61 protein-coding genes, 1 tRNA gene and 1 pseudogene (2 of these 63 only partly in view) are annotated in these 55438 nt (G+C 55.4%); 23 read left to right on the top strand and 40 right to left on the bottom strand.

From position 1 onward, the window contains the following. Nucleotides 1-352 carry the 5' end (the start) of a two-component system sensor histidine kinase NtrB gene (locus ACJ77P_RS01595; RefSeq protein ID WP_408998834.1) on the bottom strand. It extends 1166 nt beyond the left edge of the window, so only the first 352 of its 1518 coding nucleotides appear in the window; the start codon lies at nt 350-352; its stop codon lies beyond the left edge, outside the window. 247 nt (nt 353-599) lie between these two features. On the opposite strand from ACJ77P_RS01595, the gene ACJ77P_RS01590 reads away from it, so the two are divergent. The 13 genes from ACJ77P_RS01590 (at nt 600) to ACJ77P_RS01530 (ending at nt 10864) form a co-directional block, all read left to right on the top strand. Beyond that, nucleotides 600-1562 (top strand): ACP S-malonyltransferase, encoded by a 963-nt coding sequence (locus tag ACJ77P_RS01590; protein WP_367360573.1) that lies wholly within the window; start codon nt 600-602, stop codon nt 1560-1562. Between the two features lie 30 nt (nt 1563-1592). Next, nucleotides 1593-2789 (top strand): acyl-CoA dehydrogenase family protein, encoded by a 1197-nt coding sequence (locus tag ACJ77P_RS01585; RefSeq protein WP_367360572.1) that lies wholly within the window; start codon nt 1593-1595, stop codon nt 2787-2789. A 7-nt stretch (nt 2790-2796) separates the two neighbouring features. After that, a complete protein-coding gene (locus tag ACJ77P_RS01580; RefSeq protein ID WP_367360571.1) occupies nt 2797-3777 on the top strand; it encodes a 3-oxoacyl-ACP synthase III family protein in 981 nt (326 codons plus the stop codon). Next, nucleotides 3774-4364 (top strand): bifunctional 3-hydroxydecanoyl-ACP dehydratase/trans-2-decenoyl-ACP isomerase, encoded by a 591-nt coding sequence (gene fabA, locus ACJ77P_RS01575; protein WP_367360570.1) that lies wholly within the window; start codon nt 3774-3776, stop codon nt 4362-4364. Before ACJ77P_RS01580 ends, fabA begins: the two co-directional genes overlap by 4 nt. Nucleotides 4365-4366: 2 nt before the next feature. Continuing rightward, entirely contained in the window at nt 4367-5101 is a 735-nt protein-coding gene (locus ACJ77P_RS01570; RefSeq protein WP_408998833.1) for a 3-oxoacyl-ACP reductase family protein, read from the top strand. Continuing rightward, the gene (locus ACJ77P_RS01565) at nt 5091-5570 is read left to right on the top strand and encodes a 3-hydroxyacyl-ACP dehydratase FabZ family protein (protein ID WP_367360568.1); all 480 of its coding nucleotides are present in this window, start codon (nt 5091-5093) and stop codon (nt 5568-5570) included. The genes ACJ77P_RS01570 and ACJ77P_RS01565 overlap by 11 nt, the downstream gene beginning before the upstream one ends. Beyond that, complete coding sequence (locus tag ACJ77P_RS01560; protein WP_408998832.1) at nt 5560-6837, top strand: beta-ketoacyl-[acyl-carrier-protein] synthase family protein; 1278 nt, start codon at nt 5560-5562, stop codon at nt 6835-6837. Before ACJ77P_RS01565 ends, ACJ77P_RS01560 begins: the two co-directional genes overlap by 11 nt. Nucleotides 6838-6870: 33 nt before the next feature. Continuing rightward, entirely contained in the window at nt 6871-7119 is a 249-nt protein-coding gene (locus tag ACJ77P_RS01555; RefSeq protein WP_367360566.1) for a phosphopantetheine-binding protein, read from the top strand. A gap of 9 nt (nt 7120-7128) precedes the next feature. Then, on the top strand, nt 7129-7950 hold the full coding sequence (locus ACJ77P_RS01550; RefSeq protein ID WP_367360565.1) for a lysophospholipid acyltransferase family protein: 822 nt from the start codon (nt 7129-7131) through the stop codon (nt 7948-7950). Further along, nucleotides 7853-8542 (top strand): 4'-phosphopantetheinyl transferase superfamily protein, encoded by a 690-nt coding sequence (locus ACJ77P_RS01545; protein WP_408998831.1) that lies wholly within the window; start codon nt 7853-7855, stop codon nt 8540-8542. The genes ACJ77P_RS01550 and ACJ77P_RS01545 overlap by 98 nt, the downstream gene beginning before the upstream one ends. A 132-nt stretch (nt 8543-8674) precedes the next feature. Further along, complete coding sequence (locus tag ACJ77P_RS01540; protein WP_367360563.1) at nt 8675-9460, top strand: ABC transporter permease; 786 nt, start codon at nt 8675-8677, stop codon at nt 9458-9460. A 44-nt stretch (nt 9461-9504) separates the two neighbouring features. Continuing rightward, nucleotides 9505-9927, top strand: a complete 423-nt coding sequence (locus tag ACJ77P_RS01535; RefSeq protein ID WP_367360562.1) for a hypothetical protein — start codon at nt 9505-9507, stop codon at nt 9925-9927. Then, nucleotides 9911-10864 carry an MlaD family protein gene (locus ACJ77P_RS01530; protein ID WP_367360561.1) on the top strand — a complete coding sequence of 318 codons (954 nt, stop codon included), beginning with the start codon at nt 9911-9913 and terminating at the stop codon, nt 10862-10864. The genes ACJ77P_RS01535 and ACJ77P_RS01530 overlap by 17 nt, the downstream gene beginning before the upstream one ends. A gap of 668 nt (nt 10865-11532) precedes the next feature. On the opposite strand, the gene pdxT is transcribed toward ACJ77P_RS01530, so the two are convergent. The 9 genes from pdxT to clpS form a co-directional block, all read right to left on the bottom strand. After that, a complete protein-coding gene (pdxT, locus tag ACJ77P_RS01525) occupies nt 11533-12186 on the bottom strand; it encodes a pyridoxal 5'-phosphate synthase glutaminase subunit PdxT (protein ID WP_367360560.1) in 654 nt (217 codons plus the stop codon). A 38-nt stretch (nt 12187-12224) separates the two neighbouring features. Beyond that, nucleotides 12225-13106: a pyridoxal 5'-phosphate synthase lyase subunit PdxS gene (gene pdxS, locus ACJ77P_RS01520; protein WP_367360559.1), complete on the bottom strand. Its 882-nt coding sequence runs from the start codon at nt 13104-13106 to the stop codon at nt 12225-12227. 185 nt (nt 13107-13291) lie between these two features. Next, the gene (gene hisF, locus ACJ77P_RS01515) at nt 13292-14071 is read right to left on the bottom strand and encodes an imidazole glycerol phosphate synthase subunit HisF (protein ID WP_367360558.1); all 780 of its coding nucleotides are present in this window, start codon (nt 14069-14071) and stop codon (nt 13292-13294) included. After that, nucleotides 14061-14696: an imidazole glycerol phosphate synthase subunit HisH gene (hisH, locus tag ACJ77P_RS01510; RefSeq protein ID WP_367360557.1), complete on the bottom strand. Its 636-nt coding sequence runs from the start codon at nt 14694-14696 to the stop codon at nt 14061-14063. The genes hisF and hisH overlap by 11 nt, the downstream gene beginning before the upstream one ends. Nucleotides 14697-14870: 174 nt before the next feature. Then, a complete protein-coding gene (locus ACJ77P_RS01505; protein WP_367360556.1) occupies nt 14871-15305 on the bottom strand; it encodes a Zn-ribbon domain-containing OB-fold protein in 435 nt (144 codons plus the stop codon). A gap of 2 nt (nt 15306-15307) precedes the next feature. Further along, entirely contained in the window at nt 15308-16474 is a 1167-nt protein-coding gene (locus ACJ77P_RS01500) for a thiolase C-terminal domain-containing protein (protein WP_367360555.1), read from the bottom strand. Nucleotides 16475-16674: 200 nt separating this feature from the next. Beyond that, nucleotides 16675-17397, bottom strand: coding sequence for a leucyl/phenylalanyl-tRNA--protein transferase (gene aat / locus ACJ77P_RS01495; RefSeq protein WP_408998830.1), 723 nt, complete (start codon nt 17395-17397; stop codon nt 16675-16677). Further along, nucleotides 17375-19681: an ATP-dependent Clp protease ATP-binding subunit ClpA gene (clpA, locus tag ACJ77P_RS01490; protein WP_367360553.1), complete on the bottom strand. Its 2307-nt coding sequence runs from the start codon at nt 19679-19681 to the stop codon at nt 17375-17377. The genes aat and clpA overlap by 23 nt, the downstream gene beginning before the upstream one ends. A 97-nt stretch (nt 19682-19778) precedes the next feature. Then, nucleotides 19779-20090, bottom strand: a complete 312-nt coding sequence (clpS, locus tag ACJ77P_RS01485; protein WP_367360614.1) for an ATP-dependent Clp protease adapter ClpS — start codon at nt 20088-20090, stop codon at nt 19779-19781. Between the two features lie 392 nt (nt 20091-20482). Between clpS and rpsT the strand changes: the two genes are divergently transcribed. Continuing rightward, complete coding sequence (gene rpsT, locus ACJ77P_RS01480) at nt 20483-20758, top strand: 30S ribosomal protein S20 (RefSeq protein WP_367360552.1); 276 nt, start codon at nt 20483-20485, stop codon at nt 20756-20758. 70 nt (nt 20759-20828) lie between these two features. Here the strand turns inward: rpsT and lptE are convergent, their stop codons facing one another. The 14 genes from lptE to ACJ77P_RS01410 form a co-directional block, all read right to left on the bottom strand. Then, nucleotides 20829-21332 (bottom strand): LPS assembly lipoprotein LptE, encoded by a 504-nt coding sequence (gene lptE, locus ACJ77P_RS01475; protein WP_367360551.1) that lies wholly within the window; start codon nt 21330-21332, stop codon nt 20829-20831. Nucleotides 21333-21472: 140 nt separating this feature from the next. Beyond that, entirely contained in the window at nt 21473-24061 is a 2589-nt protein-coding gene (leuS, locus tag ACJ77P_RS01470) for a leucine--tRNA ligase (RefSeq protein ID WP_367360550.1), read from the bottom strand. A gap of 263 nt (nt 24062-24324) precedes the next feature. After that, nucleotides 24325-24783, bottom strand: coding sequence for a transcription antitermination factor NusB (gene nusB, locus ACJ77P_RS01465; protein ID WP_367360549.1), 459 nt, complete (start codon nt 24781-24783; stop codon nt 24325-24327). A gap of 218 nt (nt 24784-25001) precedes the next feature. Next, nucleotides 25002-25466, bottom strand: a complete 465-nt coding sequence (gene ribE, locus ACJ77P_RS01460) for a 6,7-dimethyl-8-ribityllumazine synthase (RefSeq protein WP_367360548.1) — start codon at nt 25464-25466, stop codon at nt 25002-25004. Between the two features lie 158 nt (nt 25467-25624). Then, the gene (locus tag ACJ77P_RS01455; protein WP_367360547.1) at nt 25625-26827 is read right to left on the bottom strand and encodes a bifunctional 3,4-dihydroxy-2-butanone-4-phosphate synthase/GTP cyclohydrolase II; all 1203 of its coding nucleotides are present in this window, start codon (nt 26825-26827) and stop codon (nt 25625-25627) included. Between the two features lie 81 nt (nt 26828-26908). Beyond that, nucleotides 26909-27556, bottom strand: coding sequence for a riboflavin synthase (locus tag ACJ77P_RS01450; RefSeq protein ID WP_367360546.1), 648 nt, complete (start codon nt 27554-27556; stop codon nt 26909-26911). An 11-nt stretch (nt 27557-27567) separates the two neighbouring features. After that, on the bottom strand, nt 27568-28038 hold the full coding sequence (nrdR, locus tag ACJ77P_RS01445) for a transcriptional regulator NrdR (protein ID WP_367360545.1): 471 nt from the start codon (nt 28036-28038) through the stop codon (nt 27568-27570). Next, nucleotides 28035-28487, bottom strand: coding sequence for a deoxycytidylate deaminase (locus tag ACJ77P_RS01440; RefSeq protein ID WP_408998829.1), 453 nt, complete (start codon nt 28485-28487; stop codon nt 28035-28037). Before ACJ77P_RS01440 ends, nrdR begins: the two co-directional genes overlap by 4 nt. Then, nucleotides 28484-29737 carry a serine hydroxymethyltransferase gene (glyA, locus tag ACJ77P_RS01435; protein WP_408998828.1) on the bottom strand — a complete coding sequence of 418 codons (1254 nt, stop codon included), beginning with the start codon at nt 29735-29737 and terminating at the stop codon, nt 28484-28486. Before glyA ends, ACJ77P_RS01440 begins: the two co-directional genes overlap by 4 nt. Before the next feature lie 114 nt (nt 29738-29851). Beyond that, the gene (gene rpiB / locus ACJ77P_RS01430) at nt 29852-30316 is read right to left on the bottom strand and encodes a ribose 5-phosphate isomerase B (protein WP_367360542.1); all 465 of its coding nucleotides are present in this window, start codon (nt 30314-30316) and stop codon (nt 29852-29854) included. A gap of 6 nt (nt 30317-30322) precedes the next feature. Further along, nucleotides 30323-31564, bottom strand: coding sequence for a beta-ketoacyl-ACP synthase II (gene fabF / locus ACJ77P_RS01425; protein WP_408998827.1), 1242 nt, complete (start codon nt 31562-31564; stop codon nt 30323-30325). A 187-nt stretch (nt 31565-31751) separates the two neighbouring features. Beyond that, on the bottom strand, nt 31752-31994 hold the full coding sequence (gene acpP, locus ACJ77P_RS01420; RefSeq protein ID WP_367360540.1) for an acyl carrier protein: 243 nt from the start codon (nt 31992-31994) through the stop codon (nt 31752-31754). Between the two features lie 174 nt (nt 31995-32168). Then, entirely contained in the window at nt 32169-32354 is a 186-nt protein-coding gene (gene rpmF / locus ACJ77P_RS01415; RefSeq protein WP_367360539.1) for a 50S ribosomal protein L32, read from the bottom strand. A 144-nt stretch (nt 32355-32498) separates the two neighbouring features. After that, nucleotides 32499-33032, bottom strand: coding sequence for a DUF177 domain-containing protein (locus ACJ77P_RS01410; RefSeq protein WP_408998826.1), 534 nt, complete (start codon nt 33030-33032; stop codon nt 32499-32501). A 200-nt stretch (nt 33033-33232) separates the two neighbouring features. Between ACJ77P_RS01410 and gltX the strand changes: the two genes are divergently transcribed. From gltX to ACJ77P_RS01390, 4 genes and pseudogenes are all read left to right on the top strand, one after another. Next, nucleotides 33233-34651 carry a glutamate--tRNA ligase gene (gene gltX, locus ACJ77P_RS01405; RefSeq protein WP_367360537.1) on the top strand — a complete coding sequence of 473 codons (1419 nt, stop codon included), beginning with the start codon at nt 33233-33235 and terminating at the stop codon, nt 34649-34651. A 50-nt stretch (nt 34652-34701) separates the two neighbouring features. After that, nucleotides 34702-34776: transfer RNA gene (locus ACJ77P_RS01400), tRNA-Glu, on the top strand. A gap of 215 nt (nt 34777-34991) precedes the next feature. Further along, nucleotides 34992-35162 (top strand): transposase, encoded by a 171-nt coding sequence (locus ACJ77P_RS01395; protein WP_408998825.1) that lies wholly within the window; start codon nt 34992-34994, stop codon nt 35160-35162. A gap of 3 nt (nt 35163-35165) precedes the next feature. Further along, a pseudogene (locus ACJ77P_RS01390) lies at nt 35166-35363 on the top strand (tyrosine-type recombinase/integrase); the annotation flags it as partial. A gap of 465 nt (nt 35364-35828) precedes the next feature. On the opposite strand, the gene ACJ77P_RS01385 reads toward ACJ77P_RS01390, so the two are convergent. Both ACJ77P_RS01385 and ACJ77P_RS01380 read right to left on the bottom strand, forming a co-directional pair. Then, the gene (locus ACJ77P_RS01385) at nt 35829-36104 is read right to left on the bottom strand and encodes an HU family DNA-binding protein (protein ID WP_367360536.1); all 276 of its coding nucleotides are present in this window, start codon (nt 36102-36104) and stop codon (nt 35829-35831) included. A gap of 337 nt (nt 36105-36441) precedes the next feature. After that, complete coding sequence (locus ACJ77P_RS01380) at nt 36442-36606, bottom strand: hypothetical protein (protein WP_367360535.1); 165 nt, start codon at nt 36604-36606, stop codon at nt 36442-36444. A 160-nt stretch (nt 36607-36766) separates the two neighbouring features. Between ACJ77P_RS01380 and ACJ77P_RS01375 the strand changes: the two genes are divergently transcribed. After that, nucleotides 36767-36976 carry a hypothetical protein gene (locus ACJ77P_RS01375; protein ID WP_367360534.1) on the top strand — a complete coding sequence of 70 codons (210 nt, stop codon included), beginning with the start codon at nt 36767-36769 and terminating at the stop codon, nt 36974-36976. A 45-nt stretch (nt 36977-37021) separates the two neighbouring features. Next, the gene (locus tag ACJ77P_RS01370; RefSeq protein WP_408998824.1) at nt 37022-37561 is read left to right on the top strand and encodes a hydrolase; all 540 of its coding nucleotides are present in this window, start codon (nt 37022-37024) and stop codon (nt 37559-37561) included. A gap of 115 nt (nt 37562-37676) precedes the next feature. Here the strand turns inward: ACJ77P_RS01370 and ACJ77P_RS01365 are convergent, their stop codons facing one another. The 5 genes from ACJ77P_RS01365 to lexA all read right to left on the bottom strand — a co-directional run bounded on the left by ACJ77P_RS01365 (nt 37677) and on the right by lexA (nt 42161). Then, nucleotides 37677-38873: a VWA domain-containing protein gene (locus tag ACJ77P_RS01365; protein ID WP_367360532.1), complete on the bottom strand. Its 1197-nt coding sequence runs from the start codon at nt 38871-38873 to the stop codon at nt 37677-37679. A gap of 12 nt (nt 38874-38885) precedes the next feature. After that, nucleotides 38886-39737, bottom strand: a complete 852-nt coding sequence (locus ACJ77P_RS01360; protein ID WP_367360531.1) for a MoxR family ATPase — start codon at nt 39735-39737, stop codon at nt 38886-38888. Between the two features lie 203 nt (nt 39738-39940). Further along, nucleotides 39941-41053 (bottom strand): DUF362 domain-containing protein, encoded by a 1113-nt coding sequence (locus ACJ77P_RS01355; protein ID WP_367360530.1) that lies wholly within the window; start codon nt 41051-41053, stop codon nt 39941-39943. Between the two features lie 235 nt (nt 41054-41288). Beyond that, nucleotides 41289-41516 carry a hypothetical protein gene (locus tag ACJ77P_RS01350; RefSeq protein ID WP_367360529.1) on the bottom strand — a complete coding sequence of 76 codons (228 nt, stop codon included), beginning with the start codon at nt 41514-41516 and terminating at the stop codon, nt 41289-41291. Nucleotides 41517-41573: 57 nt separating this feature from the next. Beyond that, nucleotides 41574-42161: a transcriptional repressor LexA gene (gene lexA / locus ACJ77P_RS01345; RefSeq protein WP_367360528.1), complete on the bottom strand. Its 588-nt coding sequence runs from the start codon at nt 42159-42161 to the stop codon at nt 41574-41576. A gap of 238 nt (nt 42162-42399) precedes the next feature. Here lexA and ACJ77P_RS01340 point away from each other — a divergent pair, with 238 nt between their 5' ends. Then, a complete protein-coding gene (locus tag ACJ77P_RS01340; RefSeq protein ID WP_367360527.1) occupies nt 42400-43245 on the top strand; it encodes a triacylglycerol lipase in 846 nt (281 codons plus the stop codon). A 245-nt stretch (nt 43246-43490) separates the two neighbouring features. Further along, nucleotides 43491-44993, top strand: coding sequence for an FAD-dependent thymidylate synthase (locus ACJ77P_RS01335; RefSeq protein WP_367360526.1), 1503 nt, complete (start codon nt 43491-43493; stop codon nt 44991-44993). A gap of 69 nt (nt 44994-45062) precedes the next feature. Here ACJ77P_RS01335 and ACJ77P_RS01330 read toward each other — a convergent pair whose 3' ends face one another. The 7 genes from ACJ77P_RS01330 to hgcA all read right to left on the bottom strand — a co-directional run bounded on the left by ACJ77P_RS01330 (nt 45063) and on the right by hgcA (nt 49044). Further along, nucleotides 45063-45653 carry a hypothetical protein gene (locus ACJ77P_RS01330; RefSeq protein ID WP_367360525.1) on the bottom strand — a complete coding sequence of 197 codons (591 nt, stop codon included), beginning with the start codon at nt 45651-45653 and terminating at the stop codon, nt 45063-45065. Nucleotides 45654-45689: 36 nt separating this feature from the next. Continuing rightward, a complete protein-coding gene (locus ACJ77P_RS01325; protein ID WP_408998823.1) occupies nt 45690-46049 on the bottom strand; it encodes a DUF488 domain-containing protein in 360 nt (119 codons plus the stop codon). A gap of 185 nt (nt 46050-46234) precedes the next feature. Beyond that, on the bottom strand, nt 46235-46765 hold the full coding sequence (locus ACJ77P_RS01320) for a YeeE/YedE thiosulfate transporter family protein (protein WP_367360523.1): 531 nt from the start codon (nt 46763-46765) through the stop codon (nt 46235-46237). Next, the gene (locus ACJ77P_RS01315; protein ID WP_367360522.1) at nt 46762-47304 is read right to left on the bottom strand and encodes a YeeE/YedE thiosulfate transporter family protein; all 543 of its coding nucleotides are present in this window, start codon (nt 47302-47304) and stop codon (nt 46762-46764) included. Before ACJ77P_RS01315 ends, ACJ77P_RS01320 begins: the two co-directional genes overlap by 4 nt. A gap of 81 nt (nt 47305-47385) precedes the next feature. Continuing rightward, the gene (locus tag ACJ77P_RS01310; RefSeq protein ID WP_408998822.1) at nt 47386-47718 is read right to left on the bottom strand and encodes a DUF3147 family protein; all 333 of its coding nucleotides are present in this window, start codon (nt 47716-47718) and stop codon (nt 47386-47388) included. Between the two features lie 6 nt (nt 47719-47724). Further along, nucleotides 47725-47832 (bottom strand): 4Fe-4S binding protein, encoded by a 108-nt coding sequence (locus tag ACJ77P_RS01305; RefSeq protein ID WP_408998821.1) that lies wholly within the window; start codon nt 47830-47832, stop codon nt 47725-47727. A 57-nt stretch (nt 47833-47889) separates the two neighbouring features. Then, nucleotides 47890-49044 carry a mercury methylation corrinoid protein HgcA gene (gene hgcA / locus ACJ77P_RS01300; protein WP_408998820.1) on the bottom strand — a complete coding sequence of 385 codons (1155 nt, stop codon included), beginning with the start codon at nt 49042-49044 and terminating at the stop codon, nt 47890-47892. A 521-nt stretch (nt 49045-49565) separates the two neighbouring features. Between hgcA and ACJ77P_RS01295 the strand changes: the two genes are divergently transcribed. Beyond that, the gene (locus ACJ77P_RS01295; protein ID WP_367360519.1) at nt 49566-51566 is read left to right on the top strand and encodes a response regulator; all 2001 of its coding nucleotides are present in this window, start codon (nt 49566-49568) and stop codon (nt 51564-51566) included. 27 nt (nt 51567-51593) lie between these two features. Here the strand turns inward: ACJ77P_RS01295 and ACJ77P_RS01290 are convergent, their stop codons facing one another. Continuing rightward, entirely contained in the window at nt 51594-53873 is a 2280-nt protein-coding gene (locus ACJ77P_RS01290) for a CHASE2 domain-containing protein (protein ID WP_408998819.1), read from the bottom strand. 157 nt (nt 53874-54030) lie between these two features. Continuing rightward, nucleotides 54031-55438 carry the 3' portion of a FecR domain-containing protein gene (locus ACJ77P_RS01285; RefSeq protein WP_408998818.1) on the bottom strand. It continues 278 nt past the right edge of the window, so 1408 of the gene's 1686 nt are visible here — the last part of the coding sequence; its start codon lies off the right edge, out of view — the gene reads right to left on this strand; it ends in the stop codon at nt 54031-54033.

The raw sequence follows: 55438 nt of genomic DNA, 5'->3' as shown, positions 1-55438 counted from the left end.
TCATGACAAGAACATACGCATGCCCCCTCAGGATTCCCAGCAGTTGAAGCAAATACCCCGACAGGGGAAGCGCAAAGGCCATGATCAGGGCATTTCTGTTGATGATGTTCCCTTTTTTTATGAGGGTCCGCGAAAAATTCAAACTCATTGCCGGCAGCAGGATCAAGGCCGGCTCCTCAAGGGTTTTCCAAAAACCCGCGTTTGAAACCAGATCCATGAATGAAGCGGCCCTCTCGACAAAAATATTCGCACACAACAAGGCGAAGGTGATCTTTTTCTCATCCTTGTTCTTGTTGATGATCAGCGACGTCGCGATGATCAGACTGACCGTTGCCAGAATAAACGTTTCCATTTTTTAAGCATCCCACCCCTGGCGCCTGATTTTTTCGTTCCAGATGTCCGCGCCTCCCCGGTGCGTAATCCTCTTCGCACCGCGAATTGCTTTATACACTTTTTTGATCTCTGCGTCTCCCGCCCTTTTTTTCTCTCTTTGCAACTACTTGTTTCTAAAACTCATTTATTATTTTATTCCCAATGAGCCCCTTCGGCACGTCCCATGCTATAGGAACTTGAATTTCGACAAAACTGTGGAGAGTCCTATGATTTCCGAAAACTCTATCGCCGCCGTGTTTCCCGGTCAGGGTTCCCAGCGGCCTGGAATGGGAAAAGATTTTTTTGACAGCATCCCCGTCGCCCGGCAGACCTTTGAAGAGGCCTCCGATACCCTGGGCTGGGACGTTGCAGCCCTGTGTTTTTCCGAGGATGAACGTCTCAATCTAACAGAATATACGCAGCCTTGTATCCTGGCCACAGAAATCGCCATGTTTCGCGGGATCCAGGCGCTTTACCCTTTTTCTCCATCTGTTTACGGCGGGCACAGCCTTGGTGAATTTTCCGCCCTCGTCGCTGCCGGCGTTTTTTCTTTTCCGGACACGCTGCGCATCGTGCACGAAAGAGGACGCCTGATGCAGAATGCGGTTCCCGTAGGCGTCGGAGGAATGGCCGCCGTTATTTTGAACGATCTCGATGTCCAGGAGATACGCAGCCTGCTGTCGGATCTGCCTGTCGATGTTGCAAATGAAAACTCCCTTTCCCAGGTGGTCATCAGCGGGGCCGTCGAGGCATTGCCTGCCGCAGAAAAGCGTTTATCCGAGCGGTTTACCGATCCGTCGTTCCGCGTCGTCGCGCTGCGTGTCAGCGCCCCTTTTCACAGCCGGTTCATGAAAGCCATCGGCGAACCTTTCCAGCAGGTCCTGATCGCCACCGCATCTTCCTGGCAGCCCGAAAAGGCGGCAGCAGTGACTTCCAACTACACCGGAACCTACCACCGTCCAGAGGCGGATGCTATTTTAAACGCCCTCGTTTTACAACTGAGTTCCGCCGTTCGTTGGATCGATAACATGAGAGCGTTGTCTTCCACAACCAAAACCGTCTATGAAATCGGACCCGGCAGACCGCTGAGGGACTTTTTCAAGACCATCGGCGTCTCCTGCTCTTCCATCACGGCCCTTTCCGCGGCCCAACGCCTCTTTCGTAACGCCGACAAAGCATCGAACCTTTAAACCCGTTTATTTCTCAAGAAAGGATAAGCTATGGATCTAAGCCTGAACGAAACTCAGCAGATGTACGTGAACACGGTCTCGCGATTTGTCAAGAACGAGATTCTTCCCCACGCCCTTGAGATGGACCGGAAGCACGTGTTCCCAGTGGATTTGCTTAAACAGGTCTGGGATATGGGCATCATGAATATCTCCGTCCCGGAATCCATCAAGGGGTACCATGTCGATGTGGTATCAGCCGCCTTGATCATCCGGGAACTTTCCTATGGCGATTCCGGCCTTGCAACGTCCGCCATGTGCAATGACCTGGCGAACGTCGTTATTGCCCAGCACGGATCGGAAGCTCAGCAGCAGGCCTATCTGAAGCCCTTTGTCGATGCCCCGCTGCTCTCGGCCTTCTGCCTGACGGAACCGGCCGCAGGTTCGGACAACCTTTCCATGACCTCCTATATTTCAAAGCGGGAAGACGGCAGGTATGTCCTCAACGGGTCGAAGTGTTTCATCACCAATGCCACCTATGCCTCTCAATTCACCGTTTTCTGCAAGGTGGGAAAACCTTCCAGCCAATTGATGGCCTGTGCGATCATCCCCGTTCCTCCCCTTCCCCTCGACGCGGCGTCCCCCATTGACGGGGTTCGGGAAATTCAGCTGCCCACAGGCGGAAAGATCATAGTCGGCAAACCGGAAGACAAACTTGGGCAGCGCCTGTCCAACACAGCCGGCGTGACCTTCGAGGATGTTCTGCTCGAACCCGGCCAAATTATCGGAGATCGCCGGTTGGGCTTCAAGTACGTGATCGACGTCCTGGATTTCGCCCGTCCCATGATTGCAGCCATCGGAGTCGGAGTGGCAAAAAGGGCCTTTGATCTGACCCTGTCGTATGCGAAGGAGCGCAAACTCTTCGGCCAGAGGCTCTGTGACATCCCGGTCGCCAGGCAGACCCTTGTCTCGATGTGGAAAAAGGTTGAACTTTCCGAATTGGCTCTGTTAAAATCCGCCATCAAAATCATGGAAGACGCGCCCGATAAAGGGATTTATTCGTCCCTCGCGAAAAACATGGCCGCGGAAACCGCTCTTTTCTGCTGCAACGAGGGGCTGCACCTGCACGGCGGCTACGGGTTCACCAATGAGTATGAGATTTCCAAACTCGTTCGTGATGTGCACATCATTGATATTTATGAGGGCACCCGCGAGGTTCAGGATATGATCATCGGGCGGGAACTGGTATGAGATAATTATGCTATATCTTCACGGCTTAGGTCATTTTCATCCTGAAAATGTCATCAGCAATGCTTTTCTGGAAGAACTGGACATCGGTACGAACGAAGAATGGATCATGGAGCGGGTCGGCATTGCGGCCCGCCGGACGGTCATGTCCCTCGATTATATCCGCTCCACAAAAAATGTGGATCCACGGGCGGCGATAGAGGCCTCTGACTACAATAACGCACAGATCGCCGCCTTCGCGGCGCAGATGGCCCTCGAACGCGCCGGGCTTTCTCCCGGCGATATCGGGATGGTGATTTCGGGAAGTTCCGCTTCGGATCATCTGACACCGGCGGAGGCATCGACCGTCGCCGCGGAACTGAACATCGACGTCCCCTGCTTCGACGTGAATTCGGCCTGCAGCAGCTTCGGGATGGATATTCACGTCCTGGACATGATGAAACCGGAGACTCTTCCCCCTTTCGTACTGATCGTCAATCCGGAAACCATGACCCGGAGCGTGGATTACTCGGATCGCGCCGTCGCCGTTCTTTTCGGCGATGGAGCCGCAGCGGCGGTGGTTTCAACGCGGGAGTCCTCCGGGGCCGTCTTTCTCTCCAGTTTCTGTGATTCGAAGCCCACAGCCTGGGAAAAGGTAGTTATTCCCCGGATGGGTTATTTTCGCCAGGATGGGCATGCGGTTCAGGGGTTCGCCATCCGCAAGACGACGGACTCCATCCGGGCGTTGCAGTCCGTTTACCCGGTCAACCGCTTTGTCGGCCATCAGGCCAATCTCGGGATGCTCCGCACCGCCTGCGAGCGCACTGGCATTTTGGAGGAGCAGCACTGGCACAATGTTGAATATTTTGGCAACACAGGCTGCTCCGGCGCTCCTGCTGTTCTGAGCCAGCACTGGAACGACTTTTCCCCCGGCGACCACGTGGCGGTCTGCGTTGTGGGGGGCGGTCTGACATGGGTGCATACCCTATTGAAAATTGAGGATCAATTATGACCTATGAGGAGTTTCGCGAACGCGGCAGCTTCAGCCTTGAAGATCTGCTGGCCTTTGCTTACGGTAATCTCGTGGAAAATCGCCCCGAAGGCTTTGACGCCCGCCTTCCTGCGCCCCCCTTTCTCATGATGGATCGGATTCTGACGATCACCCACGACGGTCGTCAAGGCCGCATTGTGGCGGAACAGGATATTCGCCTTGACGCGTGGTATTTTCAGTGTCATTTCTCCGGGGATCCTATCCAGCCGGGTTGTCTTTGTGTCGATGCCGTCTGGCAGTTGCTCGGGTTTTACTGTGTCTGGCGCGGGGCCCTCGGGGCGGGTAGGGCGCTCGGCTGCCAAAACGTTTCCTTCAACGGCCAGATTCGTCCGTATAACCGCTGCGTCCGCTACGAAGTGGATATCCGCCGCTTTTCCCAGTTGAAAGATTCCGGTTCCAGCGTGGTTATCGGCGATGCGAAAGTCTTTGTCGACAACGAATTGATCACGGAGATCAACAAGGCCCAGTCCGGTGTTTTCAGCGGCATCGTTTACCCGGATTATCCCAAGCACTCCCGCAATTCGACGGGAGGAATCATCAGGAGCTAATCATGAGTTCGAATAAACCAGTGGCGATAGTGACGGGGGGCGGTACGGGCATCGGCGCCGCCTGTTCCAAGGTTCTTTCCCGGGAAGGTTTCCGGGTGGGAATCAATTATATCGATATCGTTGAAGAGCAGGCCAAGGCCGTTCTTGCGGAGATTAAAGACGGATTTCTTCTCAAGGCCGACCTCACGGATGCCGGCCAGGTCGAGTCCATGCTTGCCGAAATCAAGGAGCAGGCCGGCCGTGTCGATGTGCTTCTCAATGCCGCAGGCATTTCCATCAACAAGGACATCAACAGTATGACGCTGGAGGATTTCGATCTGCAGCGGGCCATCGTCCGGGGAAGCTGGTATCTGACCAAACGGATTCTGCGGCTTTTCATGCTCCGGAAAAACAGCGGTCGCATCATCAACATCTCCAGCGTCGTCGGCCATACCGGGAACAGCGGGCAAATTCCCTACACGATGGAAAAAGCCGCCCTGGACGCCTTTACGAAGTCGCTCTGCAAGGAACTGACGGGAAGAAACATCCTGGTGAATTCCATTGCGCCGGGATTCATTGACACCCCGATGACCCAGAATCTGCCCGAGGAAGTCAAAAAGCGCATCCTGGACAGCATCCCCCTGGGGCGTCTCGGCTCTCCGGAGGAGATCGCCGATGTGGTTTCCTTCCTCGCCTGCCGGGCCTCCTATATTTCAGGGACGGTGATTCATGTCAACGGAGGCCTTTATGGGGGCTGATCGAAAAACCATGGATCTCGTGCTGAAGGCGGTTCCCCAGCAATACCCCTTCCGGTTCATCGATGAGATCATCGAGCTCGACGAGAATCACATCGTCGGCGCATACCGTTATCGCGAGGACGAGTATTTCTATACGGGACACTTTCCTGACCGTCCGATTACCCCGGGAGTGATTCTGATTGAAACGATGGCCCAGACCGGCGTCGTGGCTTTCGGGCTTTATCTGACAATGCAGCAGAAGCACAATTCTCTTGAAGAGACCAGACAATTGACAACCCTTTTTACGTTTGTAGAAAGTGTCGAATTCAATAATATTGTATCGCCCGGCGAACGGGTGGTCATCCGTGGTGAAAAAATATATTTCCGGAGAGGAAGCCTTAAAACAAAGATCAGTATGGAACGGGAAAACGGTGAAAATATCTGTTTTGGTGTACTAGCCGGGGCGGGGGTTATGTTGCATGAAACGTAGAGTCGTTATTACAGGAATGGGTGTCCTTGCACCCAACGGTCATGGTCTGGAGGAATATGAAGCGGCCCTTCGTGAAGGACGGTCCGGGATTCGCTATATTCCGGAGTTGAAGGAGCTCAATTTTGCCTGTCAGGTCGGTGGAATCCCGCAGGGTGTCGAGGCGATACGGGAGCGATATTTCGTCCCGGAACAGCTGATTTCGATGAATGAGAATATCAGCTACGCGGCAATCTCAGCGGTTGATGCCTGGAGGGATGCCGGGCTGACCGTCCCTTCATTCGATTCCGATGAGGTGGACTGGGATTCAGGCATTATCGTCGGTTCCGGCATCGGGGGGATGGACACCATCGCCAATATCGTGGTTCCCATGGTCAATGCGGGAAAAGTGAAGCGGATGGGCAGCAGCATTGTCGAACAGGTCATGAACAGCGGGACCAGTGCGCGTGTCGGCGGACTGCTGGCTCTGGGAAACCAGGTGACCTCCAACTCCTCGGCGTGCAGCACCGGCAATGAAGCCATTTTTGATGCCATGACGCGGATTCGGGCCGGATTGGCCAAGCGCATGCTGGCCGGCGGCACGGAAGGCGCCTCACCCCATATCTGGGCGGGCTTCGATGCCATGCGGGTGCTCTCCAAAAAATCGAATGACCGCCCCGAAGAGGCATCGCGGCCGATGAGCGCATCAGCCGGCGGATTTATTCCCGGATCCGGGGGGGCCCTTCTTCTTCTCGAGGACCTGGAAACGGCTCAGGCCCGCGGCGCCCGCATTTACGCGGAGCTGCTCGGAGGGCACGTCAATTGCGGCGGACACCGCATGGGGGGCTCTATGACCGCCCCCAATCCGACAGGGGTCAAGAGGTGCATCCTTGCAGCCATCGCCGACGCGGGGATTTCGGCTCAGGACATCGAGGCCATCAACGGCCACCTGACGGCCACCTTCGCTGACCCCTACGAGGTGAAGAACTGGACCGGAGCGTTAGAACGCGGTCCGGAAAATTTCCCCTACATCCAGTCAACAAAGTCCATGGTCGGTCATTGCCTTGGTGCAGCCGGGGCCATTGAGTGCGTTGCCGTTGTGCTGGAGCTCTACAAGGGGTTTCTCCATCCCTCCATCAACTGCGAGGATGTCCATCCGGAGATTACCGCTTTTTCCAAAAGCATTCCGCATCAGACGGTGGAGTGCCCGGATTTGAAAATTATCGCCAAAGCCGGCTTCGGATTTGGCGATGTGAACAGTTGCCTGATTTTTAAGAAATGGGAAGAATAAAAACAAATAAGAGCATTGAAAAGGAGCATTAAAATGGACGAAAAAAAGATTTTTGAAGAGTTGATCAACATCCTGAGGCTTTACGCCAAGGACCCCGCCCTTCTGGAAACGGCGACAAAAGATACCCACATTCTCAACGACCTCAAAGTCAATTCCGCGCGTCTTGTGGACGTCATCATCAAATGTGAGGATGTCTTTGGAATAGAGATCGATGACGACGATGCCGACAAAATCCGGACCATCGGAAATGCAATCGAAGTGGTTCAAAGCAAACTGGCTTAAGGGTTCTTCATGAAGAAAGCGGGAAATAATTCTCTCAGACTGCAATATGCTCTCGGCAGAATCGCCGTTTTTATTGTCGGTCCATTGATATATCTTGCCATACGCCTTGCGGGTTACCGAATCCGGGACATCCGCAGGATCCGCCATAAATGCCACGAGCTCTTCAAAATCCATGAAGGGCCGTGGATCATTTGTGCGAATCATCTGACGATGATCGATTCCGCCATTCTGACCTATGCCATCGCGCCGTTGTACCGTTTTCTTCTGAGCTATCAGACGCTCCCCTGGAACGTTCCGGAGCGGGCGAATTTCCAACGGAATCTCTTTCTCACGGTTGTCTGTTATCTTACAAAGTGCATTCCGATCAGCCGCGGAGCCGGTCGCCAGGAGGTCCAGTCCACACTCGACCAATGTCTTGCCGTATTGAACAGCAAGCAGAATGTCATGATTTTCCCGGAAGGGGGCCGTTCCCGGATCGGCCATGTGGACACGGAGAATTTTTCCTACGGGATTGGTCAGTTGATCGACTGCTGCAGGGAGTGCAAAGTGCTTTGCCTATACCTCCGGGGAGATCATCAGGATCAATACAGCAATCTGCCCCGGTGGGGAGAAAAGTTTTCCGTGCTGGTCGATGTCATTGAACCGGCACCAACGGAATTGAGCGGCCGCAGGGCGCACCGTCACTACGCGGCTCAATGCATACAGAAACTCGCCCATATGGAGGAACAGCATTTTGCCTCATGTCGGCAACGACATCGTGGATCTGACCCAATCCACTGCAAAAAAGAAGAGCAGAAATATTCGTTTCCTCAACCGCGTCTTCACGCCTGATGAACAGGACTTCATCCTGTCCTCATCCGCCTTCCCGGAACTGAGGCTCTGGTGCTGCTGGGCGGCCAAGGAAGCGGCTTACAAAGCCATCAGCAAGGCCTGTCCTGACATACCAGCCATCCCGAAGCTCTTTCCGGTCTCCATAGACCCTGAAGGCCATGAAGATTCCGGAACGGAATCTCCGGACATCCAGGGCCTTTTCTTTCCACGTCTGTCTGCAGGTTCCGTCTTGACGCCCGCTGGGAGGTGCTGGATCCGGATTGAATACCGCCATACCTACCTCCACTGCCTTGCCTTTACTCACGCTCCGGATACCCTGAGCGTTTTCCGTCATGTTCACTACCTTTCTTCATCCCTTCAGGGGGGGCGCGCTCCCGATACCGAGGCCGGCCGGCTGGCGGCAAGGTTCTATCTTGCGGGACTGCTTTCCGAGCATTTCGAGGACCTGGAGATTGTCCGGCAGCAGAAGGGATCTTCAGCGGCACCGCCCCGGGTCTTCTGCCGGGGCCGGCTCCTTGATGTTGACATCAGCCTGAGTCATGACGGGTTGTTTCTGGCCCATGCCTGCCTCCTGCAACCTTCCGTTCCCTGATTCGAAAGGCCTTCGTTTTGGGATTTGCACTCCTTGCCTTCCTATGGTAGTTTTTCCGGAAATGCATGTTTTGCCTGAGGGCATGTAAAGACGAGGAATCATCACCACGGCACCCTGGATTGCGGAAATTCAATGGTTACTTTTATTGAAGGCATAGGCACAAGGACGTTAAAGCTTTGCCGTTCCGCATTCGAAACGCTTTTTTTTACCTGGCAGGTCATCCTTCATCTCCTTGACCTCAAGACGTACAATAAGGCCACTCAACTGGTCATCATCACGCAGCTGTATTTTACGGCCGTACAGATACTGCCCCTGTTCATCTATATTTCCGCCCTGATGGGCCTGTTTCTGATGGGGATCGTCCTTGACTCCATCAAACAGATGGGGATGGCGGGGAATCTGGGTAATATTCTGATGGGCTTCATCTTCACGGAGGTGTGCCCCTTTATGACCGTGCTCCTGCTGGCGTTGCGCTCCGGGGCGGCGCTCAACACGGAGGTGGCGGTCATGAAGGTCAGCAAGGAATTGGATGCGCTGAATGTCTTTAGAATCGACGCCTTCGATTATATCGTTGTCCCCAGAATTTTGAGCGGAATCATTTCCGTCGTTCTTCTCAACGGCATTTTCACCCTCGTGCTTCTGGCGAGCGGGGCCCTGTTTTCGCGGATGATTTTCGGTCTGGCATTCGATGCCTACATCCGGATTCTGGTTGTATCCGCCGACTTTTCGGACCTGGTGATCCTGATCCTGAAATGCGCAACCTTCGGATTTTTTATCACCCTGCTTCCGATTCGATACGGTTTGACGGCATCGAATGAATTGTCCAGCATTCCCATAGCCGTTTTGACCGGTATGAATAACGTATTTATAGCCATCGTCGTCATTGAGGTCCTGTCATTAATCCTAAGCTCCATTTAATATTATTTGAAGATGAGAATCGCCTTGACGAGGCCCTTTCGGATTTGAAGGAGAGGCATCCGGAGAACCTCGGGCTTGTTTCAACGGACATTCCCCTGATTTCCAACTTGAATGTGTGGCTGAATATTGCTCTAATACGGCTTTACCATCTCAGCGAAAGCAGGCTGCAGGCGAAGAGGGTCGTCGTGGGTCTTCTGAACCGTTTTCAGAAGCGGGAGATCGCCGGTTTGCGAATTGCGGCGCTGGATCACTGGGAACGCTACCTGGTCAAACTGCTGCGGGCGGCGATGGTCCAGGATGCCCTGATCGTCATTGACCGGCCCTTTCGTCTCGTGCCTGATCTGCCCGATGCGGAACTGATCGAGAACAGTCTGACCCGGATCGATGACCTTTATTTCTCCTGCAGGATTTTGGATTATTCATGGAATCGCGACCGCTATAGGATAAAAGATGTTTCGGAGTCTTGAATACAAGGTCGGGCTGTTCATCCTGATCACCTCGGTGCTGATTGTTTCCGCCATCGGTTATGTGGCCTACAAGAAGGATGTTTTTTCCCGGGTGGACACGTACACACTGGCCTCCTTTTCCGGTGAAGATCTGACGGAGGGTATGCCGGTCCTCCTGTCAGGCTACAAGATCGGCAGAGTGCATGCCCTGGAACTCGGCGATGACGGGCGCATCCTGATCCGGATCAAAATTCTCCACCGGCATGCGAAATGGCTTCGGCGGGACAGCGTGTTTATCATCAACAAGCCGCTGATCGGCGATCCGCGCATCGTACTTTCCACGGGGAAAATGAGCAGTCCCCCCCTGTCCACGGAAGCGATCAAGGAAGTTGTGGTGGCCAATGACATCAACACAACCATCAAGAAACTGGAACCGGTCGTGGAGCGGCTGAACCGGATCACCATCAATATCGAAACCCTGACGGCGAACCTGGTCGACCCGAAGGGAAACGTGAATCAGATTCTGCGTCACACGGAAACACTGGCCGAGCGGCTGGCCCGCACGGATTCCCTTCTTGATCTTGCCTTGGGCAACCCGGATACGGTGTCCGCCGTACAGGAAGCACTCAAAAATACAGAGGAAATAACCACGGAGATGACCCGCATTTTAAAGACGGTGGATGCCATGGCTGTAAAATCGGATGAAGCCCTTTACGGCAAGGACGGAATTTTCCCATCCATGCGAACGCTCCTGGTGGATCTTGTGGGCAAGCTGGCCAAACTGGATCAGTTCGTTATCCATGTAAACAACGTGGGCGCCAACGTGGACGCATCGACAAAGGATCTCGGAGTGCTGCGCAGGGACATCGATGAAACGATCAGCACGATCAACAGTCTTGTCAAGGAGTTGGACAGGAAAATCCCCTTCAGGAAGGAGCCCAGGATAAAACTGCCGTGAAACGATACCTGGTTTTCATGTGTGGCTGTCTGCTTCTGTTATGCGGATGCGCCGGGAAATCCGTCCCGGAATGGAGAACGGCCAGCTTTTCCCATCTGGAACGATACAAGAGCGATTTTCTGTCGGGAAAGGACACAACGGCTGAATTTCACTTTCAAAAGGCCATTGAGGAAATTAAAAGAAGCGGCGATTTATCGCTGCTTATGACGGCTTACCTGACCCGGTCTGCGCTCCGGATCGCTGTCCTTGAAACGCCCGACCACCGGGAATATCTCGAAATCGCAAAAGCCGATCCGGCCGGTGCCGATCGTCAAAAAAACTATTATCTCTTATTGGCGGGGAGCTTCGACTCGCTCCAGAGAGAGCACCTTCCGCCCTCCTATCAGGACCTTGCCGCAGCCCTGGAGAGGGGAGACAGGGAGGAGATCTCCGGGTCGGTTCACAGAATCCGCGATGACCTCTCCCGGCTGATCGCCACGGGGCTGGCGGTCCGCTATCGAGGGGAGGACGAAGCCCTGCTGACCGGTGCAGTGGACCTCGCTTCCGTTCATGGCTGGAGGAGGCCCCTGCTGATTTATCTTGACCGCCTGAAATCGTTTTACCGGAGCCGGTCGGACATGGAAAAAGAAGAGAAAATCCGCCGGAAGATTGAATTGCTCTCAAGCCGGTCAGGCATGTGGAGCAAGCCGGGTCCAGCTTGTTGCATTCCAGAAATGCCCGGTGGCTTCGACAAGGCTTTCTGGAGTCAAGGCACCGCATTTCAGGGCAAAATAGCGATGAAAGGCCAGGCAGGGCGTTAATTCCGGATGGAACACGGTGACGAGTACCCGGTCGTTTTCCGCGGCAGCGATATAGTCCTCAAATTGCAGGAGGACCTTGACATCGCGTCCAACGCCGACGATCTTCGGAGCCCGGATGAAGGTGAGGGGGATGGCGTCCGGAGAGACCTCGGGAATTGAAGCTTCGCGATAAAAACTGTCCAGCTGCGAACCGAAACCGTTCCGTTCAATGGCCATGTCAATCAGCCCGAGATGAGGCTTTTCTCCCAGAACGCGGGTTGCCAGGAGAATCGCACCGGCACAGGTCCCCCAGATGTTCATGCCCCGATGAAAGGCAGCCAGCAAAGCCTCTTCCATTCCGAAGATCCGCATCAGCCGGGAAAGGCAGGTGCTCTCCCCCCCTGGGAGGATCAATCCCGCAATATCTTCAAAATCACCGGATTCTTTAACTCTTTTTCCGGTTATTCCCAGACGCTCCAGATGGTCCAGATGCTCGCAAACCCCTCCCTGAAGATCAAGAACACCGATTCTGTTTTGTAACAATGCTTCGCTGCAGATCATCGTGAAAAAAAACTTTTGATTTACCAGCCCCGCGTCGCCAGGATCTGATCCTCGGGTATTTGAGCGATTTCAAGCCCGGGCATGGCATCGCCCAGGTCCATGGAGGCCTCCAGGACCTTTGCCGGATCGTTGAAGTAGGCCGTCGCCTTGACAATGGCACGGGCGCGCCTGGCAGGATCCGAAGATTTGAAGATGCCCGACCCCACAAAGATGCCGTCGCAGCCTAGCTGCATCATCAAAGCGGCATCAGCCGGCGTTGCAATCCCTCCCGCGGCAAAATTCACGACGGGGAGGCGTTTGAGTGTCCGGACCTGAAGGGCAAGCTCATGGGGAATCCCGTTGTTCTTTGCAAAAGCCGTAACCTCTTCAACCGGCATGCTGGCCAGTTGCCTCGTTTCTCGATTCATGGTCCTCATGTGGCGAACCGCTTCCACAACGTTTCCCGTACCGGCTTCACCCTTCGTTCGAATCATGGCCGCGCCTTCGGCGATCCGCCGGAGCGCCTCGCCGAGATTTCGAGCACCGCAGACAAAGGGGATGGAAAACCTGGTTTTGTCGATGTGGCACTCCTCGTCAGCGGGTGTAAGAACCTCGCTTTCATCAATATAATCAATCTTGAGAGCTTCCAGGATCTGCGCCTCCACAAAGTGACCGATCCGGGCCTTTGCCATGACCGGAATTGAAACGGACTTCTTGATTTCGGAGATCATGGCTGGATCGGACATTCTTGCCACCCCGCCCTGCGCGCGAATGTCCGCCGGTACGCGCTCCAGGGCCATGACCGCCACAGCCCCCGCCTCTTCTGCGATCTTAGCCTGTTCAACATTGGTAACGTCCATGATGACGCCGCCTTTAAGCATTTGTGCCAGTTGAACATTGAGTTCATATCTTTTTGTGTCCACGATAGGTTACCTCTCCAGTTCCCGGGAATTCCAGGATATAAAGTGATTTGATTTTTATGATGATTTTGGGAATACGTCAAGAGTAAAAGCAAAATGAAAGAATTTCGAACCGGAAAGAATCCGACATTCCCATTCCGGCCCGGGGAGCGGCGGCTGCCGGCATCTTCCCCATTCCGGGATGGGCTTCACCAAAACATCCGCATTTTAACGCCCTGAGAATCCAGGTATGTCTTTATGTCCCGTATTGTATAACTGTGATAATGAACCATGGACGCAATCAGTGCCGCATCGGCTCTGCCACGGGTCAAAACGTCGCAAAGATGCTCGGGGTTGCCCGCCCCGCCGGAAGCGATAACCGGAATGCGCACATTTGATGAAATCAGGGACGTCAGATAGATCTCGTAACCTTCCCGGGTGCCGTCTGCATCAATGGAATTAAGGCATATTTCTCCGGCACCGAGGCTCTCGGCCCTTCTGGCCCACGCCAGGGCGTCAATCCCTGTAAAAATGCGGCCCCCGTGAATGACCATCTCGTAACCCGATGGAATGGATGACGATGCATCGACTTTTTTAACGTCCATACCCAGAACGATGCATTGTGAGCCGAAGGCTTTGGCCCCCTCACTGATGAGAAGAGGATTTTTGATGGCTTCCGAATTGACGCTGATCTTCTCAGCTCCCGCCAGGATCACGCGCCTCATGTCTTCGACCGTCCGGATTCCTCCGCCTACGGAGAAGGGGATCATGATGACCTCCGCCACCTGGCGGACAAGATCGATCATGATGTCCCGACTGTCTGCCGATGCGGTGATGTCATAAAAGACAAGTTCATCCGCCCCCTCTTCATAGTACCGGCGGGCCGCCTCAACAGGGTCTCCGATATCAATATTATCCTTGAATTTTATCCCCTTGGTCAATTGGCCGGCGCGGACGTCAAGACAGGGGATGATCCGTTTACTCAGCATCCGTTCCTCTCCATCCACAAAAATTCTCGAGGATCGCCAACCCGGGCCTTCCGCTCTTCTCCGGGTGAAACTGCACCGCAACGACATTTGCCGCCCCGACCGCGGAGGGAAATTCGATTCCGTAAGAAGTTGTTCCCAGGACATATTCTTCTGAATCCGGACGGGGAAAGAACGAATGCACAAAGTAAAATTCCGCATGGTCCGATATTCCGCGGAAAACGGGATGGTTTGTTCGAAAGGACACGGAATTCCACCCCATGTGGGGTATTTTCAGCAGGGCGCCGCTGCTCATCAGATCCTCGGGAAAACGTTTAACCGTGCCGGGGAGAATCCCCAAACAGGGGGTCGTGTTTTCTTCGCTGAAGTCGAAGATAATCTGAGTTCCGAGACAAATCCCCAGCAGGGGTTTCCCCTCCCGGGCGAGTTGGATAATGACCCGGTCCAGCCCTGTCCGCTTTAAATGGAACATGGCATCCCCCGCCGCACCGACTCCCGGAAAAATAACGTGGGAGGCGCTGCACAGCGTTTCATAATCCTTTGTAACGACGCACTCCTGCTTTAACCACTTGAGGGCGCGGAACACACTGGTCAAATTTCCTGCCTGGTAATCAATGATCGCGATCATAAATTCATCTGAAGGGGCCTCGCCATACTTCCCTCGTCAAAGCCGGGCAATGTCCTGTCTCCGATGTAAAAAGCCTCGCCTGACACGGAAGCCAGGCAAGGCTTTCACACTTCTCAATTGGTGCTGCTTTCCTCTATGCGAATCTTGACTCTTCTCTTCTACACCGCGCAATCGTTACGCAGGCTGAAAGACATAGGTCAGCTGCCCGTTGCTTGTCTTGGCTGGCTTGGCCGCCATCTCCATACCGACCTTCAGGGAGTCATCAGGATTGGAGACCGCCGGGTCGATGCGCCCGAACACCTTGTAATCGCCGTAATCTACGAGGGCGATGGTGTAGGGCAGTTCATCCGTGAAGCCCGTCGGCCCGTAGCGAAGCGTGCTGAAAGAAACCAGCTTTCCCTTGCCGGTGACTTCAAACCAATCCATATTGCTGGACAGAGACTTGTAACACTGAGCGCGTGGTGGGAAAAATTTCTGGCCGCAATCCTTGCAGACTGTTCCCATGATCTTTCCCTGTTCCAGGTAATCAATAAAATCGTTGACCTGCGTTACACCTGTGAAGCTTACCGTCCCAAATTTACTGAAGCGAACATCTTTATCTTTAGCCATGATTATTCTCTCCCAAAAATAGTCACACTACCGTACAAGCCGACACCACCGATGTTATGAACCAGACCGAACATCGGATCCTTCACCTGAATATTATCAGCCTCATCCCTCAGCTGACGAACGATGGTCCGAACCTGCGAACCACCCGTTGCTCCGATGGGATGCCCCTTGGAAAGAAGACCGCCGTCGATGTTGACGGGGATGCTTCCCTCTTTATAGGTCTCTTTGGCACGGACCAATTCAGGACCGCCGCCCGCCTCTGCAAAACCGAGGTTTTCAATGGCCATCATTTCGGCAATGGTAAAGCAGTCATGGACTTCAGCAACATCGATATGCTTCGGCGTAATGCCGGCCATTTTGTAAGCCTGCTTACCCGCTTCAATGCCAACCGCCAACCCGCTCAAAGATTCACGCCCGACCATGTTGACCGAGGCCGAAGCGGCGCCGACGCCGAGAATCCAGACAGGCTTCTTGCAGAATCTCTTCGCCTTCTCTTCGTTGGCGACGATGATGCAGGAACTGCCGTCGGCGTTTGCGCAGCAGTCTCCCACGCGCAGAGGGCTGGCGACCGGTCCGCCCATCTTCTGGGGATCGAGGAAATCTTCATGGGCCACTGGTTTCCGATAAACGGCGCGGTCATTCAGAACACCGTAAGTTGCTGATTTCACACGGATATTTGCGAGATCTTCCGGTTTTGTTCCGTATCTTGCGAAGTGAGCCTGGGCATGAAGGGCATAGTAGGCAGGCATCATTGTGCCGAAGGTCGATTCCCACTGAATGTCGGCGCCCCGGCCCATTCTTTCCTGGGACTCATTGGAGGTCAACTGGGACATGATCTGGAAGCCCAGAACCATAACGCAGTCATGGAGGCCGGATGCAACCAGGGAGTAAGCCAGCTTCAATCCCGTACTGCTGGATGAACAGAGGGTTTCAACATAGAAGGTCGGCTGGGGATTCAAACCCAGATATTCGGCTACAACACCAGCCGGGGATCTCTGCTTGTCATACTCGGGGGCGGAACACATGACCGTCGCGTCAACATCCGAGTTCTGTATATTTGCATCCTTCATTGCTTCACTATAAGCTTCAAACGCCAATTCCCTGATGGAACCGGGATAGCTTCGAACAAAGGTGCTTTGTCCTACGCCAATAACTGCAACTCGACTCATAAATTTCCTCCTGATCTTTTTGTTTAGTTCATCCCGTCACACAATTTTCATTGCCGGAGTAATGCTCAACAGCGGTTTTGCTACCACAAAATATCACAACTGTCAATTTATAAAAGCCAGCCTTTTGGCCTGGATTGGCCTGTCAACCTTGCCCGCAATTCCCTGCTCTTTCCGCCCGTCCTCTCCAATATTTTTCTTCCCTAAAAACAGTCCTCCAGGGGCCATTTATCCGCTATTTCACGATGAGCGGACCAGTCTCCTCTCAAAGTCGCCACGGAGAAAGATTTCCTGATCAGAGAAGAGAAGGTCTTCCTGGGAACAAAACGGGCACCGAGGGAGGCGAGATGCGAGGTGTAAACCTGGCAGTCAATCAGGGTAAAATGAAGGTTTCCAAGCAGTTGCGCCAGGAAGATCAACGCCGCCTTGAAGGCGTTTTTTTCCTTGGAAAACATGGATTCGCCGAAAAAGCAGCCTCCCAGGGAAACGCCGTACAGTCCCCCGGCCAGCTTTTCGCCGCACCAAACCTCCACGGAGTGCGCATAGCCAAGTTCATGAAGGATGCAATAGGCCTCCTCCATCCCGGCTGTAATCCATGTCCCATCCTGAGCCGGCCGGCCGACTGTTCCGCAGGCGGAAATCACGTCGTCAAAATGCTGGTCCAGGGTCATGGAAAACCGCTTCTGCTTCAGGACCTGCTTCATGCTTCGGGATATGACGATTTCCCGGGGGAAGAGAATAAAACGGGGATGGGGAGCCCACCAGAGGATGGGATCCCCATTGGAATACCAGGGAAAGATGCCCTGCCGATACGCCTCCAGAAGACGGTAGGGCGACAAATCACCGCCCACCGCCAAGAGGCCGTTTTCCATCGCCAGGGATACGGGGGGAAAGAGAATCTCTTTACCGAGCCGGAAGATCGGCATGGTCCTTCCGTTCGAGCTGTTCCTCCATCACCTTGACGACGACATCATCTTCGTCGATATCCGCATAGGCCTTGCCGCCCTGCTGCAGGCTGCCGAAAAGGACCTCGTCGACAAAGAACCGTTTGACCTTGTCCTGAATCAGTCGGGCAATCTCCCGGGCTCCGTATTCCGGGGAATAGCCCTTACGGGCCAGCCAGGCAAGGCAGGCCTCTGAAACCTCCAGTTCGACCTTCTTGTCCTGCAACTGTCTGTTGAAATCCCGGATTGCCTTCTCCACGATCTTCAACACCACCTCATCGGTCAGGGCATTGAAATTGATGACGGCATCGAGGCGGTTTCGGAACTCCGGCGAGAAGATGCGCTCGATTTCCACAAACACGGCATCCCGGTTGATTTCCTTTCCGCCGAAACCGATGGCCGGCTTTCCGATTTCCCGCGCACCGGCATTGGAGGTCATGAGAATAATGACATTGCGGAAATCGGCCTTTTTACCCGTGTTGTCCGTCAGGGTCGCGTAATCCATGATCTGGAGCAGGGTGCTGAATATATCGCTGTGCGCCTTTTCAATTTCATCGAAGAGCAGCACGGAATGCGGAGATTTCCGGATGTCCTCGGTCAGAAGGCCGCCTTCTTCGTAACCCACATAACCCGGAGGTGCGCCGATCAACTTGGCGACCGTATGCTTCTCCTGGTATTCACTCATGTCATACCGATGGAGCGGAATGCCCAGAGAGGAAGCCAACTGGCGGGCCAGCTCCGTCTTGCCGACACCCGTCGGGCCTACCAGCAGGAAGGAGCCCACGGGCTTGTCCGGCTCGCGGAAACCCGCCCGTGACCGCTTGATCGCTTCCACCAGCTGTTCGATGGCGGAATCCTGCCCGAAGATGGAGCTTTTCAGCTCGAGTTCAAGATCCCTCAATTTTTCAATTTCGGAGGAGGAAACGTTCTTCTCGGGAATCCGGGCTATCTTGGCGACGATCCGCTCCACATCATGCTGATCAATCACATGGCGGATATAATCAGCTGACGGCCGCATATTGGCGACGGCCCCTGCTTCGTCGATGACATCAATCGCCTTGTCCGGGAGCTTCCGGTCATTGATGAATTTTCCGGACAGCTCCGCGGCGGACCGCAGGGCCGCCTCCGTGTAATAGACGTGATGGTATTCCTCGTACTTGTCCTTCAGCCCTTTGAGGATCTGGAACGTCTCCTCAACGGTCGGCTCGGGAACCTCAATCTTCTGAAAACGCCGCGACAAAGCGCCGTCCTTCTCGAAATATTTTCGGTACTCGTCATACGTCGTAGAGCCGATGCACCGAAGATTTCCGTTGACCAGCGCCGGTTTGAGAATGTTGGAGGCATCCATGGAGCCGCCGGACACCGCACCTGCCCCCACGATGTTATGGATCTCATCGATAAACAGGATCACATTATCAAGTTTATTCAGTTCTGAAAGAACACGCTTCATCCGCTCTTCGAAGTCACCGCGGAATCGCGTCCCTGCCAGCAGGGCACCCATATCCAGGGCATAGATCCTGGCATGCTTCAACCGCCGGGGCACTTTTCCATGGATGATCATCTGGGCCAACCCTTCCGTCAGGGCCGTCTTCCCTACTCCCGGTTCACCCACATGAACCGGGTTATTCTTCAACCGCCTGCAGAGAACCTGGATGGTCCGATCCAGGATGTCCTCCCTGCCGATCAACGGATCCAGTTCACCGGCCATGGCCTTGGCGGTCAGGTCCGTCGTGAAGGCCTTGAGCACTTCGCTCTTCACCGTTTCCTGTTCGCGGCGGCCCGTCTCTCCGTCGGCCTTGGGATCTTCATGCTTCGGACCGTGCTCAAATTCCTTTTCCGGTATGGCCGGTATCCCGTGAGAAATATAATTCAGAAGCACAAGCCTGGTTATCCCCTCCTGGGCCAGAAAGTAGGAGGCGAAAGACTCCTTTTCCTCCAGAATGGAGACCAGGACATCCCCCAGATCCAGGACTTCTTTCTGCGACGACGAATTATGCCATACAGCCCTCTCGAGAACGCTCTGAAAACCCAGAGACTGAACGGCATCCGAATCATTCAGCTTTGCATGGGAATCATGAAGATGATGTTCCAGGGCGCTCTTTAAATGGCCCAGATTTCCCCCGCACCTCGCGATGATATCCCGCCCTTCATCAAAGAAAAGCGCGGCATAGAGCAGGTGTTCCGGGGTAATAAATTCATGGCGCCGTGATTTTGCTTCCGCATAGGCCGCCATGATAATTTGATTCAAGCTTTCACTAAGCCTCATTATTCTTACCTCTCGTTTTAAAACTTCCTGTGGCCGGGCCGGTCCCGGCCTTTCATCCGGCCAAACCGCCCGGCCGGATTTCTCCGGGGCCTCCTTTTCAGGCTTCGTCCATGCTGCACCTTAAAGGAAACTCCCTCTGCCTGGACATGCAATGAACCCGGGCAATTTTCGTGGATGCAATGTCATAGGTGTAAATTCCGCAGACGCCCAGACCCTTCCTGTGCACATCCAGCATGATCCTCGTCGCCTCTGCGGCTGATTTGTGAAAGATGGTCATCAAAATATAAACGACAAAATCCATCGTGGTATAGTCATCGTTGTGAAGCAAAACACGATACATCCTGGGCTTTAAAATCTCGTTTTCCAGCCCGATGTCCAACTCATCGCTGTGATTCGGTTCCTGGTGCATTCTCTTTCCGCTTCCCAATCAGGTACGGCCTCCTCTTCAGGAGTGCAGGAGTTCGAGTCCTTCTGCTGGCATGTTTCATGCCGGGAGAATCTTTCTTTGCCACCGAAGAAGGAATTCCTCAATAAAAGCCAATCTTCTCAACCATCTAATGGAGCATTGTACCAGTTATATAATTCAAATTCACCCAAAATTCAAATTCTTTCCCTGCTCATACAATCACGCCTGCGGCTTCCCTTGACGAATATAATGTAATCACACCTTCTCCTCATGGCAATCCCTATCGGACATAAATCTTGCGAAGTCCCTGACGGCCAATTTCACCTTGACATGAAAATGGGTTTCATATAGAAAGTCAAATTTACTTATTGAACTCTTAAGAAGGAGGAAAATTCTTGGCTACACATAAATCCGCAGAAAAGAGAAGCAAGCAGAATGAGAAACGCCGGGTGGGAAATATCTCTATAAAATCAAGAGTTAAAACCTACATCAAATCGGTGCTTACGGCTGTCGAGGCAAGGGATAAAGAGGGGGCGTTAAACGCCCTGCAAAAGGCGGTTCCTGTCATTGCCAAAGCTGGCGCAAAGGGCGTTTATCATCACAAGACCGCTTCCCGCTATATATCCAGGCTCACCCGCAAGGTCAATGTCCAGTTTGCCGCCGAGGCATAGACTTCATTTCGAAGCCCGGTTTTTTCGACATCTGGCCCCACAATTCATGAGACAGGGCGTACGGCAGCCGTCAGAATCCTGAGAGGATCAGGCTGTACGCCCTTTCCGCTGCATCGCCGGACAACTTCACCAAGGCGTTTTTCCGTTTGATTTCCATCACATTCGTTTGTTCGCCCGCCACCGTGTAGTCGTTGTAATAGTTGAAGTTCCGGACCTGCCAGAGAATCCTTTTCGACGTCCGCTCCTCAAACGTAACATCCATCACAACGGTGAGCCGCTCTTCCACAGAAAGATCCGTCTTCCCATAGGAGAGGTGAGAAGTGCTCAGGCTTCGGATATCCCCCCGGATCAGGGCATCCGCTTCCTCACGGCTGCCGGCAAGCTGAAAACGCCCCCCCCGCAGGACCTGATCCATGAAGGCGCTGCGGAAGAGGTTTTCAATCCCGGCTTCGCTGGTCCTGTTGGTAAAGGTGTCGACAAAAACCTTTTGGATGGCGGGATCGATGCTATCCTCACCGTCAGCCAGATGATATCCGCAACCGGAACTCATCCACAGCATAATCAAAGCGCACACAAGCCCGGTCCACCGTCCAGACACCCTCTGGCAATCCATCCCCTTCATGGCCTCTCCATCCACCTCTGACCGGCCGGCCTGAATTTTTCCCGAATTCCAACGCGATGGGTCATTCCAAGCCGAACGCCTCTCGACTATCCTCATCCCTTAACGACAATATTCAACAGTTTTTTCGGCACATAGACCTGCTTGATCACCGTTTTTCCTTCGATAAAACGGGATACTTTCTCATCAGCCATCGCCAAGGCTTGAATTCGATCCTCCCGCTCATCCGGTGCCACGGCAATCCGGCCCCGCACTTTGCCATTCACCTGGATGACAATGGTCATCTCATCCCTTGCTGCAACAGCCGGATCATAAACCGGCAGCGGGGTGTCCGCGAGGCAGACACCTTGATGGCCCAGCATCTGCCAGAGCTCTTCTGTAAGATGGGGCACGATCGGGGCCAGCAGGACAACAATGGCTTCGATCGTCTCCCGAACCACGGCGAGCGCCTTCCGGTCCTCCCGGGACGGCCTGGGTGTGCTGTAAAGGGTGTTGACCAGCTCCATAATGGCGCTGATGGCCGTGTTGAAATGGAAACGCTCGCCCATATCCTCCCGGACTTTTTGAATCGTCTGATGGGTCTTTCGGCGGAGACTCCTCAGATCGCCCTCCAGTTCTTCGCCGCCGCTAAAGGGTGCAATCCCCTGGAGATCGTCCAGATAGTCCATCACGATACGCCAGGTGCGACCGATGAAGCGGAAGGATCCCTCCACCCCCTGGTCGCTCCATTCCAGGTCTTTTTCAGGAGGCGCCGCAAAGAGGCAGAACATTCGGGCCGTATCCGCCCCGTACTGCCGGATGAGATAATCCGGATCGACGACGTTTTTCAGGGATTTCGACATTTTTTCGGTCTTGCCGACAATCACCCCGGCACCGCAATGGGTGCAGCGGCCTTCCGTGACCTCCTCCGGGAACAGATAGCCGTGCTCCGGACAGCGGGTGGTTTCCTTGCAGACCATTCCCTGGGTCAGAAGATTCGTGAAGGGTTCGTCCACCCCCACCAGCCCGAAATCCCGGAGCATCTTGGTGTAAAAGCGGGCATAGAGGAGATGGAGGATAGCGTGTTCAATTCCGCCGATGTACTGATCGACGGGCATCCAGTAATCCACCTGCTCCCGCTTGATGCCGGGCTTTTGATCAAAATGGGGACAGCAGTAGCGTTCAAAATACCAGGAGGATTCCACAAAGGTGTCCATCGTGTCGCTTTCCCTCCTCGCCGGACCGCCGCAGGCGGGGCAGGCCGTGTTCAGAAAATCGGGGTGCCTTGCCAGGGGCGATCCCCCTTCACCGGAGAAATCAACATCCCGGGGCAGGACGATGGGAAGGTCGGATTCCGGCACCGGCACCGTTCCGCACTTCGGACAGTTGACCATGGGGATCGGCGCTCCCCAGTACCGCTGGCGGGAGATGCCCCAGTCCCGCAACCGGTATTGGACGGTCCTTTTCCCCTTCCCCAGGGAAATCAGATAATCGGCAATCGCATCCAGGGCCTTGAGATTTTCCATCCCGTCAAAAGGACCGGAATTGATCAGAATCCCCTCCTCCACATAGGCTTCCGTCATGGTCTCCGGATCCAGCGTTTTCCCCGGCGGAGAGATGACCACCACCTTGCGGAGATTGAATTTTTCCGCAAATTCAAAGTCCCGCTGGTCATGGGTCGGCACAGCCATCACACATCCCGTGCCATAATCCGCCAGGACAAAATTGGTCGCAAAAATCGGCATCTTCCAGCCGGTCAGCGGATTGAGGCAGTAACAGTCGAGGAAGAGCCCCTGCTTTTCATAGTAATCCGAGGTCCGCATCAGTTTGTCCTGTTTTTTGACCTCCTCGGCGAAGGCCAGCGCCTCTTTTTCAAGGGCCTTCCCCTTGACCAGTTCCATGACCAGGGGATGTTCGGCGGCAATCAGCATGAAGGTGGCGCCGAACAGCGTATCCTGCCGGGTGGTGAAGACCTTGATCTCGCCCGGTCCATCCGCCATGGGAAAGGACACCTCGCAGCCGAAGCTCTTTCCGATCCAGTTCCGCTGCATGGTCAGCACCCGCTCCGGCCATCCCGTCAGCCGATCGCATCCCTCCAGGAGTTCGTCGATATAGGCGGTTATGCGAAAGAACCACTGGTCCAGGACCTTTTCCTTCACTTCGCTGCTGCAGCGCCAGCAGAGCCCGGCTTCCACCTGCTCGTTGGCCAGAACGGTTTCACACCGCGGACACCAGTTCACGCTGGATGTTTTTTTATAGACGAGGCCCTTTTCAAACATCCAGAGAAAGAAAAGCTGTTCCCAGCGATAATATTCCGGTTCACAGGTCGAAACCTCACGGTCCCAGTCATAGCTGAACCCCATCCTCTTGAGCTGCATCCTCATGTGGGCTATGTTTTCATTCGTCCAGATGGAGGGATGGATCCCCCTTTCAATGGCGGCATTTTCCGCCGGCATGCCGAAGGAGTCCCAACCCATGGGGTGCAGAACGTTGTACCCCTCCATTCGCTTGTACCGGGCCACGACATCGCCGATGGTATAGTTTCTCACATGACCGATATGGATCTTGCCGGAAGGGTAGGGAAACATCTCCAGGAGATAGTATTTCTTTTTTGCTGGGTCTTCCGTCACCTTGAACGTACCGGTTTCTTCCCAGTATCGCTGCCACTTTTCCTCAATTTCCAGAGGCATGTATTTTCTGCTCATAAGGCACTCCCCGATTAAAGTCGGTATGTTCTCTAGCATATTACGATAGCGCATTCAACACGGAAACTGTCGTCACTTTTGACTTCCCGGATTTGGGCATCCGGGAGGGCACGGTCAAACCACGCACAGGAAGCCCGCGATGGTGCATGATTCTGATGAAGGGTAGCGTACCCGGCCGTTTATCAATGGAGTGTTGCCGAAGGAGGAAGGATTGGAAGGCCGTTTCAAAAAAAATGGGGTTGCACGTCCGAAAAAGGGCGCGTTTACTGTTTTGGTTCCTCGAGGACGCCGCTCGTGATTTCCTGATCCGCTTCCTTTTTTCCAAGTTTTACATAAAGCGCGTCAAGAATCCCATTGATAAAAGAACCGGAGTTTTCGGAGCCGTAAACCTTTCCCAGGTCAATGGCCTCGTTCATCGTCACTTTGGGCGGGATGTCCGCGCAGAAGCAGAGTTCAAAAACCGCCATGCGCAGGATGCTTTTGTCGACTTTCGACATCCTCGCTATGGACCAGTTTTCGGAACAGCTGCCGATCAGGGAATCAATCTGATCCCGATGTTCCCAGGTCCCCTCGATGAGAAGGGACGAAAACGGCCTGGCGTCCACGGACGCATCGTGATGCGCCCAGTACAGCTCAATGGCCTCCCCGGCCTCCATCCCCATAACTTCCAGACTGTAAAGAACCTGCAGGGCTATTTCCCGTGCTATTCTTCTCTGACGCATGAACTCCTCTGATTCCAATGTAACATCATAGCGACCCCGGCCGCAGCGGCTCGCCCAGCTCCCGGGAAAAGCCGCCGCTCAGCGGTGTCGCTGCTGCCGCGCCACCCCGATATCATCTCCCGTCCGGAACTGGAAGAACCTCATGGCAGACATGGGCCACCGGCGGCAGAGCATCCGTCGGCCCGATATTCTCCAGGATGCGTCCCGGATAAAAGGCCTTATATCTGCCTTAACAGATCAACCATCTCAATGGCCGTCATGGCGGCGTCCCACCCCTTGTTTCCTGCCTTGGTGCCCGCCCGTTCAATAGCCTGTTCGATGGTATCCGTCGTCAAAACGCCAAAGGAGATTGGAACCCCCAGTTCCAGGCCGACGTTGGCAATCCCTTTGGAAACTTCCGCGCTGATGTAATCAAAATGCGGGGTCGAACCACGGATTACCGCCCCCAGACAGATGATGGCATCAAAGCGTTTGCTGGCGGCGAGCTTTTTAGCCACCAGCGGCAGTTCGAATGCCCCGGGAACCCGGTAAATCTGAATATCCTTTTCTTCCGCCCCGGAACGCATCAGGGCATCCAGAGCACCATCCAGAAGCCGGCTGCCGATAAAATCATTGAAACGGCTGACAGCGATGCCAATTCTCATTCCCGTTGCAATTAAACGCCCCTCTGTCGCTATCGGCATGTCATCCTCCTTTTTCTCTCGTCTGTTCCTGCAATTCCTGTCCCGGCTCTCGCTTCGCAGTCGGCCTGACCGGATTTTCGGCACAGGCTTCAGCAAACTTCAGCGCTTTATCCTGCTACCCCTTCAGGGACAGTCCCTGCGATCCCCGCTCCGGGACGCTAGATCTCCAGAATGTGTCCCATTTTTTTCTTCTTCGTGGTCAGATAACGGATATTCTTGTCCGTCGGAGTGATTTCAATGGGCACCCGCTCCGTAACCTTGATCCCATATCCTTCCAGGCCTACGATTTTCTTCGGGTTGTTGGTCATAAGGCGCATCTTCCTCACCCCGAGATCGACCAGGATCTGAGCCCCGATTCCGTAATCCCGCAGATCCGGCTTGAAGCCCAGGGCGATATTCGCCTCCACGGTATCCTGCCCATGCTCCTGAAGCTCGTAGGCCTTGATCTTATTGACCAGCCCGATTCCACGGCCTTCCTGATGCATGTAGACAATGACGCCCTTCCCCTCCTTGTCGATCATCTCCATGGCCGTATGGAGCTGATCGCCGCAGTCGCAGCGTTCGGAACCGAACACGTCTCCCGTCAGGCATTCGGAGTGGACCCGTACCAGCACCTCATCGTCCGGCTGGATATCCCCTTTGACCATGGCCAGGTGCTGGAACTTATCCACATCGTTTTCGTAGACCACCAGTTTGAATTCTCCGCCATAGCGGGTGGGTATGGTTGCCGTCGCCGCCCGGCGGATCAGCGATTCGTGCTTCATGCGGAATTCGATGAGATCGGCAATGGTCGCTATCTTCAGGCCGTGCTCCTCGGCAAAGACCTCCAGATCGGGCATTCGGGCCATCGTCCCGTCATCCTTCATGATTTCACAGATCACCCCCGCGGGCTTCAGCTTCGCCAGTCTCGCCAGGTCAACCGAGCCCTCCGTCTGACCTGTTCTGACCAGGACACCTCCCTTTTTCGCCACAATGGGAAAAACATGGCCGGGGCTGACAAGATCACCGGGCTGAACGTTATCCGCCACAGCCGCCTGGATGGTCGTTGCCCGATCCGCGGCGGAAATGCCCGTGGTCACACCGCACCGCGCTTCGATGGAAACCGTAAAGGCCGTTCCGAAGCGGGAGCGGTTGTCCTGCACCATCATTGGGAGATTCAGCTTATCGGCCATCTCCTCGTTCAAGGTCAAGCAGATCAGTCCTCTGCCATATTTCGCCATGAAATTGATCGCCTCAGGCGTTACAAACTGCGCCGCCATACAGAGATCTCCCTCATTTTCCCGGTCTTCATCGTCCACCAGAATAATCATCCTGCCGTTCCGGATGTCCTCGATGGCCTCCTCTATCTTACACAAACTCATAACTCTCTCTCCTCATTTGAAAAGCACCGGCCGGCGCGTCCGCTCTTTCAGTGCGAATCCCGCTCCCGCGCTTTCCGGAGTTTACTTGAAAAATCCCTGCTTCATCAACAGTTCCCTGGTTATGCCGCCTTCCTTTTTCTCTTCGGGATGTAACAGGCGCTCCACATATTTGCCCAGGATGTCGGTTTCGATATTGACCCGGTCCCCTTTTTTCTTGAATCCCAGGGTCGTCTTTCCCGCCGTGTGGGGGATCATGTTAACATAAAACGCATGCTCTTCACAGCGATTCACCGTCAGGCTGACCCCATCGACGGCCACGGATCCCTTGGGAACCAGATAGCGGCTCAAGCCGTGCTCCACATCAATCCGGAAAATAACGGAACCGGATTTGACGGTCCGCTCCTGAATCCGTCCCAGGCCGTCGACATGACCCAGGACAATATGCCCCCCTAGAAAATCGGTGGGGCGCAGGGCTTTTTCCAGATTGGCCGACTCTCCCGGTGAAAAAAAGGCGAGATCCGTCCGGGAGAGCGTTTCTGCGGAAACGTCGGCGTTGAAACTCCGGCGGCCCACGGCGGTAACGGTCAGGCAGGCTCCATTCACGGCCACGCTGTCGCCGATGCGGACATCCGAAAGATCCATGTCCGTCCCAATTTCCAGTACAGCATCCTCACCCCGCCGGGACAGGCGCAGGACGGTCCCCATCGCTTGAATAATGCCCGTAAACATCCTCGATCTTCCTATGACCCGTCCTCTTTTTTACCGTCCTGAAATTCCTTGAGCTCCTCAAGGAAATCTTTGACATCGCGGAACTGCCGATAAACGGAGGCAAACCGCACATAGGCGACCGCATCCAGATCCTTGAGAACCTGCATCACTTTTTCACCGATGCTTGAAGATGAAATTTCTTCGCCGGAATACTCCTGGCAGAAGCGCTCCACCTCCGCCACGAGAGATTCGATGCTTTCCGTACTGATGGGCCGTTTTTGGCAGGCTTTCCGGATTCCGCTCCGGATTTTGTTGCGGTCAAAGGCTTCCCGGCGGCCGTCCGTTTTGACCACGGTCGGGAGAATTTCTTCAATGTACTCATACGTCGTAAAGCGTCGGCCGCAGTCCAGACACTCCCGCCTTCGCCGGATGGCGCTGCCGTCCCGGCTCACCCGGGAATCCATCACCTTGCTCTCCGTGTAGCCACAGAAGGGGCATTTCATAGGGTTTTCACCTGGATTCCCGCCTCAGCGAAAATTTCATCGGCCAGCTTGTCGCTGTATCCATCCAGAATCACGATGGAAACGATTCCGGCATTAATGATCATCTTTGCACAGATCCCGCAGGGATGATTCGTGCAGTAAAGGGTCGCGCCTGCGGTGCCGACTCCGTGCAGGGCCGCCTGGATAATGGCATTCTGCTCGGCATGAAGCCCCCGGCAAAGCTCATGCCGCTCCCCTGAGGGGATGTTGAGCTGATCGCGCAGGCATCCGACCTCCAGACAATGGCGCAATCCCGTAGGGGCGCCGTTGTACCCCGTGGATAAAATCCGGCGCTCCCTCACGAGCAGGGCTCCGACCCTGCGCCTTGTGCACGTGGAACGCCGGGCAACGAGCGATGCGATATCCATGAAGTATTCGTCCCAGTCCGGCCTGGAATGGTCCTCTGTCATGCGCCTTCGATCCGTTTGGCATAAAGGGGAAATTTCCCGCAAAGGCGGCGCACTTCTTCCCTTACCTCCTGCCGATGCCTTTCGCTGTCCCGGTTGCCCAGAACGTCGACAATCAGGCGGGCAATCTTCCGCATTTCCCCCTCTTTCATACCCCGGCTTGTCAGGGCGGGGGTGCCGATCCGGATCCCGCTGGTGACCATGGGGCCGCGGGTATCGAAGGGAATTCCGTTCTTGTTGACGGTGATCCCCGACGAATCGAGCAGTTCCTGGGCGTCCTTCCCCGTCAGTCCCTTGTCCGTCAGGTCCACAAGGAGCAGATGGTTGTCCGTTCCGCCGGAAACAAGGCGGTAGCCCTGACGAATCAGCTCCTCAGCCATCGCCTGGGCATTCTTGACGATCTGCCTCTGATATTCCTTGAATTCCTCCGTCAGGGCCTCTTTGAAGGCCACCGCCTTGGCGGCGATGGTGTGCATCAGCGGCCCCCCCTGGATACCGGGAAACACGCGGCTTCCAAGGGTTTTCTCATAGGGCGCCTGGCACATGACCAGGCCCCCCCGGGGACCCCGTAGGGTCTTGTGGGTTGTCGACGTGACATATTCGCAGACGGGGACGGGCGAGGGATGAAGCCCTGCCGCGACCAGGCCCGCAATATGAGCGATATCGGCCATCACCAAGGCGCCGACCGCATCAGCAATGGCCCGGAATTTTTCGAATTCGATGGTCCGGGAGTAGGCACTGGCGCCGACGACGATCAGCTTGGGGTTATGCTGCCTGGCAAGATCCTCCACCTGGTTGAAATCGATGCGTTCCGTCTCCCTGTCCACGCCGTAAGGAACGATGTTGTACAATTTTCCGGAAAAGTTGGCCGGGCTCCCGTGAGACAGGTGGCCGCCATGAGCGAGGTTCATTCCCAGGATGGTGTCTCCCACCGAAAGGGCGGCAAAGTAAACCGCCATGTTGGCCTGAGTCCCCGAGTGGGGCTGAACATTGACATAATCTGCGCCGAACAGTTTCCTGCAGCGCTCAATGGCCAGGTTTTCAGCCATATCGACGTACTCACAGCCTCCATAGTACCTTTTTCCAGGATACCCTTCCGCATACTTGTTGGTCATCGTGCATCCCTGGGCCTCAAGAACCGCCTCGCTGACAAAGTTTTCCGACGCGATGAGCTCCAGTTTTTCAGCCTGCCTCCGAGTTTCCAGCAGGATGGCCTCGGCGATTTCGGGATCGGTCTCTCTTAACACTGACATGAATGCTGTATCCCCTTTTCTCTGTGTTCAATCTTGCATGTTCTGCGGATGTTGACGCTTTGTCCCGGATCGAATACCGTGGGACCCACACCTGAAGGAATCTGTCCCGCCCCCTTACGGATCAAAGCCGCTTCGCGCGTCTTCAAGCGCCCGGATCTTGTCCAGGCGGCCCCGATGGCGCCCCCCTTCGAAGGGTGTTTCCAGCCAGACCGCAACGATCTCTCTGGCTGTTTCGGGCCGGGTCCGCCTGCCGGCGAGGATCAGGATGTTGGTATCGTTGTGCAGGCGGCTCAGCCGCGCCGTCTCCGTATCCAGGCAGACCGCCGCCCGGATTCCGGCGAATTTGTTGGCCACGATGGCCATGCCGACCCCTGAACCGCAGACCAGGATTCCGCGGGCAAAAAGACCTGAAGCGACGGATTTTGCCACCACCGCCCCGTAATCCGGGTAATCCACGGAGGTCTCGCTGTCCGTTCCAACATCCTGAACGATCCAGCCGTTTTCCTCCAGGAAGGATTTGATCTCTTCCTTGAGAAGAAAGCCGGCGTGATCGGCGCCGATAATGATGGTTTGAGCCATAGGGGTCTACTCGAAATATTTCGCTAAGATGATGGTTGCATTCACCCCGCCGAAGCCGAAGGTGTTGGACATGGCGATCCGGATATCGCTCTTCCGCGCTGATTGGGGAACAAAATCCAGATCAAAGCCGGAATCAGGCGTCTCAAGATTGATGGTCGGGGGAATGATCCCTGATTCAAGCGCCTTCGTGGTAAGGATCGCTTCCACGCCCCCTGTTGCGCCCAGAAGGTGACCCGTCATGGATTTTGTCGAGCTGACCAGAAGTCGACCGGCCGAGGTTCCAAATACGGTTTTGATGGCCTCCACTTCGTACCGGTCGTTAAGGGGTGTCGATGTGCCGTGGGCGTTTACATAATCGACATCGGAAGGGCCGATCCCGGCATCCTGCAAGGCGGCCTGCATGCACCGGACCGCTCCCTCATGACCGGGAGGCGGGACGGCCAGGTGAAACGCGTCGCCGGTCGTTCCGTATCCCAGAATTTCTCCATGGATTCTTGCCCCTCTCGCCCTGGCGCCATCAAGCTCTTCAAGAATCAGAATGCCGCATCCCTCGCCGATGACGAATCCGTCGCGGTCCAGGTCGAAGGGGCGGCTGGCCTTCCGCGGTTCATCGTTTCTCCGGGAAAGAGCGCCCATGGCGGTGAAGCCGGCCACAGCCATCGGGGTGATCGCGGCATCAGCTCCTCCGGCAAAAACGACATCGGCATATCCCGATGCGATGAGCCGGAAGGCGTCGCCCAGCGCGGTCGTTCCGGAAGCGCAGGCCGTGACGGGGCAGCCGATGGGTCCCCGGGCGCCGAAGCGTATGGAGACATTTCCAGCCCCCAGATTGGATAGCACCGAAGGAACGGTGAAAGGGGAGATTTTACGGGGGCCGCTGCGCAGGAGAATCTCCTTCTGCTTTTCCAGGGTGGTCAGGCCGCCGATGGCCGAACCGATCACGACACCCGCACGATGGGCCTGGGAATCCTTAAGGGTCAGCTCCGCATCGGCGGCGGCCATCTCCGCTGAAGCCAGGCAATAGAGAATAAAGGGATCGAGACGTCGCAACTCTTTTTTGCCGACGTAAGCGATCGGATCGAAGTTCTGCAGCTCCCCGGCTATGCGGGTTTCAAAATCCGAGGCGTCAAATTTCGTTATCGGTCCTATGCCGGAGCGTCCCGCGCAGATTCCAGCCCATGTCTCCGCAACGGAGTTTCCCAGGGGCGTCACAGCGCCCATACCGGTTATGACGACTCTCCTTTTCAAGGAACGCATTCCCTTCAAGTTGTTTTGTTAAATCGACGCTTCGTCACGTTCCGGTTGCCGGGCCCTGAAACAGAGCATCCCGCCCCTGGAGGCTTCCTCTCTGTCATCCTCGCACAGCCCCTGCAACATGGGGAGGCGGGACGGCCAGGCCGATCGCCCGTGATCGAAGATCCGGACCGGGGCGCTTTCAATCCCAGGTTACATTCCTCGCCTTGAGAAAATCGATTACATCCTGGATCTTACGGATCTTCTTGAGCTCTTCGGTGGAAATCTCCACATCGAAGGTGTCTTCCATCTCCAGCAGCAATTCCGCCAAATCAAGAGAATCAGCCCCGAGATCATCAATAAAGAATGCCTCAGGGACGCACTCCTCCCTTGTCACTTCCAGCTGTTCGACAATAATTTCTAGAACTTTTTCTTCCAGCGTCACCTGTTGTTCCTCCCCGCACTTTCGCTCCTGAAATCAAGTCGCTTTTCCGCGGCATCCCCCGGGATGATGTTCCCGCCGCTTCAGGTTAAAAGACGTTTTTTTTCATGACGGCTGAAGTTTTTCAAGAAGCAAAACCGCACCTGGCAGTCGCCCCGCTTCAACCGGAAAAACGGATCAGCCAAGGTCTTCCACTTTGATGACAGCCCGACCCTTGTAGGTCCCGCAGTAGGGACAGACATGGTGAGGCAGCTTGAATTTGCCGCACTGGGGACAGGCCGAAGCCTGAACGGGGCTCAGAAAATCATGCGCCCTTCTCATATTTCTTCTTGTTCTGGAATGTCTCTTTACCGGATTTGCCATGGTAATCCCTCTTTCCTTTTATATGTCATGAAAACTGATAGTGTTTAATGATTACGACCACTCTCTTCACCCATCCCGCCCCGCAGGCCCGTTTAAGGGTGAACTCTTTGGAAACAGCTCTTTCCGTTGGTATATTTCTTCAGGTTACTTCCCGGGAATCTTGAGATTTTTTAAAACGGCGAATCGGTCATCCCCCGGAGCCGCCCGGCAGCCGCAGGTTCCTGCATTGAGATTCGCGCCGCACTGGGGACACAATCCCCTGCAGGTTTCACGGCAAAGAACCTTCATGGGAATCTGAAGCATGATCTGTTCATAGATCAAAGGCGACAGATCAACGACCTCTCCCTGATAAAAGCCGAATTCCAGATCCTCCGCCTGCAGTTCCACGCCATCCTTCATGCTCTCTCTGACCGGCATCAACGTGTAACGGAAATCAAAGTCCACGGGCAACCGGACGGTCTCCAGGCAGCGGCAGCAAAGGGTCTCTACAACGGCATTGATCTTCCCCTCGACAAACACCGCCTCCCCAGCCCGGGAAACATGACAGGAGACGGCTGCCTGGGGGATGCTGAGGATGTCTGACTCGCCATCCGCCAGAAAATTCCGGAACCAGCCCTCCGTAAAATCGAAATGGAGGTCGAGGCCCGCTTCCGGCACCATCAGAACATTAATTTTCAAGATGCACCATAACTCATTAAATCGTAAGGCTTTTAACCGGAGATGCCACCTGTAACCCTGTGAATCTCTTATATAAAGGTGAGGATTAGATTATAAATATCCATCCTTGTCAAGTACAATTTGCTCGAAAACCGCCTTGACAAACCATGAACGCTGGTCCTATAAAGGTCACACTACAATTCCCTGAGGAAACGAATATAATGCAGAAAAATAAACAGGTTCGGACCCGGTTCGCCCCTTCGCCGACAGGTTACCTTCACATCGGAGGGGCGCGCACGGCCCTGTTCAGCTGGCTTTACGCCAGGCATTCGCAGGGGAAGTTCGTGCTGCGAATCGAAGACACGGACCAGCAGCGCTCCACAGAGGAATCAACCCGTGCGATTCTGGATGCCATGGAGTGGCTCGGGCTGAACTGGGATGAAGGACCCTATTTCCAGGCCGAACGGGTTACCATCCACAGGGAAATGATCCGGAAGCTGATTGACGAGGACAAGGCCTACTACTGCGTCTGCACACCCGAGGAACTGGAGGAGAAGCGGAGGCGGGCCCTTGCGGAAGGCAGGAAGCCGAAATATGACGGAACCTGCCGGGATAGAAAACTTCCCCCCTCCGATGGAGCCGTTGTCCGGTTCCGCTGCCCCCAGACAGGAACGACAATCGTCGAGGACCTCATTAAGGGGAAGATTTCCTTTAACAATGAAGAGCTGGATGATCTGATCATTCAGCGCAGCGACGGCTACCCGACCTACAATTTCGCCGTTGTGGTCGACGATGCCCAGATGAACATCACCCATGTGATCCGGGGCGACGACCATGTCAACAATACCCCGCGGCAGATTCTCCTTTACGAAGCCCTGGATTACGAGATCCCCCAGTTCGGCCATGTGCCGATGATCCTCGGCGCCGACAAGACCCGCCTCAGCAAGCGGCACGGGGCAACATCCGTCATGGCTTACAAGGAGCTGGGATATCTGCCGGAGGCCCTGGTCAATTATCTTGTTCGTCTCGGGTGGTCCCACGGAGATCAGGAAATCTTTGCCCTGGATGAACTCATCGAACTGTTCGACCTGGGAAGCATCGGCAAATCCGCCGCCGTTTTCAATCCCGACAAGCTTCTCTGGCTGAATCAGCACTACATCAAATCCTATCCGGAAGAGAAACTCCTGGATGTTCTTCAGCCTTTCTGGAAAAAATCAGGCCTTGACGTGACCGATTCCGATTATGGATTGCACATTGTCCGTGATCTGAAGGCCCGGGCGAAGACCCTTCCCGAAATGGTGGAATCCAGCCTCTTTTATTTCACCGATGAGCCGCCCATCGACGCCGATGCGGCGGCAAAATTCCTCACCCCGGAAATCGCCGACCATCTGGGAGCCATTGCGGATGAGCTGACAACGCTCTCGGATTATTCCAAGGAAGGGATTGAGGCCTTTCTCCGCAACCTGGCCGAAGCGAGGTCCATCAAGCTCAAGACAATCGCCCAGCCGCTCCGCATCGCCCTGACCGGGAAAACGGCCAGCCCAGGCCTCGATGACATCATGCTGACCCTTGGAAAAGAGCGTGTGTCTTCACGCATCCGGCGAGCGGTGTCGTACATCCGGAATCACCGCTTGTCCTGAAATCTTTTGCCTTGACTTTTTCTGTGTTGTTGCATAGAAACTGCCCTCATGGTCCCATCGTCTAGTGGTTAGGACGCTGGCCTCTCACGCCGGAAGCCGGGGTTCAACTCCCCGTGGGACTACCAATAAATACATGCAGTTATCTAATTAGATAACTGCTTTTTTTATTTGGGTGTCCCGAGGTGCGTCCCTCTTTTCCAAAAGCCTTAATCCAACGGCCAGATCATCAATCTTCTTGAGGTATATCCCTGTTGTAGTCTGCGTTTGGTGTCTCAATAACCGCTGAAGCTTTTTGATGCTGACCGGGTGAACGTCATTTAAGACCGAGGGACCACAACTATTGACAATATCTCTCAATTATTTCAAGCATCACATTGCAAATGCCGCCCTTGAGGGCACAAACAACAAGCTTAAAACCTTAAAGAAGCAGGCCTATGGATTCAGGGATATGGAATACTTCAAACTCCGACTCTATCACCTGCATACCCAGAGGTACTCATTAACCGGATGAACCAAAAGAGTGGGATGTCACACGCTGCGTCACAGTTTTGCCACGCACATGCTGGAAAACGGGGTCACGATCCGCGTCATTCAGGAACTCCTCGGCCACGCGGATGTCAAGACAACGGAGATATATACCCATGTGATGTCCCGCGATATCCGCGGTCTGCGGAGTCCGCCGGATAAGCTCATGCCCAATGCCGACGATTGATGTCAGACATTTCTTCTGAGGGCTCGGAGTAGAGGGGCGGGCTCGCTTCACAGGATATTCTTCATCGAAAAACAGGGGCGGCGTTCCTTCTTGAGGAATCGGCTCACTTCCTTGAGAATTAGCCCGTTAAGAATCCTGTTTTGATTGCGCTTCGGGCAGACACCCACGGCATGTGCCCGACGATATCTGATTGCAAGATTGCACGGCGGCCGAGACTGTCCCTCGCTTGGCTACAGGAAATTATCAATAGACATCATACAGATAATTTTTCGTGATTAGATGTCTTTATATTCCGCTTCGCTCTGTACCCCCATTCGGCCTGCGCCTCATTCCCGTTCGGCAAACAAGCGGAAATGGTTGCCTTGCCCTTCGCTGATTCACTGCGCTTAAAACTCGCGCAAAAAAGAAAGGGCTTCTCATGTTCAGTGAAACACGGGAAGCCCTTTCTTTAAAGAACGGATGTCGTTATTTTTTTGCCACGGCAGTCTTGAGCATCTTGCCGGCCGTAAACTTTGGGACCTTTTTCGCCTTGATTTTGATCGGTTTTCCTGTCTGCGGATTTCTTCCGGTTCGGGCTGCCCTTTTCGCAACCTTGAACGTGCCGAAACCGATGAGTGTTACAGATTCGCCCTTTTTAAGTGCTTCGGTCATTGATTCGAGAACACATCCCACGGCTTCCCTCGCCAGTTTCTTTTTCCCGACAACTTTCGCTACCGCTTCAACCAGATCGCCTTTATTCATCTCTACCCCTCCTCATCAATGTCGTTCGTCACTGCCCACAACACTTACACCGCACACGCACTCGCTAAATCAGCATTTAAAGGCCATTCTGCTAAAAGTCAATAGAAATGTTCTGTTAAATCAACAAATAGCGGAAGAATATTTCGAGAAACCTTCCCGGAGGGTCTTTTACAGCTCCTGTACCCGGTCGATGCGGTCCGGATGAGAGAGGGCTACTCTGAGGGTTCGTCTCTGCCCGATCTCACTACTTAGACACGAAAGGCCGCAGTCAGGCATCTGTGTAGGAGAAGACGCCGCGGCGCATGAAATCGGAGCCCATCGAAACGGCAGGGGGCGCTCAATCGCCCTTTTCCTGTTCTTCCTCTTTGATAAGCTCTTCAAGCAGTCTTTCCAATCCGTCGATGATCTGCTCCTCCGAAGGATTGACAAGCTTGGAGGACTTCTGCAGATCTTCTTCGGTAAGGCCGATTTTTTTCAGGAGTTCTTGCTTATATCTTTCCATGGGACGACTTGCTATAACATCTTTGCAGAATTGTCAAAAGGAATGCCATGAGCCTCTCCAAACAAACCGTCGGGATATTCCGTCTTGATACTTTGTCCGACCCTTTCTATAATCGCACCCGAAAGAACATCCTCACCGGATCAACCAAGAGGTGCGATTTATGAGTTCTCCGCGTTTTCCCGAACCCTATGAGCATCGGCATCCTCCCTTCTGCAACATCCGTGATCTCAATGTGAAAGAGGAAGAGGAATTGCGGGCGATTCTCGATCATCTCGCCGCCCAGGACAAGGCCCTTATCGAAATCCATCGGCAGCTTGCCGCGATCCGCAATGACCGGGAACGGTTAAACGGAACCGATGGCCCACTATAACGCAACAGCGCCCAGCGCTTTTAAGGATAAAGGAGGGTTTTCAGCATGCTGACTATCGATCAGACCATTCTGCTCGTCATTGATATCCAGGGCAATCTGGCACAGGCCATGGACGACCGGGGATCACTGTTTGAAAACGCCCGGAAAATCATCCAGGGGATACAGACCTTTGACATCCCCCTGATCGTCACCGAACAGATTCCGGCCAAACTGGGACCGACGATCCCTGAAATCGCCGACCTGTTCCAAGGCATGACCCCGATCGCCAAGGAAAGCTTCAGCTGCTTCCAGAATCCCGGCTTCCGGGAAACCCTGGAGAAAACGGGACGCCGACAGGTCCTGATGACGGGAATTGAAACACATATCTGCGTTTACCAGACCGCCCGGGATCTTCTCGCAGCGGGCTACGAAGTGTACATCGTCGCCGACGCCGTCTCCTCGCGGACAGCCCGGAACCGTGAGATCGGTTTGAAGATGATGGGGGATGCCGGCGGCAGACTCACCTGCACGGAGGCGGTCCTCTTCGAGCTTTTACGGACAGCCGCCTCCGAAAAATTTAAAGACATCTTCAGAATCGTCAAGTAGACAGCGGGGGGAAACCCCTGTTAGGCATGACAGAAAGGCAAGGAAGGGCCGAATTCAGCGGCGGAGGCGGAAAAGCCGGCCGCCGCTGCAATAAGAAACAGAAAACCCTGGACTGTTAATTGCGTGACACTAGGTGACGGACCGCCTTCTCCAGACCGTCCAGGGTCAACTCGAACATGGGAAAGACATCCTGGACAATCCCGATGGTCCAGGTATGGCGCCATTCCCACTCCGGCTGGGGATTCAGCCAGACGGCATGGCGGAAGGTCCGAGCCATCATTTTCAGCCGCTCGATGCTGGCAATAGAGGACCGATGGAAATAGTAAATCCCCCCATTCTGATGCATCAATTCCGACGGTGCCATGCTGGCGTCTCCCACCATGATCAGGCGCGTATCCGGCTCCTTGCGGAGAAAATCCTCGATGGCCTCCGCCTTGTGGCGGCGCTCCGGATCCTGCCAGACATGATCGTAGACGGTATTGTGGAAATAGTAGATCTTCAGATCCTTGAACTGGGTGCGGGCGTAACTGAACAGGGTCTGCACCACTTGAATATAGGGATCCATGGACCAGCCGCCGTTGTCGATCATCAGGATCACCTTGAGGCGGTCCGTCATCCGGCGGTCAAAGACAATCTCGACCTCGCCGGCATTGCGCATCGTTTCATAGATGGTCTTGTCCACATTGACGATGTCTTTCGGCCCCTCGGGAACCATGCGCCTCAGACGCTTCAGGGCCTCGCCCATCTGGCGCTGGGTCAGAGGGCCTTCCAGGGAATAGGACTTATAACGCCTGTCCATGGCCACCTTGATGGCCGATTTGTTCCGGGAACGGCCGCCAACGCGCATTCCTCCCGGATGGTAACCTGAATGGCCGACGGGTGAGGTCCCCCCGGTGCCGATCCACTTGTGTCCCCCGTGGTGCTCCTCTGTCTGGTCCTTGAGGCGATCGAGGAAATACTGCACCAGCTCTTCCGGGGTCATTTTCTGCATCTCCTGCTCGTCGATGCCCAGCTCCCGGGCCAACGCCCCGGGATCCTTATTCAGCCAGTCCTCCAGCATGGCCCGAACAACGTCCGATATTTCCTCGATATCGGGCTCCTCCAGGGCCACCCCTTTGAAATGATAGGCGAAGATCTGATCATAAAGATCAAAATAGCGCTCACTCTTGACCAGGATAGAGCGGGCCACCGTGTAAAAATCCTCGAGGGAGGTCACCATCCCCAATCCCAACGCCTTCTGCAGCCGGAGGAAGGAAGTCGGGGATACCGGGATCCCCTTCTCGCGCAGGGTGTAAAAAAATTGCGTAAACAAGAAAATCCCCCCTTACATTCTCAGGCGTGACATCTGTTGGGCGGCAAGATTCAAATCCGCGCTCTTCTTGAACAGGATGCCGAGGTAGGGCGAATCCCCCCTTCGCAGCTTGCCGACCTTGAAGTCCGGATCCGCTTTGAGGGCGCGAATCCAGTTGATCAGTTCCCGCGTGGCCGGCTTCTTCTCGATGCCTCGGAATTCCCGCAGCCGGTAAAAGGTGGCGATGCAGGCCTCCGCCATGTCGTCATTGATGCTGGGGAAATGGACATCCACAATCTGCCTCATGACATCGGGATCGGGGAAAGCGATGTGATGGAAGTTGCAGCGCCCCAGGAAGGGGTCCGACAGGTCCTTCTTGGCGTTGGACGTGATGATGATGACCGGCCGATGCTTCGCCTTGATCGTCTTGTCGATTTCGATGATGTCGAACTGCATCTGGTCCAGCACGTCGAGCATGTCGTCCTGAAAATCCGTATCCGCCTTATCGATTTCATCGATGAGCAGAACCGTGCGCTCATCGGCCACAAAGGCCTGGCCGATCTTGCCCATCTTGATGTACTCTTCGATATCGCTCACATCCCGTTTAGAATCACCGAAACGGCTGTCATTGAGACGCGTCAGGGTGTCATACTGATAGAGAGCCTCCAGCAGCTTCATGCTGGATTTGACGTTCAGGACAATGAGCGGCATGTTGAGGCTTTCTGCGATCGCATGGGCCAGCATGGTCTTTCCCGTGCCAGGCTCACCCTTCAGCAGCAGCGGCATTTCAATGGCAATGGAGACATTGACGATTTTGGAAAGCTCCTCGTCGAGAATATATTTCGAGGCCCCCTCGAACCGGTGTAACGACTTGTTTTCACTCATAACGGAAACTCCTTGAACTCCGGGAATCAACCCGATTTTTTGCAGGAAAGACCTGCAATATTTTTTAGGTCCGGACAGCATTTCAACTCCATTCCTTCAACCCCGCAGATATAATCATGCCATGCAGCCTTGTCAAGATCTAATATAAAATCATAAAGATAACACCATAATTTCTTATCTCTGAACTGTCCTCCTCCCGGCCGTCACCGGCGGGCCAGAAGCATTCGAACCAGGCGGGCCGGCATGGGGTCCACCGTGTGGAGAGCGCCGTGGGGACAGACTTCGATGCAGCAGAAGCAGCGGATGCATTGGTCGTAGATGAATTTCAGGGGCCGAACGCTTCCGTTGATGGCTTTCGCCGGGCAGATGTCCCAGCAGGCCCCGCAATGCCGGCAGCGATCCAGTTCGGCAACGGGCCTGGGAAGGAAGTAGAGCCTGAGAAAGCGCTGCAGGATCCGGGGGCCGTAGAGCAGAGACGGCACGGACCGGGGTAGCTCAAAAGACCTGACAGGCTCCAGCTGGCCGTCGATGGAAAGCGGCTCTTCCAGAAGCCCCCTTTCACCGGCGGTTTTCAGGACGGGGATTGCCTCCGGCTCCAGTTCCAGGATTCGGCAAACCGTTCTGTCGATGGCCAGGGCATTGTCACTTCCGATCAGCAGGCCGATCTCCTTCGGAACTCCCCGTTTTCCAGGCCCTTCCCCCTCCAGGGCCAGAATCCCGTCGAGGATTGTAACGGCAGGAGAAATCCGCTGGTAAATCTGGACCAGCAGCCGGGCGAAGAGGGGATGATTGACCCCTGTCCTCATGTGCCATTCCGGTTTGCGGTATCCTACGATGCACCCAAAGAGATTCTTGACGCCCAGCGTGAGGATCATCTGGCGGTGGGTTTTAAGCTTGGGGAGATTGATGATAAAATCCGACTCGATCGCTTCCCTGGCGATGTCGATGAATCCGAAGGGCGGGCCGATGTCGATTTTCAGGGATTCCTGAAAGGGGCGGCATTCCACGTTCAGCGGGGCCAGGGCTTCCGAAATGCCGCTTTCCTGAAGAATCCTGCCGAAGGAACCCAGCGCCGGACTGTCGGCGATGAGGGGGCGGGCGCCCCGCTCCAGGACGTATTGCGCAACGGCCTTGATGACCAGAGGATGCGTCAAGAGGGCCTGTTCAGGGGCGGCGTAGGTCATCAGATTGGGCTTGATCAGCACCCGGCTCCGGGCGGAGAGGTTCCGTCCTCCGAAACGATCCAGCATGGCGAATACCAAAGGCTGCAACGTTTCGTACCGGTACGAGGATTTTCGAATCATAACGAGAGACATGAACCGGACCAAAGCTCCTGAGTGCGGCAAAGATCGGCCATTCTATCATTAAAGGTTTTCCGGGGCCATTATTTAAATTCCCGGATATCTTATGGAGAACGGGGGCCTCACGAAGGCGGGAAGGAAAGAGAAGCGGCGACTGGATTTCGTGCCGCATCCGACGCAACGCCGTGCATCCGCCTCGGCGTTGTGCCGGTTTTCAGTATCGCGGCATCGGCCGCTGAAACTGGAAACATCAAAGGGATTGTGACAGGGAGAAAGCGGCGGCAAGAGCCAATCCGGCCACGACGTATACGAGGGCCCTGTCATAGCGGGCTGCAAATCGGATCAGCTGCTCGTCCCAATCGGAAGTCTCGACATAGCGCTGAAAGCGGCGGAGCTGCCTTCCAAGGTCAAAGGGGCACCGGGCCACGGCATTTCTTCCGCTCAAATATCCGGCGTTTCCTGCGGTCATTGTTCTCATCTCTACCCTCCTGTCACATGAAAAATCAGGTTTTCTGTCTGTTATCTCAGTCCCGCCCTAGGTATGGTATTTCCGGACGACGGCCGTGACCACCCCGGCCAGCTTCAGTTCCTGCCGAGGCCGGATGAGCGGGTAGTTCGGATTGGCCGCCTCAAGATAGACCTCGCCCTTTTCTTTTCGAAAGGTTTTCATGGTCCACTCGTCGTCCACTTCGGCAATCACCACGTCGCCGTTTTTCGGCTCCCGGCCCTTTTCCACAATCACGAGGTCCCCCGGCATAATCCCCTCCCCGATCATGGAATCGCCGGATACCTGCAGCAGAAAACTTGCTTCGGGCCTGGACACCAGGTATTCATCCAGGGAGAGGATATCCCTCAGCTCCTCTTCTTCCGGAGAGGGAAAACCGGCGGCGACCTCTCCGACCAGGGGGATGGAAAAGGGCCGCTGCTTCCAGGCAAGACGCCCCTTTGAATCCCGCTCCAGGATCTCCGCCTCGATGAGTTTGCCCACCCAGAAATGCACAACGCTTTTCGACTTTACGCCGAGGAGCGCCACCATCTCCTCATAGGTCGGCATCCGCCTGCTCTCGCGGAAGAACGCGGCAATCTGTTGTTTCACGCTCTGAACGGTTCGTTTTTCTTTCATGACTCACTATTATAGAACGACCGTTCTATTGTCAAGAAAAATCTTCCAGCCGGTTGATCTTCTTCATCCAGGTCAGGGATCCTCACAGCGAAAGATGAGTCAACTTCTGAATATGATATTGCTTAATGAACCATTTCTTCTTGACTTCACCGTGCCATTCAGACAAGATTTTTTCCTGGATCATTGCTTTGCCCCGAGGGCACGTCATCCTCCAAAAAAATGAGAAAGGAGACTGATCATGTCTTATGTCATTATCGGTGTTCATGGACTCGCAAACAAGCCGCCCCGGGAGAAACACGCCCAGGATTGGATCGCGGCGATCCGGGAAGGATTAAAAAGAAACTGCTCCCTCGACATCCAGACCATCGACTATATCCCGGTCCATTGGGCGCATCTTAATTACCCCGATCCGGTAAGCCCCGATCCCGAACCCTATGTCGCGACCCCTTCAGACCAACCGATCAAGAAATACCGGGACGGCTTTATGGACCAACTCAGAGGATATGTCTCTGATGTTCCGGGCGACATGATCCAGAAGGCCAAGGAGTGGTTCGGGTTCGGCCTGGTTACCGAGGCCGTGCTGAACAGGAAGCTGACGGACCTTGGCCTGTATTACAGCAGCCATGAAAACCGCACCGAGCTGAGGGGATTGGTGAAAGATGCCATCGACGGCAGCAAGAACCGGCGAATCACCCTCATTGCGCACTCGATGGGATCCATCATTGCGTATGATGCCCTCAGAGAGCTTGGAGACACCGATATGACGTATCGAGTCGATAATTTCGTCACGATCGGCTCCCCTCTCGGGCTTCCCACGGTTGCAGCGAGAATCGCCAAAGAATGGAACATTCTCCGCACCCCCAGCGTCGTGAAGCGGTGGGTGAATTTGTCTGACCCGAGAGATCCTGTCGCCTTTGATGCCCGCCTCCGGAATGATTATGAGGCCAACGACCGGGGCGTCAGGGTTGAAGACGACCTGATATTGAACAACTACCAGGGACCGGACGGCAAAAAGAATTATCACAAGATCTATGGCTATCTGCGTTGTCCTGAGATGAGCGAACTGCTCCGCGGCATTCTCTGACGGCGCAGCGATCCCGCCGGCCCGGTCCCACCGAAGGGTCCGCGCTTGATCGACGGGCGGGACGGCGCCGGAATCATTCGCAAACCGTTTTCCCTGGATTCAGCCGTCAAGACCGGCCGTTTGAACATGGGAAATCGCGCAGAACCTCCCGACCATTCTTCGAGAGGAATGATCGTAATCCCCCCTTGATTAAATCCGCGCACATGGATATCCTGCCCGGGTTTTTTCTAATTAGGAGCCTTTTCATGATGAAGATTCTTCTGGCCGGCTATAACCTGGATTACGAAACGATCCGGCAGCTGCAGGCTGCCCGGCCTGATCTGCGCAATCTGACCCCTGAAACCCTTTCCGCCGCCTATGCCCGCATAAGCCGCGATCCCCGGCCTGTTGATGAGCTGCGGGCCGTTGCCCGGGAGACGGTCGAAAAGGCCAGGCAGTCCAACCAGACCATCGTCTTCGGTCTGGGACACAGCTCCATTGCCGAACACGCCGTTTTCAACATCGATATCCTGGGTATTTCCCGGCTGGCGGCGGAGGAAATCGAAAAATGCCGCCTCTGTTCCTACACAGAGAAATCCCAGCGCTACATCCTGCTGGCTGACGATTTCGTGATTCCCGATGAGGTCCGGCAGGCGGGGCTGGAAGAGGCCTTCCGGGAAATGATCGGGGAGCAGAACGCCCTCTATCACGCCCTGTATGAAAAGCTTTTGCCTTACGTCCTGGAAAAGCATCCGGAAATGGCCGCCCTCCCCGCGAACCGGGCCATCCTGGAGGGATGGGCCAAGGAGGACGCCCGCTACATCGTTTCCCTGGCAACGGAGGCTCAGCTGGGGATGACCCTCAACACCCGGAATCTTGAACTCATGCTGCGGCGGCTGGCCGCCCATCCCTTAACGGAGTGCCGGGCCATCAGCCGGCAGCTTTACGAGAGGACCTTTGAAGTTGCGCCGTCCCTCATCCGCTACGCCGACCCCACCCCCTTTGACCGGGACACCCGGCCGGCTCTGCGCAGGGCAGGCGGAGCCCTGTCGGCCCGATATGCCGACGGGGAAGATCCGCAGGTTGGTGAAGGCGGGGAAGAAGGCCGGCAAATGGGCGGCGTCCGCCTGATCGAGGCCGCGCCGGACGCCGATGAACGTATCCTGGCGGCGCTGCTTCATTCCTCGTTGTCCCTGTCCCTCCACCGATGCCGGACCCTGGTGCACCGGATGAGCCCCACCGAAAAAACGGCCCTTCTGGAGGAGGCCCTCCGCTTCCTATCGGAGCATGATGCGGTTCTGAGGGAGTTTGAATATGCGGACCTGACCTTTGAGCTGACCCTCTCGGCAAGCTGCTTCGCCCAGCTCAAACGGCACCGGATGGCCACCCTTACCGTTCAGGACTACCATCCCGATCTCGGGGTCACGATTCCCGACGCCATTGTGGAAACCGGCATGGAACCAACCTTCCGGGAAGTCATTGCCCGGACGGAAGCGGTCTATCAGCGGATCGCCTCAACGGCTCCGGAAGCCGCCGCCTACATCCTCACCAATGCACACCGCCGCCGGGTCCTCCTCAAGGTCAATGCCCGGGAGCTCTACCACATGGCCCGCCTGCGGGCCGACGCTCACGCCCAGTGGGACATCCGCCGGCTTGTGAACGACATGCTCGTTCTTGCCCGGAAGGTCATGCCCCTCACCCTGATGCTGGCCACCGGCAAGGACGGCTTTCGGGACGCGCACCACGCCCTGTTCCCGTCCAGGGGATAAGGAACGGGAAAGATAGAGGATGCAGGGGTTTCGGATGATGCCGCCCTGCCGGGCATCGGCACAGTCCGTTTAAATTCCCTGCTTCTCGTATTCCTTGCGCAGCCGCTCCAGCCCCTTGCGGTAGCTTTCGCCATCGCCGTACTCGAAAAATCGGGGATAGCGGTCGTGAGCGGCCATAATCCGGCGGGCATGTTTGATGGGACACCAGTACTGCTCCGTGCGGGCGGCAACCTCCCGGAAATAGGCAGCCAGGCCATTGGCATAGGAGCAGTAGAAGCAGTTGAACTTCTCAATGGCGTTGAGATAGGGAAGATCCACACGGTCAAAGACGAGATAATCGGATCGTTTCGCTTTGGGAATGCCGTACACGGGAAAGCAGATGCCCTGGTACACAAAAATCAGCAGGTCCAGCAGCACGAAAACGAGAAAGCCGGAGTAGATCAACGGAGCCGTCAGGATGTTGAGCAGCCGCGCTTCGATCAGGAAACGGACCACGCCCTGTCTGAAACGGCGCTGCTGGAGGGCCACCTCTTCACTGAGGCGGAAGCGCTTCCTGTCGATGCTGGTCAGGAGATCTTCCCGTTTCCTCTGGAACTCAATCTCCATTTCCTCTTCAAGTTCCTTGATCTTGACGATCAGTTCATCGATCCGATGTGTCATTGCCGCCTCCTTGTTTTCCCTGGAGCCTGACAGCGTTCAGGGCTGGTTCCGATCCGATTCCAGATATTCTTTCAGGACAACGGCATTGTTGTGCTCCGTGTCCTTGGCGCTATACACGAGCGTGATCGTGCCATGGCAGGCATTCTTCCGAAGTTCTTCAACGACTTCGGGCTTATGGTCGAGTTCCCCGGCATAGCGGTCGCGGAACCCGGCCCATTTTTCCGGATCATGGCCGAACCATTTCCGGAGAGCGTCACTGGGGGCGATTTCCTTGAGCCACAGATCGATCCCAGCCGAACTCCTGGACACGCCGCGTGGCCAGAGCCGGTCCACAAGAATCCGCAATCCGTCTTCTTCCTGCGGGGCTTCATAAGCCCTTCTCAGCTTGATGTTCATAGAGCCTCAGCCCGTCAGCACTTTCCTTGAAGACCGACAGGGGTTTCCCCGCCGGATCAGACGCGTTTTCCTCTCAGAGGGCCCTCTCTTCCCGGCCAACGATTACCGTGAGCTTCCCCGTACTTTTCCTTACAAACAAACCCGGCCGATACGACATCTCCGTCGCGTTGTCTCGCCGTTGCCCTTCACAGCCCTTTCTTTTCGAACCAGGCGAACAGGGAAATCGTGGCCGCCCAGAACAGGGCGATGATGACCCATGGCGAAAGGCCCGTCACTTCCGGCAGGCCGATCTTGCCGAAGTTTTTCCACGCCAGAACGGTGGATTTGAAAAAAGGATAGAGCTCTGCATAGAGAGCTGCCCCGGCCACCATGCCCAAGGCGGCAAACAGGGCATGCCAGCGTCCTTCCCCCAGTGCGCCGACGGATGTGCCGGGGCAGAAGCCCATGATGGCCCAGCCGGCTCCGAACAGGGCGCCGCCCACCACCACGGCGCCGACATTCATGGCTTTATGGCTCAAGGTGATGATTCCTGCGTCGGATAGCAGGTTAATCCCCACCATGCCGACGAGGATCGACGAAAGCATGAATTTGAAGATGGTCATGTCCCTGAGCATCAGGGCGCCGAGCTGCTTCTCGAATCGCAGCACGCGACCTTTCTGCAGAAGAAACCCGAAGGCCACACCCGTCATCAGGCCCAGTATCTGTTCCGTGCTCATGACGCCCTCCTTCCATAGAAAATGGCCGCAACAATGACACCCACGCAGAAAAACATCGCCAGCGCCACAAAGGCACTTCCCGACAGCTGCATCATGCCGCTGAGGCCATGGCCGCTGGGGCAGCCGTCCGCCATCCGGGCGCCTACCATGGCGACAATGCCTCCGAGGAAGGCTCCGGCCGCCCTTTTTCCGACGGACGGCCCGAAGCGCTTTTTCCACACGGGGGGAACACCTTCCAGTTTAAAGCTCCTGTCGGAGAGGGACGAGACCAGCGCTCCCAGGAAAATGCCGCATACCAGCATGAATTGCCAATCGACACGCACCTTTTCCTTCTTGAAGTACTCGTTCGCCGCCACGTGCTCTCCGGCAACCGTCCGCTCCAAAAGGCCGGCGGCACGGACGAATGTCGTTGATGCTCCCAGATAGGTGCTCTTCCCCAGCAGAGCGGTCGTCGCCCATACGGAGACGACGGCCAGGAGCCCCAGAAGGGCCCCGGCGAGGTAAGGGCTCCAGCCTCGATCCTTCGTTTTTCTCTTCATCACGCGATCTCCTTTCTTCCAGAAAGATTCCAAGGGGACTGCCAGGGCGATCCTTACACGATGTTCCTGAAGCCGCTGCTCTTATTTCAGCAGCCACTGGTGCAGGAAGGCAGCTGCGGTCCAGGCGGCAAAACCCGCGGCTAGGACCTCCGGCAGTGAACACCCTTTTTTCAAACACAGAAAGGCCACAAAAAAGAACAGCAGGGTCGGCAGGATGCCCCAGAATGCCCCCTTGGCAAAGCTCTGCATGATCTGTGGATCGCCCCCGTTCTCAAGATAGACCCAGACCAGAACAAGGGCACCCGTCAACGGCATGACGCCGATCAGGCCCGCCAGCAGAGGAAACCTCCTGGCAAGGGCAGTCGCCAGGACAATAACGGACACACTGATGACCACTTTGATGAGCATCTGCATGGGGTGCTACTCATCTGTCGCCCAGAGCAGGACCCGGCGGGGACAGGCCTCCAGACACATGCCGCAGCCGATGCACTTTTCCCCGTCCAGCTGCAGAGTTACAACATGTTCCAAGCAGAGCAGCGTTTCCATCGTGCTTTTTCAACACTCCTGTCGGCTGCTTGACATTCCTCACCAAAGAATCCGGAGCGTCTTCGCGGCAATCCAGAGCGCCAGACCCGCCAGCCCTCCGGCGATCTGCAGGGGAAGAGCCAGGCGCATTTCCCTGCGCACCCCGGACAGGGAGGTAATGAGCGCAGAACCGGTAAATCGCATGGCCAGGAAGGAGGAAACGGCGGGCACAAGAAAGAGGACGGAAAAAGACTCCAGAACCCTCGGCAGAGATAGGGGGGAGGTCAGCCGGGCATTGAGCAGAAACAGGACGATGATCCAGGCGGGACACAGCCCCTTGGCGGCAAACGTCCGGCCCGGCAGCCACGGGAAAAGCGCCGGAGTGACCGTCGTCCCGGAAAAAAATGCCCCCAGCAGGGCATAGACCATGAAGAGTCCTGAATCGAAGGCAAGAGCCGTCTTCCATCCGGATTCTGCGTCTATCCCGGCGGCAAGCAGGAAAAAAAGACAGAGCGGAATCAAAAGCTTCAGGCTGGAAATCCATTCCATGGGAATAAGGGCGATCCGCTCCCGGAGGGGAAAGGTCTTTCTCCGCATGGCCTCCGTCGCCTTCATCCCGGCATCCAGGTATGCGGGAAGGTCGCAGGCCTCCACCGGGCCATAGGAAACGGTAAAGCCGGTCCGGCTTCGAACCTCTTGGGCGGCCACTCCCGAGGCTGCAAGCTGCGGCAGGATCAGCCGCCGATGCTTCACCACCTTTCCCAGCCCGCTGGACTGCAGGCGAAGGACCAGCTCCTCCGTCCCGAAATCCCCTTTCGCGGCGGCACACCAGACATTTACCCCTTGCGTGTCGAGAACGAGAATCCAGGCGGACCTGCCGGAAAGGGCCTCCCGCAGACGGTCAAAGCTCGCTTTATCGTTTGCCGAAACCACCACCGGCGACGCTTCGTCCGGTCTGCCCAGGGCGTAGAGGCCCGGATCAAGAGAGTAGTTCCTCCAGCCGATTCCAAAGCGGACCTTGAGGCTGCCGAGCAGATCCCGGCGGGAAAGATCGGCTTCCACGACGGGAACAGCGCCGATGGGTGTGTGCAGAAAACCCCGGACGAAAGATTGATGAAGGCCGGGAAGATCTGATGAAGTCCGACCCCCTTCGTCGCCAGCGGTCTTCGATGAGATCCCGGAAATGATCTTCCGGCTCTGCTGTTCCGACGGCATAACATGACTCCCGAATCGACGGAAACCTTTCCGTTCGTTTTGTCTTTTTGAATCATCTCTGATAATCACTATAGACGAATTTCCATCTCAACAAAACTTAAATTTATAATTCACAAGTTATTTTATAGAGATAGATGATTTATTGGTTCACGAGCCGGGACCTGCAACCTTACCCGCATGCTTCGTTCTCCGCTGCCTGCCGCCGGAACATGACGCCCCGGATACGGCCAAACCTGCCGACCGGAGAGGTCCTTTCTCCGGCCTCCCTCCTCTGCAGCCTGAGGACCTTGCAGGGGAGAGGCATCATTTTTTTCTGGTCTCTTTTTTAACCTTGAATGATGAAAAGGCATATGCCATACTCCGTTTCCTCATTAAAGTTGATTTTTTCTGGCTCAGGCCGGTAACGGCCTCCTTCTTTGGACTTGAATGGAGTGCAAACCGGGGTCGTTGACTTGCCTTTATACCAGTTTTTATGTCGCTCTGTGAGCGCATTACTCGCCTGACATTTTAAGGATGGTACCATGGGGAAAAAAATTTTCATCATTGACGACAATAGCCATCTCAGCATGTTTTTGGAAAAAAAGTTGACCGATGCCGGACATGAGGTCGTCACGGCCATGGACGCTCTGTCAGCCTTCAGGGCTCTGGAACATTATACCCCCGACATCATTCTCTGTGATTACTTTCTTCCGAACATCAACGGTGATGAGTTGTGCCAGAAAATCCGCCGGATGGATTCCCTGAAAAGCGTCTTTCTGGCCATCATGTCAGCGGCAGCCCATGAATTGGATCTGGATCCTTCTAGCATAGGCGCCGATGCCCTGATCGCCAAGGGTTCTTTCAAGGAGACGGAATCCCATATTTTAGCCCTCCTTGAAGATGTGCAGACCAGCGGTTCCCGCCCGGGGAAAACCGGCCGGATCGGATTGGAATGCACCAATGCGAGGCAGTTGACCAAGGAACTGATTGCCAAGAACCGATACCTGCAGACAATGCTTGACAGCATTGCGGAAGGGATCATTGAGATCTGCTCCGGCCAGATTGTTTATGTCAATGCTCCGGCCATGAAGATCCTGGACCAGACACAGGATCAGATCCTCTTTGTTCCGCTTCCCACCCTCTTTGAAGGAGAGGCGAGAACCCAGATAGAGTCGCTCCTCGGTTCCCACTCTCCGGATCAGATCCTGATCGAGCAGCCGGAAACAGAGGATGGCAAAGAACGCATCCTGTCCGTAAAAAGATTGCCCTCCTGCGGAGAGTTCAGCAACATTCTTATCCTGATCGAGGATGTCACGCGGCGGATACAGGCCGAAAAAACGCTGCGGGACTCCCACCACCATATGGAGGAACTGGTTCAGGAGCGGACGGAGGATTTGAAGCGGGCTAACGAAATGCTCAAGCAGGTCCAGAAACTGGAAGCCATCGGGACACTGGCGGGAGGCATTGCCCACGATTTCAATAATATCCTGAGCGCCATGATCGGGTACATGGAGCTCACCAAACTGACCCCCAGCCCGGAAAAGCGCCAGTTTTATCTTGACCGGGCCCTCCAGGTCAGCAATCGCGCCAAGGACATGATCAAACAAATCCTCATTTTCAGCCGCCCTCAGGATCAGGAGAAAAAGCCCATCCTCCTGGCACCGGTCATCAAGGAGGGGCTCAAGATGCTTCGGGCCACGATCCCGTCCACGATTCAGATCAATCAGCGGATTTCCGACCAGTCCCTCATGATTCTCGCCGATGCGACCCAGGTGCACCAGATCCTGATGAATCTGGCGACCAATGCCTTTCATGCCATGAGGGAACGGGGCGGCATCCTGGACATTGAACTCGCTCAGGAAAAAATCCCTCCCGGCAAGCGGCATCCGTCCATCCATCTCGCTACAGGCGAGTACGCCAGATTACGGGTCAGGGATACGGGACACGGGATCGATTCGGCGATTCTTGACCGGATTTTTGATCCCTTTTTCACCACCAAGGGCCCCGGAGAAGGAACCGGCCTGGGGTTATCCGTTGTTTACGGCATTGTCCGGGATCACGGCGGCAGGATCCATGTCGCCAGCGTACCGGGAGAGGGCACAACCATCAGTGTTTATCTGCCCCTGATTGAACCGGAAGAACCCGGAGACAACGGAGACTCGGAGCCGATCCCCAAGGGCAGCGAACGCGTCCTGTTCGTTGATGACGAAGCGGCCATTCTCGACGTGACAAAATCCATGCTCACGGCCCTCGGGTTTCATGTGACCGCCAGACAGAGCAGCGCGGAAGCGCTGGAGCTTTTTCGCGCTCAGCCCGATTCCTTTGATATTGTCATCACGGACATGACCATGCCCAACATGAGGGGAGACAAACTGGCCGAGGAGCTGTTGAAGATTCGCAGCGATATACCCATCATTCTCTGCACCGGGTACAGCGACCTGATTTCCGAAGTCAGGGCGCAGGAGATCGGCATCCGCCAATTCCTCATGAAGCCGCTGTCCCTCGGGGACCTGGCGCGGGCTGTCCGCAAAGTCCTGGTCTGAAGCGCAGGCTTCGAGATTCCGATGGACCTACATCTCCGGCCGCACCGCTCTGGGAAAGACAAGTGAAAAGGTGGATCCCTTTCCAAAGACGCTCCGGACGATCACCCGCCCCCCCTGAGCTTCAACGGCCCGCTTCACAAAAGCCAGCCCCAGTCCCGATCCTTTCACAGTTTCAGCACCTGCGACGTTCGCCCGGTAGAATTTATCGAAGATCCGGTCCCGGTCCTCGTCCCGGATCCCGTACCCCTTATCAGCCACTTCGATGATGACGGAGTCCGGCCCTTCCGCAACCCGAAGAATCACAGGCCGGTTCGGCGGACTGTACTTGAGGGCGTTCTCGATCAGATTCAAAAGGACCTGCTCGGTGACATCCCGGTCCAGAAGAACGGGAGCCATATCGGCAGGAACCTCGGCAAGGAGCTCGATGCCCTTGCCCTTCGACGCGGGCTGCATCTTGACTCGAGCCTTCCGGACGAGGTCCGGAACGGAAACGGGGGTTTTTTCCATCCGCTCCCGCCCCTCCTCCAGCCGATTGATGTCGAGGAAGGTGTTGACAAATTTGGTCAGCCGCTCCGATTCCTCCAGGACAATGCCGGCATACTGTTTGAGATCCCCCTCCAGACTGCCCGCCAGCAGTTCGCTGAAGCCCTGGATATTGGCCATGGGAGTCCTCAACTCGTGGGAGACGATTGATACGATTTGACCTTTCAGAAGCTCCACTTCCTTGACCTGCGTGATGTCGGTGAGAAGGAACAGGGAGTACGCCTTCTCCGCAACGGGCAGCAGTGAAACGTCCACCTTGAGATATCGCCTTTCCGGCCTGTCGAGAAAGACCGTAATGGCCCCCATCTGAAGCCATTGCTCAAAGGCCGGTTCGCTCGCCTCCTTTTCCAGGACATGGCCGGCCAGATCGGACAGAAAACGATCCCTGGCGTTCAGAAAGATTTCATTTTCCGCACAGAGCCGATGGATATCGCCATTGGCCAGCATCAGCCTTCCATCGGGGTCGAAAACCGCCACGCCGAAGATGTCGCTTAACAGAATCCGATCGGACAGCTCCTTTTCAAAGATCAGTTGATGCGCGATTCCATGAAGGGAAAGGGCCTGCCGCTGAATTCCCCTGGGGGTGAGAAGCCCCGCAATCCCCTCTCTGCCGTAACCCGGCTCATCCTTACCCCCCGCATTTCTCAGGTGCGGCCGGATGGTCGCATAGGTCGCACCGAGACTTTCCGCCGCTGCATGGAGTTTGAGGAGATAGGCCAGAGTCAGGAGAACCAGAAAACTGAGCATGGTTGCAGCCGGCGGGTTCCAGACATGCCAAACGAAAAAAGCGAGGAGGGTGAGCAGGGAATAAATCATCACGGCGGCGATCAGAAGAAGGAGGCAGCTCCCTTCCGCCATTCGGAAAAAAAGGCCATAAAGCAACAGGGCGACCGGAACGCCGATCAACCAGCTTGCCGCCGGGGAAACTACACGGATCTCGTTGCCAAGAAGCAGGTTGTTGACGATATTGGCCTGAACCTCTACACCCGACATACCCATCCGGGTTTCGGCATAGGGGGTTGTGACGCTGTCCACCAGTCCCATGGCTGTAATTCCAACCAGAACGATTCTGCCCCGGAAGTGGTCCTCGGGATAAGCCCCCTGGACAACATCGCAGACAGAGACGCGGGGGATGGTGCCCGGGCCGCCTGCGTAATTGATTCTCATGAGGTTTTCCTGAAAAATGGTTTTTTCGTCCTCAGGCTCCGGGGGGTGGGCTCCCCGGGAAAGGGAGCGCCCTCCCGCCAGTTCATGGACCATCGAAGCAAACGACGGCAGCAGCCGCCCCTGAAAATAGAGCGTGTGATGCACTTCCCTGGCTACCCCGTCGATCCCCCGTTCAACATGAACGTGTCCCGCAGGAAATGCAGAGAGCGCACGGGCAGGATGCTCAATCATCAGGTCCTCGTTGATCAGGATCGGCAAAACAACCGGAGGGCCTTTTTTCATGGCCTCGGCAAGAAGAGGATCAAAGGGGGAAGGCTCGGACAGGAGGATATCAAAAGCCACAATGCCGGAGGGCTTCATTTTTTCAAGGAGAGAAGCATAGCAGGTTCGTTTCAGGGGCCAGGGTCCGAGTCGGTCAAGCGTCTTCTCATCAACGGCTGCAATGAGAATTTTGTCCAGGGGCCTTTCCGGACCTCGAAAACGAAAGGCGAGATCGTAGAAATAATTGTTCATCCCTTCGAAACAACCGAGATACTCGAGGCCGAGGAGGAGCAGCAGGCATAAAGCAGCCAGAAGAATCTTCCGGATGGGCATCATGGACAGCGGTGCTCTTTCATAAAAGTCATGCCCCGGACAAGAGCTTCATGACCCTTGACGGCAGACCACGGAAGACTGAAAGCCTGCATTTCGCCAAAGATCGGAGCCCTGATCGACGGCAGGAAGCGATTTTCCGGTCCCCTTCTTCCGGGTAGCCTTAAAGGGTAAAAAGCAAAAGCAAAAGAAATAGACCGGTTCCACTCCCAATCCCAATCCATTCGGGCGGAAACCGGTTCTGGATGGCGAAACTCTGCGGCCGGGAAAAACTGCCGGTTTTGCCGCTTCCGTCGACGGAAGCGATCCGGACAAAGTAGGTTCCGGATTCCTTCGGTTTTCTGACCGATATCTCCGGCCCGTCCACCTTCTCATCGACCAGGATCTCTTGGAATCGATCGTCCCTGGCTATCTGAACATGATACTTGAAGCCTTCGCCCGCACTCCTTGACCTCAGGGTGATCATGCCGTCAGAGAAATCCGGCCAGGCGCCGGAGGATGCCTGCGGCGCGCAGGGTGCGGGAATCGCCACTGGATCGGACCAGCCTCCCGGACTGTCGTCCCTGGCAACGGAACGAATCCGGAACGAATAGGGCTTGTTTTCCAGTCCCTCAGCCCTGAATGACACGGCCGCCAGATCGGGCCTGTCCACGACAGGATTCCGGAAATCCCCGTCCTCGCTGATCTGAAGGTGATATCGTGCCGCGTCCGCGACAGACAACCACTCCAGGGTCACCGCCTTTTCTCCACCCCGGCGCTCACACCCGGAGGTAAGAAGCATCGGGGGAAGAGGATTTTCCCGGATTGTGAAAGGGAACGCTTCGGAGGGAACGCCTTCCAGGCCGATCGGATCGATGCTCTGAGTCAGGAGAAAATAGGAACCGTCGTCAAGACCGCTCATGGTCACGCGCTCGCCGCGTCTGACCTCGCGTTCCCACACCAGCTGCTTCCCCTGCTCATCCTTCGCAACCATCACGCGATAGGCTTGGGCGCCGCCGACAGAGGCGAGCGAAATGACCGGCGCCGTGTTGTAAAGAGATTCCAGGCCCAGGGGGTTCGGCGCAAGCAGGAGTTTCCGCGGGGGCAGCGGCCTGGCCGGGTTCTTTATTCTGGCGCCTTCACCCTGCGCCAGGTTGATGACCTTTGTGGCCGTATCGACGGTGACGCGGCTCTTGAGGACTTCCACACAGGTTTCATGCTCCTTGTCCACGGTGACCCGGAATTCCGTTCCTCGAACCGACGCAATCGCCGTCGGGGTGTGGATGCGAAATCGGGATGATCGCCCCATGACCGACTGGACTTTTGCTGTCACCCGCCCGGCGCTGAGGAAAAAATCGCGCAGCAGTCGGGATGTCCTGGTCTTCCAGGCTTCGATGATCGTTACCTCCGTGTGGGACCGAAGCAATAAACTGCTGCCGTCCTCATATTTGATTTCCACGGCGCCGTCCCGTCCGGTCCTCAGGTTGCTCCGGGGAGGAATATGATCCCCGGCTTTCAGGCTTATCCAGTCCCCTTTTCCTCTCAGCTGCATGCGGGCTTCTCCCTGCACCAGGGCCACACAACCTTTCAGG

The organism is Syntrophus buswellii, assembly GCF_046097065.1.
Classification (GTDB): Bacteria; Desulfobacterota; Syntrophia; order Syntrophales; family Syntrophaceae; genus Syntrophus; species Syntrophus buswellii.
This window is presented reverse-complemented; position numbering and strand designations above follow the sequence as displayed.

What these genes read in the sequence shown, in the direction of transcription:
- ACJ77P_RS01335 (WP_367360526.1), top strand. Translation starts at nt 43,491, where the DNA reads ATGATGAAGATTCTTCTGGCCGGCTATAACCTGGATTACGAAACGATC.
- hgcA (WP_408998820.1), bottom strand. Translation starts at nt 49,044, where the DNA reads ATGCCGTCGGAACAGCAGAGCCGGAAGATCATTTCCGGGATCTCATCG.
- ACJ77P_RS01290 (WP_408998819.1), bottom strand. Translation starts at nt 53,873, where the DNA reads ATGATGCCCATCCGGAAGATTCTTCTGGCTGCTTTATGCCTGCTGCTC.
- ACJ77P_RS01320 (WP_367360523.1), bottom strand. Translation starts at nt 46,765, where the DNA reads ATGAGCACGGAACAGATACTGGGCCTGATGACGGGTGTGGCCTTCGGG.
- lexA (WP_367360528.1), bottom strand. Translation starts at nt 42,161, where the DNA reads ATGAAAGAAAAACGAACCGTTCAGAGCGTGAAACAACAGATTGCCGCG.
- ACJ77P_RS01375 (WP_367360534.1), top strand. Translation starts at nt 36,767, where the DNA reads ATGAGTTCTCCGCGTTTTCCCGAACCCTATGAGCATCGGCATCCTCCC.
- ACJ77P_RS01565 (WP_367360568.1), top strand. Translation starts at nt 5,091, where the DNA reads ATGGGGGCTGATCGAAAAACCATGGATCTCGTGCTGAAGGCGGTTCCC.
- aat (WP_408998830.1), bottom strand. Translation starts at nt 17,397, where the DNA reads ATGCCGATCTTCCGGCTCGGTAAAGAGATTCTCTTTCCCCCCGTATCC.
- ACJ77P_RS01570 (WP_408998833.1), top strand. Translation starts at nt 4,367, where the DNA reads ATGAGTTCGAATAAACCAGTGGCGATAGTGACGGGGGGCGGTACGGGC.
- glyA (WP_408998828.1), bottom strand. Translation starts at nt 29,737, where the DNA reads ATGTCAGTGTTAAGAGAGACCGATCCCGAAATCGCCGAGGCCATCCTG.
- leuS (WP_367360550.1), bottom strand. Translation starts at nt 24,061, where the DNA reads ATGAGCAGAAAATACATGCCTCTGGAAATTGAGGAAAAGTGGCAGCGA.
- clpS (WP_367360614.1), bottom strand. Translation starts at nt 20,090, where the DNA reads ATGCACCAGGAACCGAATCACAGCGATGAGTTGGACATCGGGCTGGAA.
- ACJ77P_RS01440 (WP_408998829.1), bottom strand. Translation starts at nt 28,487, where the DNA reads ATGACAGAGGACCATTCCAGGCCGGACTGGGACGAATACTTCATGGAT.
- ACJ77P_RS01560 (WP_408998832.1), top strand. Translation starts at nt 5,560, where the DNA reads ATGAAACGTAGAGTCGTTATTACAGGAATGGGTGTCCTTGCACCCAAC.
- ACJ77P_RS01385 (WP_367360536.1), bottom strand. Translation starts at nt 36,104, where the DNA reads ATGAATAAAGGCGATCTGGTTGAAGCGGTAGCGAAAGTTGTCGGGAAA.
- fabA (WP_367360570.1), top strand. Translation starts at nt 3,774, where the DNA reads ATGACCTATGAGGAGTTTCGCGAACGCGGCAGCTTCAGCCTTGAAGAT.
- ACJ77P_RS01310 (WP_408998822.1), bottom strand. Translation starts at nt 47,718, where the DNA reads ATGCAGATGCTCATCAAAGTGGTCATCAGTGTGTCCGTTATTGTCCTG.
- ACJ77P_RS01355 (WP_367360530.1), bottom strand. Translation starts at nt 41,053, where the DNA reads ATGTCTCTCGTTATGATTCGAAAATCCTCGTACCGGTACGAAACGTTG.
- clpA (WP_367360553.1), bottom strand. Translation starts at nt 19,681, where the DNA reads ATGAGGCTTAGTGAAAGCTTGAATCAAATTATCATGGCGGCCTATGCG.
- ACJ77P_RS01295 (WP_367360519.1), top strand. Translation starts at nt 49,566, where the DNA reads ATGGGGAAAAAAATTTTCATCATTGACGACAATAGCCATCTCAGCATG.
- ACJ77P_RS01350 (WP_367360529.1), bottom strand. Translation starts at nt 41,516, where the DNA reads ATGAGAACAATGACCGCAGGAAACGCCGGATATTTGAGCGGAAGAAAT.
- rpiB (WP_367360542.1), bottom strand. Translation starts at nt 30,316, where the DNA reads ATGGCTCAAACCATCATTATCGGCGCCGATCACGCCGGCTTTCTTCTC.
- ribE (WP_367360548.1), bottom strand. Translation starts at nt 25,466, where the DNA reads ATGCCGATAGCGACAGAGGGGCGTTTAATTGCAACGGGAATGAGAATT.
- rpmF (WP_367360539.1), bottom strand. Translation starts at nt 32,354, where the DNA reads ATGGCAAATCCGGTAAAGAGACATTCCAGAACAAGAAGAAATATGAGA.
- hisH (WP_367360557.1), bottom strand. Translation starts at nt 14,696, where the DNA reads ATGATCGCGATCATTGATTACCAGGCAGGAAATTTGACCAGTGTGTTC.
- ACJ77P_RS01530 (WP_367360561.1), top strand. Translation starts at nt 9,911, where the DNA reads ATGTTTCGGAGTCTTGAATACAAGGTCGGGCTGTTCATCCTGATCACC.
- ACJ77P_RS01550 (WP_367360565.1), top strand. Translation starts at nt 7,129, where the DNA reads ATGAAGAAAGCGGGAAATAATTCTCTCAGACTGCAATATGCTCTCGGC.
- ACJ77P_RS01455 (WP_367360547.1), bottom strand. Translation starts at nt 26,827, where the DNA reads ATGAGTTTGTGTAAGATAGAGGAGGCCATCGAGGACATCCGGAACGGC.
- gltX (WP_367360537.1), top strand. Translation starts at nt 33,233, where the DNA reads ATGCAGAAAAATAAACAGGTTCGGACCCGGTTCGCCCCTTCGCCGACA.
- nrdR (WP_367360545.1), bottom strand. Translation starts at nt 28,038, where the DNA reads ATGAAATGCCCCTTCTGTGGCTACACGGAGAGCAAGGTGATGGATTCC.
- ACJ77P_RS01380 (WP_367360535.1), bottom strand. Translation starts at nt 36,606, where the DNA reads ATGGAAAGATATAAGCAAGAACTCCTGAAAAAAATCGGCCTTACCGAA.
- ACJ77P_RS01330 (WP_367360525.1), bottom strand. Translation starts at nt 45,653, where the DNA reads ATGACACATCGGATCGATGAACTGATCGTCAAGATCAAGGAACTTGAA.
- nusB (WP_367360549.1), bottom strand. Translation starts at nt 24,783, where the DNA reads ATGCGTCAGAGAAGAATAGCACGGGAAATAGCCCTGCAGGTTCTTTAC.
- ACJ77P_RS01580 (WP_367360571.1), top strand. Translation starts at nt 2,797, where the DNA reads ATGCTATATCTTCACGGCTTAGGTCATTTTCATCCTGAAAATGTCATC.
- ACJ77P_RS01500 (WP_367360555.1), bottom strand. Translation starts at nt 16,474, where the DNA reads ATGAGTCGAGTTGCAGTTATTGGCGTAGGACAAAGCACCTTTGTTCGA.
- ACJ77P_RS01585 (WP_367360572.1), top strand. Translation starts at nt 1,593, where the DNA reads ATGGATCTAAGCCTGAACGAAACTCAGCAGATGTACGTGAACACGGTC.
- ACJ77P_RS01540 (WP_367360563.1), top strand. Translation starts at nt 8,675, where the DNA reads ATGGTTACTTTTATTGAAGGCATAGGCACAAGGACGTTAAAGCTTTGC.
- ACJ77P_RS01360 (WP_367360531.1), bottom strand. Translation starts at nt 39,737, where the DNA reads ATGAGTGAAAACAAGTCGTTACACCGGTTCGAGGGGGCCTCGAAATAT.
- ACJ77P_RS01555 (WP_367360566.1), top strand. Translation starts at nt 6,871, where the DNA reads ATGGACGAAAAAAAGATTTTTGAAGAGTTGATCAACATCCTGAGGCTT.
- ACJ77P_RS01590 (WP_367360573.1), top strand. Translation starts at nt 600, where the DNA reads ATGATTTCCGAAAACTCTATCGCCGCCGTGTTTCCCGGTCAGGGTTCC.
- ACJ77P_RS01315 (WP_367360522.1), bottom strand. Translation starts at nt 47,304, where the DNA reads ATGAAGAGAAAAACGAAGGATCGAGGCTGGAGCCCTTACCTCGCCGGG.
- ACJ77P_RS01450 (WP_367360546.1), bottom strand. Translation starts at nt 27,556, where the DNA reads ATGTTTACGGGCATTATTCAAGCGATGGGGACCGTCCTGCGCCTGTCC.
- ACJ77P_RS01370 (WP_408998824.1), top strand. Translation starts at nt 37,022, where the DNA reads ATGCTGACTATCGATCAGACCATTCTGCTCGTCATTGATATCCAGGGC.
- hisF (WP_367360558.1), bottom strand. Translation starts at nt 14,071, where the DNA reads ATGCTGAGTAAACGGATCATCCCCTGTCTTGACGTCCGCGCCGGCCAA.
- ACJ77P_RS01325 (WP_408998823.1), bottom strand. Translation starts at nt 46,049, where the DNA reads ATGAACATCAAGCTGAGAAGGGCTTATGAAGCCCCGCAGGAAGAAGAC.
- ACJ77P_RS01505 (WP_367360556.1), bottom strand. Translation starts at nt 15,305, where the DNA reads ATGGCTAAAGATAAAGATGTTCGCTTCAGTAAATTTGGGACGGTAAGC.
- ACJ77P_RS01340 (WP_367360527.1), top strand. Translation starts at nt 42,400, where the DNA reads ATGTCTTATGTCATTATCGGTGTTCATGGACTCGCAAACAAGCCGCCC.